This window comes from Anaerobacillus alkalilacustris, assembly GCF_001866005.1.
GTDB lineage: Bacteria > Bacillota > Bacilli > Bacillales > Anaerobacillaceae > Anaerobacillus > Anaerobacillus alkalilacustris.
In genome coordinates this window covers 57,672-115,342 of the sequence record NZ_MLQR01000016.1, presented here as the reverse complement: position 1 = coordinate 115,342, position 57,671 = coordinate 57,672, and the positions used below count along the sequence as shown (strand labels likewise).

Genomic DNA, 57,671 nt, shown 5'->3' with positions numbered 1-57,671 from the left:
TATCCCAAAAGATGAGGGAGTCCTTCTTTGTAGCAATCATATTCACCTTTTAGATCCACCGTTATTAGGTTCTTTTATAGATAGACCGATTAACTATATGGCAAAAGCAGAATTGTTTGAAGCCCCTATCCTAAAATGGATTATTCCTAAGCTTCATGCATTTCCCGTAAGAAGAGGGATGAGTGACAAGCAAGCTCTTAGACAAGGTTTAAAAATATTAAAAGAAAAACAGGTATTGGGTATTTTTCCTGAAGGAACGAGAAGTGAAACAGGGAAATTGCAAAAAGGACTAGCTGGAGTTGGTTTTTTTGCGCTTAAAGCAGATGCAGAAGTTGTACCTAGTGCAATTATAGGCCCTTACAAGCCTTTTGGAACAATAAAGGTGGTTTACGGAAAGCCTCTTAATTTTGCTAAATTAAGAGAAGAAAAGATTTCTTCAGAAGATGCAACCACTCATATTATGGAAGCGATTGGAAAGCTAATTGATGAACATCGAATTAAATAAAGGTGAGTTTCTTTTCAAAAAACGAAAAGATATTGATAAAATAAATTTAAGTATTTGAATGTTTAATTTTTTCAGAATTTCTGTGTAACTCAGTCTTACGCTTTAAAGTAGTAAGTTAGTTAATATTACGGTCAAACAAGGAGGTAATGTCAATGGTTGAAGAAATGAATCAAGAGATGGCAGAAATGAAGAGCTTTTCTGAGGGAGATATTGTTTCAGGAAAAGTAACAAAAGTTGAGGACAAGGTTGCCTATGTAAATGTAGGTTATAAAGTAGATGGGGTAGTACCAATTAGTGAACTTTCTAGTTTACATATCGAGAAAGCAGATGAAGTTGTATCTGTTGACGATGAACTAGAATTAAAGGTGATCAAGGTTACTGATGAAGAAGTTGTTTTATCGAAACGTGCTGTCCAAGCAGAAAAAGCTTGGGAAGATTTACAGAAGAAATTTGAAACAGGCGAAGTGTTTGAAGCAGTAGTTGCTGATGTTGTAAAAGGTGGTCTTGTTGTTGATGTAGGAGTAAGAGGGTTTATTCCTGCTTCGCTAGTTGAAAGACATTTTGTTGAAGATTTTTCTGATTATAAAGGTAAAACTTTAAGGTTAAAGATTGTTGAGTTGGATAAAGAAAATAATAAGTTAATTTTATCGCAGCGTGCAGTTCTTGATAAAGAAGTAGAGGTACAAAAAAAGAAAGCGATAGAAAACCTTCAACCAGGACAAGTAGTTGAAGGCACTGTGCAACGGTTAACAGATTTTGGTGCGTTTATCGATGTGGGTGGTATAGACGGATTAGTACATATTTCACAAATGGCACACCATAGAGTAAATTCGCCGTCTGAAGTCTTAAGTGAAGGTGAAAAGGTTAAAGTGAAGGTACTTTCGGTAGATGTAGAAAGTTCTAGAATTTCGTTATCTATTAAAGATACGCAACCAGGGCCGTGGGAAGAAGCTGCTAAAGAGCTGGAAAATGGTGATGTTTTAGAAGGAACTGTCAAAAGATTAGTAGCCTTTGGTGCATTTGTTGAAGTGAAACCAGGTGTTGAAGGACTTGTTCATATATCGCAAATTGCAAATCGACATATCGGGACGCCAAGTGAAGTGTTAAATGAAGGTGAAACAGTTAAGGTTAAAGTATTAGATATTAATATTGCAGAGAAACGAATTTCTTTAAGTATTCGTGAAATATTAGAAGCAGAAGAAAAAGCAGAAATTCCAACGAAAGATTACCAACGTGATGAAGAAACAAGTGGGTTCTCATTAGGAGACGTTATTGGAGAACAGCTCAAAAAGTATAAATAGTAGGTGAAGGGTTTGGACAGAACATCTAGAAAGATCGAACATATTGAGCATTCGTTAAAATTACCTAACGTGAGCACTCGTCCGTTTGATGATATTAAATTTGTTCATCAAAGCCTACCAAATGTTGATGTAAATAGTGTTGAAATCAAAACAAGTATCGGCGAACTGCATTTTAGTTCGCCGATTTTTATCAATGCTATGACTGGTGGCGGTGGTGAACGGACAACACATATCAATCGTTCTTTAGCGAAGATAGCTCGAAAATACAATATGCCAATTGCAGTTGGCTCCCAGATGGCAGCTATCAAGGATAAAAAACAACGTGCTACATTTGAAGTTGTTCGTCAAGAAAACCCAGATGGTATCGTGATTAGTAATATTGGTAGTGAAGCCACTGTAAAAGAAGCGATTGAGGCAATTGAAATGCTTAATGCAGATGCACTGCAAATACACCTAAATGTTATACAAGAGTTAGTAATGCCTGAGGGAGATCGTAGCTTTTCTAGTTCCTTGATGAGAATTAGAGATATCGTAGAACATATGCCTGTCCCTATTATTGTAAAAGAAGTTGGGTTTGGTATGAGTATGGAAGCAGCAGCTAGTCTTGCTAAAATAGGAGTACGAGCTATTGATGTTGGTGGATACGGTGGAACTAATTTTGCTGTAATAGAAAATCTTAGGCGTGATGGAACCATTGATTTATTTAATGATTGGGGAATTTCAACTGTAGCTTCAATTTGTGAAGTGAAAGCATCACAACCGTTTATTTCTGTCATTGGTACAGGTGGTATAAAAACAGGTTTAGATATTGCTAAAGCGTTAAGTTTAGGTGCATCAGCTGTTGGAGTGGCTGGTCTTTTTTTGAAAGAACTTCATCAAAATGGAATGAATGGTTTAGAAGCAACTGTTGAGAGATTACATAATGAATTAATAATGGTAATGACAGCACTAGGCGCAAAGAATATAAATGGCCTAAGCAAAGCCCCTTTAGTAATTGGTGGAGAAACTTTCCACTGGCTAGAACAGCGAGGAATCAAAACAAAATCCTATGCAACTAGGGTACCATCAATTTAATGATATTTTCGAGTAATTTAATACCAAAACAATAATAATGAAAAAATTAGGGTGTCCTAAAAGGGTCTGACACCACGCGTATTCTACTATATAACAAGGTTCGGCTTTAACATCCGTCTATATATAGTTGTGATACGGTGTCTGAAACTTTGTTTTAAGGACACCCTTATTTGCATATCATACTTTTTAACGTTGTCTACCTCTTGCTTCTTCTGGTCCTTCCATTTTTGTTGCCCCATTATAATGTATGCTCTGATCACGGTCACTTTGTACTTTTCCAGCTTTTTTCAGCTTTTTTTCTTGACGATCTTTTCCCACTTATATCACCTTCCTTTCTTTATTATCTTCTGTAAAAAAAGTAAGTATATACTTCCGTATCTAACAGTAAAATAGTGAATTTTCAGAAATTTTCTTCTGTTTGATTATTATTTCTCGTTTTTTCCTATAATGTAGATGGAGGAGTTGGGTTATGGAAGGAATATACTTTTACTGGTTTGTTTGGATAGGGTGGATATACGTAACTTTTATTTTGAATAAAACTAAAACAAGATTTATTACAGCCTTATTGTTATTGCTATTAATAATCTTCTCGAAACATTCAATTACGTTATTTAATGTTACTTTAAATATCTCAATTATCTTGTGTTTATTTATTGGTTATTATTTAATATCGATGAGGAAATTTAGTTCGATTTTTTATTATTTAAGTGTTAGCTTTATATTAACGAGTTCTTTTGTTTCTTTTAGACTTTTTCAATTATATGACCCAGTTTGGGTTATGTTTCACCCTACATTCAAATTATCATTACTATTACTATTATTAACGTTGTTACTAATTAAGGATCAAATAATGCGGATTTCTATACTATTTGTGACGATTGCTCAAGGGGAAATTATATTTTCGCTCTTCTTAAATAGCTATGTAAATTTATACGCTAATAATCAACTAGAATCTTTAGATGTTGTAGCAATTTCAGTTACCCTCACTTATTTCTGGTTTTTGTTTGAGCAATTTGTAAAACTGTTTGAGAAGTTTGTGAAACAAAAGGCTTTTATAAGTGCACCTAAACGATAAAGTTATAAGGGAACTATTAAATATATGAACTAAAAACGAAAACTTGTTGTCTATTTATGTTGTTTTTTGATAAAATGGATAAGCTAAGAAAGAAAGGAAACAAAACCCTTCTACATCATAGAAGGGTTTTGTTTTACGCATTATAAAGCGAAATTTGGATAAATCATGAATGATACTAATATTTTATATCGTTTAAGTAAAATTTGGTGGAAGCCTGATTAATAATATGGATTAAAGGAAGGTAATGAATTTATGTCAAAACCAGTTGTAGCTATCGTAGGTCGACCTAATGTTGGTAAATCTACAATCTTTAATAGGATTGTAGGCGAAAGAGTATCTATAGTTGAAGATATGCCGGGAGTAACTCGTGATCGTATTTATAGTTCAGGAGAGTGGTTAAATAAGGAGTTCAATTTAATTGATACAGGTGGAATAGAAATTAGTGATGAACCACTACTAACTCAAATGAGACAACAAGCAGAATTAGCTATACAAGAAGCTGATGTCATTATTTTTATCGTTAATGGCAGAGAAGGAATTACGAATGCTGACGAAGAAGTAGCAAAGCTTTTGTTTAGGTCCAAAAAGCCAACTGTCCTTGGTGTCAATAAAATTGATAACCCGGAAATGCAAGAGCAGTTATATGAATTTTATTCATTAGGAATGGGTGATCCAATTGCAATTTCGGGTTCTCACGGATTGGGTCTTGGAGACCTATTAGATGAGGTCTTGAAACATTTTCCAGAGATGGAAGAAGAAGAATATGATGAAGACACTATTCGAGTTTCACTAATTGGTCGACCAAATGTAGGGAAATCATCATTGGTAAACGCTCTCTTAGGAGAAGAGCGAGTAATAGTAAGTAATATCGCTGGTACTACTAGAGATGCGATTGATACTCCATTTTCAGTTGATGATCAGAAGTATGTTTTAATTGATACAGCTGGAATGAGAAAAAGAGGAAAAGTATATGAAAGTACAGAAAAATATAGTGTATTAAGAGCCTTAAAAGCAATTGAACGTTCTGATGTTGTCCTAGTAGTATTGAATGCTGAGGAAGGGATTATCGAACAAGATAAAAAAATTGCCGGTTATGCACATGAAGCAGGTAGAGCTGTAATTGTTGTTGTGAACAAATGGGATGCTATTGAAAAAGATGATAAAACATTACAACAGTTTGAACAAAAGATTAAAGATCATTTCTTATTTTTGAGTTATGCTCCAATATTATTTGTATCAGCTCACTCAAAACAACGTTTAAATACTATTTTACCTATGGTAAATACCGTAGCAGAAAATCATAGTTTACGTGTACCGACGAATGTTTTAAATGATTTAATTATGGATTCTGTTGCTATGAATCCAACGCCAACCGATAAAGGTAGACGATTAAAGATTAATTATGCTACACAAGTAGCTATTAAGCCACCGACATTTGTGCTCTTTGTAAATGAACCAGAATTATTACACTTTTCATATGAACGTTTTCTAGAAAACCGTATTAGAGCAACATTTGAATTTACAGGAACACCAATTAAAATTTACCCTAGAAAAAAGAATGATTAATTGAGAGATTTTCATTATTGCTAAACCAAGCCGCATAAATCTATATTAAGTTATGAACGTTTCTTCGTAACTTGATATAGTATCATAGCGGTGAATAATGATATATGAATTCATTAAATCATATAATTTATAGCTCTTAAGTGGAGTAAGTTCTAATCGCTAGACTTTAGAGAAGGAAAAGGTTAGGTGGATGATATACTACCTTCTATTGGCAAGATAAGCAATAGCTTCATTTAGTAGGGGAAAGAAATCCCTCACTAATTAATATAAGGCTGTATTATTGATAAACTAAGCGATTTATATAAATAAACTACGTAGGAGAGGAAAAAATGGATCTTTTATTAACTATAATAGTAGGCTATCTTCTTGGATCAATAAGCTTTAGTTATATTTTTACAAAAAAGATAAAAAAAATCGATATACGTCAGCACGGAAGTGGCAATGCTGGAGCAACGAACACTCTTCGTGTGCTAGGGGTTGGTCCTGCAGTTGCAGTGTTATTGTTAGATGCCCTAAAAGGAATAGTAGCTGTACTTTTAGGCTACTTTTTTGGTGGCGAAGGGTTAGCGCCTGCTCTAGGTGGTTTAGCGGCTATTGTTGGTCATAATTGGCCAGTATTTTTACGTTTTAGAGGAGGTAAAGGAGTTGCAACAACAATAGGAGTATTAGCAACCCTTGTCTTTTGGCCAGCGCTTGCAGCTGGCATAATAGCTATTGTTTCGATTGTGGTAACAAGATTTGTTTCTTTAGGTTCATTACTATTTTTACTAGGTACAATGGTTCTTTCCATCGTATTTAGAGAATATTTTGATTATCCTGTTGAATATGTGTATTTATTAATTGCTGTTACTGCACTATCGTTTTGGAGACATAGAGCAAATATTATTAGGCTAATAAAAGGAAAAGAAAGTAAAATTGGCCAAAAAGTTAAGCAATAAGGAGTGAAAAAAATGGCTCAAATTGCAGTTGTTGGTGCAGGAAGTTGGGGAAGTGCGTTAAGTATTGTTTTAGCTGATAACAACCACCATGTTAAACTTTGGGGAAGAGATGAAAAGCAAATTCAAGAAATAAATGAAAGACATACTAATGAAAAATACTTACCAAATATTAATTTGCCAGAAAATATAAAAGGCTTTACCCGAATAAAAGATGCTATTGAGGGTGTTGAAGCCGTATTAATTGTTGTTCCTACAAAAGCCATAAGAAACGTTTTAGTGGAAATTCGCCAAAATTTAAAAAGTCCAGTAACGTTTATTCATGCTAGTAAAGGTATAGAACCTGACAGCTTAAAAAGAATTTCAGAAATGATTGAAGAAGAAATACCGCAGATAATAAGGAAGTCGGTAGTGGTATTATCTGGACCAAGTCATGCCGAAGAAGTAAGCTTACGTCAACCAACTACAGTAACTAGTTCTTCCATACAAATTAGCGAAGCGGAATATGTGCAAAATTTATTTATGAATCGTCATTTTCGGGTATATACAAATCCAGATTTAATTGGTGTTGAAATTGGTGGTGCTTTAAAAAATATTATTGCTCTAGGGGCAGGATTAACGAACGGGTTAGGTTTTGGAGATAATGCCAAAGCTGCACTTATGACTAGAGGATTAGCTGAAATTGCTCGACTAGGAATAAAACTAGGTGCTAACCCACTAACATTTGCTGGCCTTTCAGGGTTAGGTGACTTGATTGTGACATGTACAAGTGTTCATAGCCGAAACTGGAGAGCTGGGAATTTATTAGGGAAAGGTAAAACGTTAGAGGAAGTATTAACGAATATGGGAATGGCGGTAGAAGGGGTACGTACCACAAAGGCAGCTTTCCAGTTAGCTAAACGGGAAGGGGTAGAAATGCCAATAACCTCAGTGTTATATGATGTTCTTTTTAATGAGAAAAATCCTCAAATGGCTGTAGAAGAATTGATGGGACGTGTAAAAACTCACGAAGTAGAAGACTTAAGTTTATAGGTAGAAAAAATTGTCTATCTTATCAAGAAAATCTGTTTTTTCACAATAGTAGTAAATAAAATGGGTTATTGTCTCACATTGTTTTCCTATTTGCATATGATATGTTGAAACTTATTTTTAGGGAGGACAAAATAGTGGACAGAAACAATTCTTTTTTTGATAAGATTGAGAAGAAGACGAATGTTAAGCAAGAAGACATTTTTAACCTAGCTAATTCAGTTAGTGGTGCAAACTTTAAAGATGAGGAAACAGTTCGTAACTTAATTCGTCAAGTTGCTAAACTTGCTAATAAACCTGTTTCAAAAGAAAAAGAAGATGAACTTGTTAAGATGATTATTAATAACAATATGCCAATAGATTTTTCGTCTCTTGGAAAGATGTTTGGGAAAAAATAGATTTTTATAGGCAAGTGTTGTCTACGAGTTGTTCTATACATGCATATACTAAAACAGAACCAACATCAACAAGGGCTCTTTTTAGGATAATTAGTATTTAGCACATATACTAAAGAAAATGCCCCTTTCTTTAGTATTATTAAATGAAAGTGGATAAACTTCCCCTGATGGCTGCGAAGTCAAATGATGTTAGTTGTTTAGTAGTCTTTATTATTTAATGTTTTGATGGTTGTTTTCATGCAGCCATCTTTTTTTATGGTATCAGAATTTATAAATTTCTAATTTGGAAACTATCTAGCTCCAGGCGCCTACGAGCTCGGTCGCTTCAGTCAAGTTACTGACTTCAATGTCTTCTTGGATTACTTCGAAGCGGCTTTGCTCCTGCGGTTACTCGTCGCACAAAAAACAATTGCTCTTGAGCAAACGGAGTGGCACAGGAGCAGCTGCTCGTGACCAAGGCGCTTGCGCTTTTCTTGCAGTATCAGAATTTATAAATTTCTAACTTGGAAACTGTCTAGCTCCAGGCGCCATCGGCTCGATCACTTCAGACCTTCTCTTTCGGTCAAAAACCCGACCGCTACGAGCAGGTCTTCCAGTGTTTGTCGCCGATAGGCGGGCGCCTTGCGCTTTTCTTGCAGTATCAAAATTTATAAATTTCTAACTTGAAAACTGTCTAGCTTCAGCACCTACGAGCTCGGTCACTTCAGTCCTTTTCGGAAGCCAAAGAGCGGCTTCTGTCAAAGGCCTTCCAGTGCCTTTCGCTCGTGACCAAGGCGCTTGCGCTTTTCTTGTGGAAATTTACGACTAATACCAAACAGTAGTAATATTAGAGTAATGAGTGGAATTCATATTTTTAATAATTTAGCTTTTATAGCTAGGTTTAACTAAATTAGGTAATACACCTAAGTGGTGATGAAACTTTCATTAAACGATCAAAGAATAATAACCTGTGTTCATTTCTAGAGCATGGATGGATTTTTTACGAAATTGTAAAAAGATTTAATTAAATAGTTATATAAAGCCTCTATCCACATATATATACAAAAAGGAAGGGGGCTTTTTGTGCTATCGGAAAGGATGTTAAGTNGAATGTTTAGAGGGCTATCGTGCTTAATTTCAACATAATTTCTCTAATATTCGTTTAATGAATTTTTTGATAATTAAAAAGAAGCGACAATTCTATTACATATGAATAGATAGAATGAAGCTTTACTTTTTAATACGTAGAAGCCACATGCCATATAAAGATTGATAAACTAGCTCTAATCCAAAACGTAATTATTAGGTAAGTAGGTGATGAGTGTAAGAGGAAATAAACAAATTTCAATTAAATGAAATTTATCTTTTCAGAAACAAGTGTCATATTTATTGGACAACATCATAAGTATATATTGTCCGAGATTGTACCAATGTCAAAAGTGAAAGCTTCCACGATCTAGATCTATTCCTAAAAGGGTATCTAAAAAGTCGTGGATGTAATATTTTAACAAATGATCGGGAGGGGATCACGTGGAAAAGGTTGATATTTTTAAAGATATCGCTGAGAGAACGGGTGGCGATATTTATTTAGGAGTGGTGGGCTCCGTTAGAACAGGAAAGTCTACTTTCATAAAAAAGTTCATGGAATTAGTGGTCATTCCAAATATTCAAAATGAAGCTGAAAGAGCAAGAGCTCAAGATGAATTGCCTCAAAGTGCTGCTGGAAAGCAAATCATGACTACTGAACCTAAATTCGTCCCAAATCAAGCAGTAAAACTTCATGTGGACGAAGGTCTAGATGTTAATGTTAGAGTTGTCGATTGTGTTGGTTATACTGTTCCTGGTGCTACAGGTTATGAAGATGAAAATGGCCCTCGTATGATTAATACTCCTTGGTATGAGGAGCCAATTCCATTCCAAGAAGCTGCAGAAATAGGAACAAGAAAAGTTATTCAAGAACACTCTACTCTTGGTGTTGTCATTACAACTGACGGTACAATAGGCGAAATTCCAAGAGCTAATTATATTGAGTCAGAAGAAAGAGTTATTAACGAATTAAAAGAAGTTGGAAAGCCTTTTATTGTAATAGTAAATACAGTTAGACCACACCATCCTGAGACGGAAGCATTAAGACAGGATCTAACAGAAAAGTATGATGTGCCAGTTCTAGCATTGAGTGTAGAAAGCATGAAAGAACAAGATATTAATAATGTTCTAAGGGAAGTTCTTTTTGAATTCCCAGTACATGAAGTTAATGTGAATTTACCTAGTTGGGTAATGGTGTTAAAAGAGGAACATTGGTTACGTCAAAGTTATGAAGAATCCGTTCGTGATACTGTAAAGGATATTAAGAGACTCCGTGATGTTGATCGTGTCGTTGGTCACTTTGGGGAGTACGATTTTATTGATCATGCAAGTTTAGCTGGAATTGAAATGGGGCAAGGGGTTGCTGAAATAGACCTCTATGCACCGGACGATCTCTATGACCAAATTCTCAAAGAAGTTGTAGGAGTGGAGATACGTGGAAAAGATCATCTTTTACAGTTAATGCAAGATTTTGCTCATGCGAAATCAGAATATGATCAAGTAGCAGATGCTCTAAAAATGGTTAAACAAACGGGATATGGAATTGCGGCACCAACGATAAGTGATATGAGCTTAGATGAGCCCGAAATCATTCGACAAGGTTCAAGGTTCGGTGTTCGACTAAAAGCTGTAGCACCTTCCATTCATATGATCAAAGTCGATGTTGAAAGTGAGTTTGCACCAATAATTGGTACAGAAAAACAAAGTGAAGAGCTTGTTCGATATTTAATGCAAGACTTTGAAGAAAATCCACTTTCTATTTGGAACTCAGATATTTTTGGTCGTTCGCTAAATTCAATCGTACGTGAGGGTATTCAAGCAAAATTATCGTTAATGCCAGAAAATGCTAGATATAAGTTAAAAGAAACATTAGAAAGAATTATTAATGAAGGATCAGGTGGTTTGATTGCTATTATTTTATAATGGGTAGTAAAGTACAGAATAACTTTTTGTGAATAAATAAAATCTCTATTTCCATGTGACCTTTATTAATAAAGATAGACAAAATCAGCTATGAAAACACCTAGTTTAGTTTGGCTAATGAAAAAATCAATAATATCATAGAAAAAATAGGCTGTTGATTTTAATACAGTCTATTTTTTGTTTATTATCAATCTTTTATAAAATAATGATATTGAACTAACGATAAAAATATGGCTATACCTAATATTTCTAATATTTCAAAAGCTACTGTATTAAATTCTAGTTGTTGTTATTTGATAATAACACATAGATATGATAGAATTCCCTAAAATACTATAATTTTCTATAGAAATTAGTACATATATCGAGAAAAAAGTATTAAAATTGCAAGGAATTCAGTAAAACATATTGAATTATTACCAATCATCGTATAATATAAGGCTTGTTATTCAGTAATTTAAAAAAATAAGTATAAAATTTGCTAAAATGTGCAAGAAATTGAATAACATGAAATTTTGGGAGGAGGTGAAATTCCATGAACAAGACAGAACTAATAAATGCGGTTGCCGAGAAGTCAAGCCTTTCTAAAAAGGATGCTACTAATGCAGTGGATGCTGTGTTCGAAGCAATTACTGACTCTCTTCAAAGTGGGGATAAAGTTCAATTAATCGGATTTGGTAACTTTGAGGTGCGTGAGCGTGCAGCTCGTAAAGGACGTAACCCTCAGACAGGTGAAGAAATCGAAATTGCTGCTAGTAAGGTTCCAGCGTTCAAACCTGGTAAAGCCCTTAAGGATGCTGTTAAGTAATTAATACATATAGGGCAAGAAGAGTCGTGAATACGTCTCTTCTTTTTTCTTTTTACCAAGGGTTTAACAATTTGCTTTGATATGATCGCTATGCTATGATTTTTTTACAATATGTGCCTTAACAGGAGGAAAATTTGTCTTGAAAAAATTTGATCATCAAAAAATTGAACAAGCTGTTACAATGATACTTGAAGCTATTGGTGAGGACCCTACTAGAGAGGGATTATTAGATACACCTAAGCGAGTAGCCAAAATGTATGAAGAAGTATTTCAAGGTTTAAACCAAGATCCAAAGGAACACTTCGCTACTGTATTTAGCGAGGATCATGAAGAATTAGTTTTAGTAAAAGATATACCGTTTTATTCCATGTGCGAACATCATTTAGTTCCTTTCTTTGGTAAAGCGCATGTTGGGTATATACCAAAAGGTGGTAAGGTTACTGGCCTTAGTAAATTAGCTCGCGCAGTTGAAGCTGTAGCTAAACGACCTCAACTTCAAGAAAGAATCACTTCAACAATTGCAGATTCAATGGTTGAGACACTGCAACCTCTTGGAGTAATTGTAGTTGTGGAGGCTGAACATATGTGTATGACCATGCGGGGAGTTAAAAAACCTGGATCTTCAACTGTAACTTCAGCAGTTAGAGGTGCATTTGCTACTAATGCAGCAGCAAGAGCAGAAGTACTTTCATTAATAAATGCAAAATAATTTTTAGGGTGAATGTATCTTTTACATTCGATATATAAAAATATTAGTAGAACAATTTCATTTTATAGAACTACGATGCAGATGTTTTAAAAGTATTACATAGCGTCCTACTTATTAGTTGAGCAGTTATTGACAATAATAAATACTTGAGTAATAGTAGGTAGAGATACAATATAGTAGGAGGGGACTAAATTGGCGGGTAATGATGACTTTATTGTTATTAAAGCAAAAGAAAATGGTGTTAATGTTATAGGATTAACAAGAGGAACAGATACACGCTTTCATCACTCTGAAAAGCTAGATAAAGGAGAAGTGATGATCGCTCAATTTACTGAGCACACTTCTGCAATAAAAGTTCGTGGTAAAGCTATTATTCAGACGAGCCATGGTGAAATTGAGACAGATGTTTAAAGCAGGGCTGAGCCTGCTTTTCTTTTTTTAAATAGATAAAATTTAGCTATAAAAATTTTTTTTTAAAAGACCTTATAGTATTATTAAATGAGTGAATTTCTTTATTATCATAACCGGGCTGTGAAAATCTACATTTAATTCTAAACGGTTCAGCTAAAACTAGATATAGTCCTTAGTGGTGTGAATAATGAATTATGAATTTCATTAAAATACAAGAAGAATTTTTGACAGGTAGGAAAGTATATATTTTTAACGTTGAAATTTGTCTAGCTTAAGCGCCTACGAGCTCGGTTACTTCATTCCTTTTCGGAAGCCAAAGAGCGGCTTTGCTCTTGAGCAAACGGAGTGGCACAGGAGTAGCTGCTCGTGACCAAGGCGCTTGCGCTTTTCTTGCAGTATCAGAATTTATAAATTTCTAACTTGAAAACTGTCTAGCTCCAGGCGCCATCGGCTCGATCACTTCAGTCAAGGTTCTGACTTCATGACTTCCTGGATTGCTTCTTTGATGATGCTTCATGCTACTTTGCTTCGAGGAAGCCTACTTCGAAGCATTGCTGTCAGACGCAGAAGCACATAGATTGCGGTCAAAGAGCAGACCGCTACTTGCCGACCTTCCAGTGTTTGTCGCCGATAGGCGGGCGCCTTGCGCTTTTCTTGTTTGGAAGGCTGACTACTTCTTCACTTACTAGCAACAGCCATTTTCTATTTTTGGCAATTCGGATTTATTTGTTTATAGGTTATTGACAGGTAGATGGAATATACATAATTCGTATTAAATAATATTTAAATAATAATTTCTTTCACGTGTTTTATTTCATACCGTACTAAAGCAATATTAAACTTAGGTGAGTTGAAAGAATCTCAAGCTTTATCCTTCTTTTGAAGTTATGTTATACTAGAAGTGCTTTTATTTACTACAATAAATTATTTATATATTTTTAGTTGTTAATAAGTTAACTTTTAAGGGAAAATTGTTTTGCTTTCTGGGGGACTATAGATGATTTTAATAAACTACTTTGAAGATGAAATAAAGGAAATCAAACAACGTTTTTTTCAAAGGATCAAACATCCTTATATGAATAAATTTATTATTGAACCAGTTTTAGATGATGATAGGTTATTCCTACTATATTCGATGCTTTCTGAAAAAAAACTTGAAAAAGAGTGTATCAACACTTATATTATTACAACACTTCTAGTCCAAGCGGCTTTAGATACTCATGAAACAATCTCAATAGGTAAGCTTAGTTCTGAAAAAGATATAAAGGAAAGACAGTTAACAGTTTTAGCTGGGGATTACTATAGTAGCCTCTACTATTACTTATTAGCAAAAATGAACGATATCTCTATGATTCGTGTATTAGCTAACTCTATTCAAGAGATTAACGAATGTAAAATGAACATTTATAAAAAAAATCATCAAAATATCTCGAAATATATAGAAGATATAAAAATTATCGATTCATCCCTTATGCAAAGAATTGCTGAACACTTTAATTTACAGAAATGGCAATCAATTACTAGTGAATTTTTCTTTTTAAAACGTATCATTAGTGAGAGAGGCGAATTTCTTAATGGTCATAAAGCTCCACTAATTGATGTGATTTTAAATGATAAGAAAACAAAAGAGTTACCTGGAGAATCTGGTGTGAAATGCAGTTTAGATCTATGTGACAATTATATTTTTCAAACTAGGTTGAAATTAACAGAGTTATGTAAGCAGCCATCACCGCTAAACTCGTTTGTAATAGAGAGAATTAATCAAATGGTTTTAGAGGCGGGTCTATTAAAAGAAAAAGTTGCGGAAGAAGGTTAGAAAAAAGTGCAATCAAAAGAAGAACGCGTACACCAAGTCTTTGAGGCCATTTATAAAAAATATGATAAGATGAACTCAATCATTAGTTTTCAGCGTCATGTTGCCTGGCGTAAAGACACAATGAAACGTATGAATGTACAAAAAGGGAGCAAAGCTTTAGACGTTTGCTGCGGAACGGCTGATTGGACCATTGCTTTAGCTGAAGCTGTTGATTCTGAAGGAAAAGTGTATGGTTTAGATTTTAGTAAGAATATGTTATCGATCGGTAAGGAAAAAGTTAAATCGCTACCGCAAGTAGAATTAATTCATGGAAATGCAATGAAATTACCCTTTGAAGACAATCAATTTGATTTTGTAACCATTGGATTTGGGTTAAGGAATGTACCCGATTATATGCAAGTTCTTAAAGAAATGAATCGTGTCCTGAAACCAGGTGGGAAAGTTGTTTGTTTAGAAACCTCGCATCCTACAGCTATAGGCTTTAAACAAATTTACTTTTTATATTTTAAATTTATTATGCCTTTGTTTGGAAAAATATTCGCCAGAAGCTTTGATGAGTATTCTTGGCTTCAAGAATCTACTATGGCATTCCCAGATAAAGAAGAACTGGCAAAAATGTTTGAAAAAGCAGGATTTAATAACGTAGAAATTAAATCGTATTCAGGTGGAGTAGCTGCCATGCATCTTGGAGTGAAATAACAGGAGAGACTGGAGAGCGAATTGTGATTAAAAAAATAAATATAATCCTTGAAATGATAAAATTTGAACATACCATATTTGCATTACCTTTTGCGTTTTTAGGTGCATCACTAGGCGCGTTGGTGATAAATGGTAGTTGGCCAACTGCATCACATTGGTTATGGATCACATTGGCTATGGTAGGCGCTAGAAGTGCTGCCATGGCTTTAAATCGTGTTATTGATGCCAAAATTGATAGAGCAAATCCTAGGACAAAAAATCGGGCAATCCCTGCAGGATTAATTTCCAATCTTGAGACTACAGTTTTTATTATTGTTTCTTTTGCGTTACTGTTTTATTCAGCTTTTCAGTTAAATATGTTGGCTGTATATTTATTGCCTATTGCTGTTTTCTTTTTAGTGGTTTATTCATATACAAAACGATTTACTTGGGCTTGTCACCTGGTGTTAGGGGTAACAATTGGGATTGCTCCTCTAGGGGGATGGGTTGGTGCGACAGGTACATTAACCATTGATGCTCTTGTCTTGTTCTTAGCGGTTGCACTATGGATTGCTGGATTTGATATTATCTACGCTACCCAAGATGCTAATTACGATAAAAGTGTACATTTATATTCAATTCCAAGCTACTTTGGAATTGAAAAAGCTCTATTAATTGCTAGGGGAATTCACCTACTAAGCTTTATTTCCTTTGCAGGCTTATATGTAATTATACCTATGCATTGGATTTATTTAATTGGTGTACTTATTGCAGGAATTATTATGGTTTATGAGCATTCATTAGTAAAACATGATGACCTTTCTAAAGTAAATGTTGCATTTTTCACCATGAACGGAATATTGAGTATGGTTATGCTTGCATTTACGATTGGAGCGTTAATATTATGAGTAATCCTAAAATTTTTACAGTTGGAATTACTGGGGCTAGCGGTGCTGTGTATGGCATCCGACTTGTACAAGAACTATTAAAAGCAGACTATGGTGTACATTTAATTATTACCGAAGCAGGCTGGCAAGTGATGAAAGAAGAACATCAATTTGATACGAGTGATCGTGAAAAGTTAATTAATAAACTTTTTTCTATGGATAGTGGAAAATTATACTATCATACGCTAAGAGATTTTACAGCGCCAATTGCTAGTGGGTCTTATCGAAACGAAGGCATGGTAGTTATTCCTTGTTCAATGGGCACCTTATCAAGTATTGCTAATGGAACTTCCTCTAATTTGCTTGAGCGAACGGCTGATGTGATGCTTAAAGAAGGAAGAAAGTTACTATTAGTTCCTAGGGAAACTCCTTTTAATCAAATTCATTTAGAAAATTTGTTACAGGTTTCTAAAGTAGGTGGGAAAATAATCCCTGCAATGCCAGGTTTTTATCACCAACCTAAGTCAATGGATGATTTAATAAATTTTGTCGTTGGTAAAGTGCTTGATAGTATAGGTGTTGATCATCAACTTTTCACCCGATGGGGGGATTAAAATGAGTTTAGTTGTTGGAGAAATTTCTTATACAAATATGCTTCCGTTGTACTATTATTTAGATAGAGATTATTTGAATAAATTAGATTGTCTGTTTATTCCTCAAATTCCATCTCAGTTAAATGAAGGTATGTCAAAAGGTATCATTGATGTTGGAGGTATATCCTCATTTTCTTACGGAGAACATGTTGATAAATATACAATCTTACCCAATCTATCAGTATCAGCCCCTAATAGTGTTGGCTCAATTTTTCTTTTCTCTAAGGTGCCTATTACACAATTAGATGGAAAAAAGGTAGCACTTACGTCTAGTTCAGCAACATCAGTAAACCTATTAAAAATTATCTTACAATCTTTTTATGAGTTAAATCCTGAGTACACGGTTATGACACCGGATTTCGAGGAGATGCTTGCTGACCATGATGCTTGTTTGTTAATTGGTGACGATGCTATATTTACACTATGGAACCTTGCATCTCATATTCACCGCTATGATTTAGGACAACTTTGGTATGAACATACAAAATTACCTATGACATTTGCAGTACTAGCGATACGTAACGATATTTTACAAACAGAAGCATATCGAATTAGTGCATTATACGATGGCTTCATAACAAGTAAGAATAAATGTATTGAAAACAATTATGAAGAAATGATATCCTCAATCAGAAAAGACTTTGGGGGATCAAAACGCTTCTGGATTGATTATTTTAATGGTTTAAGTCACGATTTTACAGTAAGACAACAAGAGGGACTTTATAAATACTATGATCTAGCTACTGAATTAGGTTTATTAAAAAAAGTAAATACAATAAAATTATGGAGTGCAATTGACCATTGTCATTCCATTTGATATTAAGGTGGAGAGCATGAAGTTAACGGATATTTATTGGCATTTACGCTCTGACATAGCAAAAATAGAGAAAGAACTTGAGTCAACAATTGATGCAAACCACCCTGTCCTAAAAAAGGCTTCTATACACCTTTTAAAAGCAGGAGGTAAGCGAATTAGGCCAGTTTTTGTTCTGTTGGCAGGTAAATTTGGTAATTACGATATTGAAAAAATTAAACAAGTTGCTGTGCCATTAGAATTAATCCATATGGCATCCCTCGTTCATGACGATGTTATTGATGATGCGGAATTAAGGAGAGGGAAAAAAACAATAATGTCGAAATGGGATAACCGTGTCGCAATGTATACTGGTGATTATATTTTTGCAAGGGCAATTGAGATGACAACAAATTGTGAAAAACCAGAAGTTCATCAAATCTTATCAGACGCAATGGTAGAGATGTGTATTGGTGAAGTAGAACAAATTAGAGATCAATATAATTGGAATCAAAACTTAAAGATATATTTGAGAAGAATAAAACGTAAAACAGCGATATTAATTGCTGTTAGTTGTAGACTTGGGGCCTTGGCTGTTGATGCACCTAGAGAAGTTCAGTTAAGTTTATACCGTTATGGTTATAACGTTGGTATGGCTTTTCAAATTACCGATGATATCTTAGACTTTATTGCGACTGAAAAAGAACTAGGGAAACCAGCTGGCAGTGATTTGCAGCATGGGAATGTAACATTACCGGCTCTTTTTAGTATGAAAAATGATGAGGTGCTTCGTTCTTATATAATAAACATAATAAATGGGGACAAGCCAGAAAAAAAAGAAATGGAAGAGATTATTTCTTCTATTAAACAGGCTGGAGGAGTAGATTATTCATTTGAAATGAGTGATCGCTATTTAAATAAAGCGTATAAGGAACTAGAAAATCTTCCGGATTTTCCTGCTAAAGAATCTTTTTATCAAATTGCAAAATATATCGGGACAAGAAAATACTAAGGGATAAGAGAATTGACAAGGCATATACATTTAGGTATGTGTCTTTCTTTTATAATCAGAATTTATAAATTTCTAACTTGGAAACTGTCTAGCGCAAGCAGCCTACGAGCCCGGTCAAGCAACAGACTTCAATTACTGCTTGAGATCCTTCTACGATTAGCTTCATGCAGCTTTGCTCCTGCGGTTACTCGTCGCACGAAAACAATTGCTCCTGCGGTTACTCGTCGCACAAAACACTGCTTCGAGTAAGCTTGCTACGAAGCTATGCTAGAAGACGCAGAAGCACGTTAACGTAAGAAGCCAAAGAGCGGCTTCTGTCAAAGGCCGCCCCAGTGAAGCTACTACTTGGATTACTTCGAAGCTGCTTCGCTCTTGAGCAAACGAAGTGGCGCACGAGCAGCTGCTCGTGACCAAGGCGCTTGCGCTTTCTTATGATATTACCTATATACATTAACAATATGACAGTGTTGAAAAAGATTTGTATATTTGTTATAATTGACATTATTGGTTATTATTCCTTGGAGTTTGTTCTCATAGTTGTATTCTTGAATCCTTAACACTTGGATTCGAAGTTCATGGTTATATACATATTCAGAGAGTGAGGTATGTTAACATGGAAAGAACTTATTTAATGGTAAAACCTGATGGGGTACAAAGGAATTTGATAGGGGAAATTGTTTCAAGGTTTGAGAGAAAAGGATTTCAACTAGTAGGCGCGAAAATGTTAACGGTTACAAAAGAGGTCGCTGTAATACATTATGCTGAACATAAAGATCGCCCATTTTTTGAAGAGTTAGTTGATTTCATTACTTCTGGACCTGTTTTTGCAATGGTATGGGAAGGTGAAAATGTAATAAAAGCAGCACGAGTGATGATGGGGGCGACAAATCCTGCAGATGCTCTGCCTGGAACGATTCGTGGTGACTATGCTACAAAAAAAAGCATGAATGTAATTCACGGGTCTGATTCACTGGAGAGTGCAGCTCGAGAAATAAGTATCTTTTTTAAAGAAGATGAATTAATTACGTACGAAAAAACAATTCGTCCGTGGGTATAAAAGTTTTATAAGTTTAACAATGAGCTAGGCATGTTGCTTAGCTTTTTACTTTGCTGTATGTACGAAGTTTAACTAGTAACTATAAGTAAATTATGATATAAAGAAATAAATATTATTTTATTCCATTTAGGTACTTACATTTAGTAAGTTTGTTTTAGTTTTTACCTGATAAAAAGGAGAAAGTGTAATGGGAGATTATTGGGGGTTTATTGAAAATATAAAGAAAAAAACAGGAATAGACTTATCCCTATATAAAGAGGCGCAAATGAAACGAAGGCTTACTTCATTAAGGGATAAACGAGGATATCACGACTTTACTACATACTTTCAAGCAATGATCAAAAATCATGAGCTATTTGATGAGTTTTTAGAAAGAATGACAATTAATGTGTCTGAATTTTACCGTAATCCTAAGCGGTGGGAAATTCTTGAATCAAAAATACTACCTCGACTTTTAGAAACTAATAAACGATTAAGAATATGGAGTGCAGCTTGCTCTACTGGTGAGGAGCCTTATACACTCGCAATGATCATTTCTAAGTTAGCTCCACGCTCAAACGTTACTATTTTAGCAACAGATTTAGATAAGGTAATACTAGAAAGAGCGAAAGTGGGGTTATATACTGATCGTTCAATAAAAGATGTGCCAAAAGAAATGTTTAATAAACATTTTGATAATGATGGAATGGGATATCGAATAAAAGATGATTTGAAGAAAATGATTACCTTTAGACAAGGGAATCTTCTTTCAGATAGGTTTGAAAACGATTTTGACTTAATCGTTTGTCGAAATGTTATGATTTATTTTACCGAAGAAGCAAAACATGAACTATATCATAAATTTTGCAAAGCACTTCGCACAGATGGAGTTCTTTTTGTAGGAAGTACTGAGCAAATTTTTAACCCAGTTGAATATGGATTTGCTACTGAGGACACGTTTTTTTATAGAAAGAAAATTTAATAAATAATACTATGCTAGGCCACTAGTCAATGCACCGCCCACCTATTTATTTGGATTTTTTTTAGGGTAAAAGCCACCCGCCTCTAAGCGTAGTGTAGGTGGGATTTTCCGATGTTTCAGCTTGCTGAAACGAGTTCGCTTAATCATCTTTGGTTTTGAGGTGAGGAGTTATTTAAACAAGAGTGGGATATAGTAATATAGATGGTAGAAACTATAAAAAGTAAAATAGTGATATATTTTTATGAGTAAGGTTAATCTATAGGTTAACCTTTTTCTAATAGAAAATTCTTTGAGTTAACAGTGTAAACGGTACATAGGAGCAAGTGGAACGTAGTTGTCATTTAATGACTAGTTTATTTCTAAGACGTCTTAGAAAATTTTTATAATATAAAATATGTGAAATAGCTTGAAAAAAGAAAAAGTTTTCTTAATAATAAGACAAAAGACGAAAAAGATGTTATAATTTAGCACATAAAAGCGCTAAAGATTTTAAGGAGGAACCAAATAATGAGATACTTAACTGCAGGTGAGTCGCACGGACCACAATTAACGACAATAATAGAAGGGGTTCCCGCTCAATTAACTCTGGAGAGACATGATATTGATGCAGACTTGGCAAGGCGACAAAAGGGGCATGGTCGTGGTAGAAGGATGCAAATTGAAAAAGATCAAGTGAAAATCACTAGTGGTGTTAGACATGGAAAAACAACAGGTGCGCCAATTACTTTAATAGTTGAAAATGATGATTGGAAGCATTGGACAAAAATTATGGGAAGCGAGCCTTTAGAAATTGAATTAGATCAAGACGATATTAAGCGGAAAATTACTAGACCTCGTCCTGGACATGCTGATTTAGTAGGGGCATTAAAATACAATCATCGTGATATGAGGAATGTTCTAGAGAGGTCTTCTGCTAGAGAAACTACGGTACGTGTTGCTGCCGGTGCAGTTGCTAAAAAACTATTATCGGCTTTTGGAATAAAAGTTGGAAGCCATGTATTAGAAATCGGTGGAGTGAAAGCCCACGATGTTGAATATAAATCAATTGAAGATTTACAAGAACGCTCTGAAAATTCACCTGTACGTTGTTTGGATCTTGCAGTAGAAAAGCAGATGATGGACGCTATTGATAAAGCAAAAAAAGATGGAGATTCAATTGGTGGGATCGTTGAGGTAGTAATTGAAGGAGTTCCTGTCGGCCTAGGAAGCTACGTACAATATGATAAAAAATTAGATGCAAAAATTGCTGGTGCTGTCATGGGAATTAATGCTTTTAAAGGCGTAGAGGTAGGAATAGGTTTTGAAGCAGCTAGAAAACCAGGTAGTCAAGTACATGACGAAATTGAATGGAATAAAGAAGATGGCTATAGTCGCAAAACAAATAATATGGGTGGATTCGAAGGTGGCATGACTAACGGTATGCCAATTGTCGTAAGAGGAGTTATGAAGCCTATTCCCACTCTTTATAAACCGTTACAAAGTGTAGATATTGATACAAAAGAATCTTTCGAAGCAAGTATTGAACGTTCTGATAGTTGTGCAGTCCCTGCTGCTGCTGTAGTAGCTGAAGCATGTGTTGCATGGGAAGTTGCCGCAGCGTTATTAGAAAAATTCGGAAGTGATTTCGTTGATGAAATTAAAGAAAATATTAACCGTTACGAAGATCGGGTGAAAAATTTCTAATGGAAAAATTGATGATTGAAACAAGCTCTAAACAGTATCCACTATTTATTGGTGAAGACTTGCGGTTAGAAGTGGGGAAAGTACTTTCTAAGTTACTTAAATCAACAGTCACATCCATCCTAATTATCACGGACGATAAGGTTGCTTCACTTTATTTAGATGATGTAAAAACATCATTAGATGAGTATAAACACGTTTATGAATATATTATCCCTAGTGGTGAGGCTTCCAAATCATTTCAAAACTATTATGAAATCCAAGGATTTGCTCTTGAGAAAGGATTGGATCGTCGCTCATTAATTATTGCTCTAGGTGGTGGTGTCGTCGGTGATTTAGCCGGTTTTGTGGCAGCTACATTTATGAGAGGAATCCCTTTTGTTCAAGTACCAACTACTTTGTTAGCTCATGATAGTAGTGTAGGTGGAAAGGTAGCGATAAACCATCCATTAGGTAAGAACATGGTTGGAGCATTTTATCAACCTGAAGCAGTAATTTATGATACTACAACATTACAATCATTACCCGAGCATGAATGGCGTTCAGGTTTTGCTGAAGTAATAAAACACGGATTCATTTGGGATAAAGAGTTTTTAGAGTGGCTGAAAATAAATATTGATTGTTTTTCTAAAATAAATGGTCAATTAGCTACACAACTGTTAAAAAGGTCTATATCAGTAAAAGCCGAAGTGGTTAAAGAAGATGAAACAGAAAAAGGAATCCGTGCTTATTTAAATTTTGGTCATACGTTAGCCCATGCAATAGAAACGAAACTTGGCTACGGTAAGATTACCCATGGTGAAGCGGTAGCTATTGGAATGTTGTTTGCACTAAAAGTGAGTGAACAATACTATAAAAATAATTTAGACATTGCTCATGTTAAGGATTGGTTTGAAAAATACGGTTATGATGTACAAATACCTTCACAATTAACTGCTGAAGAGTTGATTGAAGCGATGAAAAAAGATAAAAAATCTGAAGAAGGTATTATTAAAATGGTTCTGTTACAAGAAGTTGGAAACTCAAAGGTTGTTTCTGTTTCGGAAGAACAACTAAGGGCATTACTTGGTTAATGAATTTTTCTCTTTAAATTGAGTGTGTCATAATAGGAAATTCTACCTTTTTCATTTCTAATAATATCTGAATATAAAAGTTTCAAATTTGAATGCTTTGCATTAGTGTATATCCGATCTCGAGGTTATTCCACTCGTGAATAAGGTTGTTGCTGTTTTCTAAATTTGAAACAACGGAGGGGTTTTATGGTTAGAGGAGTTCGCGGTGCGACTACGGTATTAAACAATGAAGAAAATGAAATTTTAGAGGCAACCAAAGAGCTTTTTAAAGAAGTCATTGAAAAAAATAAAATTGACCCGAATTCGGTTGCTCATGTAATAATTACAGTTACTGAGGATCTCAATGCTACCTTCCCTGCAAAAGTATTGCGAACTTTAAGCGGATGGACGTATGTACCTGTTATGTGTTCCACAGAAATACCTGTTCCAAACGGTTTACCTAAGTGTATTCGTGTTATGCTTACAGTGAATACAGATTTGAACCAAGAAGAGATTAACCATATATATTTAAGAGAAGCTGTTCGATTACGGCCTGATTTACAGTTGACAGATACACATAATCAAGTGTAATATGACGAATAAGAGATTTATAAATAGTTAGAATTATAAAAAAGTTTAGTTTAGTTTAGTTGAGATGAGAAGAGAATGAGAGAAGATGAGCTGAGCAGAGGTCTGGTTTATTATGTATATAACTAAGCCTATGACTTTACAGTTGTAGGCTTTTTATACTAATAGTACGTGATTTACGCTAGTATACAAAGCTGTTGGTAATTATACGACGAGCTAAATTTTTTGAATATTTTAATAAGTGACTATTTCCGCTTGGCGTTCGTGCTATAATACATTGCAAATCATTGGTACGATAGCCTACCCTACTCATCCTCATAATTCTTATTCATTTTCTTCACCAAAATAATTTGAGGTGAAAATTATGAAAAATCCATCTTTAGATCAGTTTATTAATGATGCTAAGCATTATAAAACAATTCCTTTTATTTCCCATTTTTTTGCCGATACATTAACACCGATTCAAATCTTTCAACAATTAGAGAAAGAAGCTGTATTTTTATTAGAAAGTAACGATGAGCAATCTCCTTGGTCTAATTTTTCATTTATCGGACTGTCTCCAAAGTTTTATCTAATGGAGAAAAATAACCAGTACCATTTTTTAAATGAGAATAAAGAAAAGGTTTTTTCTTTCACTAGTTTTAAAGAGGCGTTTCAAGAAGCGATTGATTATCTACAAGTAAAAGAAATTGAAGTGCCAATCCCATTTCGTGGTGGTGCTGTTGGAGCTATTACGTATGATGCTGTAGAAGTAATAGAGCCCGTTTTAAGTAAAGAAAATAATACTAATACAAATGAACAAGAAAGAATGAACTTTGTTTTTTGTGAAACAATTTTAGCTTATGACCATCATAAAAAAGAACTATATATTCTTCATCATGTTAGTATTGCGGGTGAAGAAACTGAAGCAAACTTATTAGATATTTATGAAAAAGCTATGAAAAAAATCGAAAAAATTATAGACCGTATATCTAAAACGCCACACGCATCTAAGCTCTACCAACCACCGGTGGATGAAGAGGTGACTTTTGAAAATGTACGTTCAAATTACAATAAAGATAAATTTTTGGAACATGTAGGAATGATTAAAGAGTATATTAAGTCCGGTGATGTCTTTCAAGCAGTACTTTCTCAACGCTTTGAATTAGATATTACTGTAAGTGGAATGGAACTTTACCGAGTGTTGCGCATGGTTAATCCATCACCTTATCTGTTCTATCTGAAAATCAACGACACTGAAATTGTAGGTAGCTCTCCTGAGAGATTAGTACAAATTCAAGATAGCCATATTGAAATTCACCCTATTGCAGGGACTAGAAAACGCGGAAAAACAAAAGAAGAGGACGATATCCTTCAAGCTGATTTACTTCAAGACGAAAAAGAAAAAGCTGAGCATTATATGCTAGTAGATTTAGCAAGAAATGATATTGGGAGAGTTGCACAGTATGGCTCTGTTGAAGTACCTGTTCTTATGGAGATAGGAAAATTCTCTCATGTTATGCATATCATTTCAAAGGTTACCGGAAAGTTAGACAAAAAGGTTCATCCTGTAGATGCGTTATTTTCATCTTTCCCAGCTGGCACTGTATCTGGTGCTCCGAAAATAAGAGCGATGCAAATATTAAAGGAATTAGAGCCTACTAGACGTGAATATTACGCTGGGGCAATTACTTATTTGGGCTTTGATGGGAATATTGATTCATGTATAGCGATTAGAACAATGGTTATAAAAGGGAATAAAGCTTATGTTCAAGCAGGAGCCGGTATCGTGGCTGATTCAGTACCTGAAAATGAGTGGGAAGAAACAAGGAATAAAGCTAAGGCATTGATTAAAGCTATTGCAGTAGCAGAAAAAATGTTTTCTGATAGAAAGGAGTCGCTCCCGAATGCTTAAACAAGTTCTTAAAAACTGCTCAGAAGGAAAAACTTTAACACGTAACGAAGCAAAGCAAGTTATGGATGAAATGATGCAGGGGAATGCTGAAGATGCTCAAATAGCTGGACTTTTATCTATGATGCGACTCCGTGGCGAAACAGTAGATGAGATGATCGGATTTGCTACGTCAATGCGGGAACATGCCGTTTCAATAGACCATTCATTTAACAAACTCTTAGATACTTGTGGGACTGGTGGAGATGATTTATCTACTTTTAACATATCCACAGCAACAGCGATTCTTGTTTCATCCTGTGGTGTAAAAGTTGCAAAACACGGTAATCGAGCTGTTTCATCCAAAAGTGGGAGTGCTGATGTGTTAGAAAGATTACAAATACCAGTGCAAGCATCGCCAGAAGAAGCAGTTAAAGCGTTATATGATAAGGGGCTATCTTTCTTATTTGCTCCTCTTTATCATCAATCTATGAAACATGTTGCTTCTACTCGTAAGCAGTTAGGGTTTAAAACTATTTTTAATTTATTAGGTCCATTAGTAAATCCAGCAAAAGCGAATCGACAAATGATTGGAGTATTCAATACAGGTTTTGCCGAGAAAATGGCTCAAACATTACGAGAATTAGGGACGGAACGTGCGATCTTTGTTACAGGTGGTGAAGGCCTTGATGAATGTTCGATCACGACCTATACAGATGTTGTAGAGTTGATGAATGGTGAGATTAAAAGATATCAACTTACACCAGAAGAAGTTGGATTAGTCAGAGGAAATGTAAATGAAATACAAGCAAATAGTATAGAAGAGAGTGCTACTATTATAGAGAACATCTTTTTAGGTAAAGCAAATAAAACCGCTGAAAATATTGTTGTCTTAAACAGTGCAACAGCGTTGTTTATAGCTGAAGAAGTAGAGAGTATTAAGGAAGGAGTAGAGAAAGTTCAAAAGAATCTTTTGAAAGGAAAAGCTTTTGAACAATTTAAATCACTCCAAGTCACTAAGGGGGAAGTGCAATGCTAGAGCAGATCGTTGAAGTGAAAAAACAGGAAGTTGCGAAGTTAACCTTATCAGAACCTGAAGAAGTAACCAGATACTCTCTTTTTGATGCTCTTAGTCAACCGAATCGCGGGTTAGGATTGATAGCAGAAGTAAAGAAAGCATCACCGTCAAAAGGGATTATTAAAAAGGATTTTAATCCCATAAGTATTGCAAAAGAGTATGAACAAGGAAAAGCCGATGCTCTATCGGTTCTAACTGATGAACAATTTTTTCAAGGGCATCTTACTTATTTATCCCAAATAAAAAAAGAGGTTAGTCTACCTGTACTTAGAAAAGATTTTATTATTTCATCCAGTCAAATTGAACAAAGCTTACGAATCGGAGCTGACGCCATTTTATTAATTGCAACTATTCTAGAAAAAAACCAACTGCATGAATTTTATTTAGAAGCATACGAAAAAGGGTTGGAGTGTTTAGTTGAGGTTCATGGAATGGACGATGTCGAAAAAGTATTGACTACATTTAAGCCTAAGATTTTGGGTATAAATAATCGTGATTTAAAAACATTTAACACAGACGTTAATCATACAATCGAAATTGTAAAACAGTTACCTGATGACCTCCTTGTCGTAAGTGAAAGTGGTATAGCAGATACTAGTCATTTAAAACAGTTAGAGGGATATGCCAGTGCAATATTGGTAGGAGAAACTCTTATGAGAGCAAATTCACCGATAGAAGGCATTAAAACATTATTTGGAGGAAAGTAAAATGAGAGCTCAACCACTACTTAAATATTGTGGAAACCATAGCTTGAATGATGTAGAGGTTACAGCTAAGAGTAAAGCTAATTATTTAGGTTTTATCTTCGCAGAAAGTAAGCGTTGTGTAACACCTAGTCAGGTGAAGAAGTGGCTTAGTAGGGTGCACGTCTCCCAGAAACTTGTTGGTGTGTTTGTGAATGCACCAATTGATGAAATAGAGTATGTTTGTGATCAAATTCCACTAGATGTTATCCAATGTCATGGTGAAGAAACGCCTAGTTACATTTTGACATTAAAGTCTAGATGTTCTCTACCAGTTTGGAAGGTTATCCACCATAGTAAAAATGCTATACAGTTAATGAGACAATTTGATGGTTTAGTCGATGGGTATGTAATTGATAGTAAAGTAAATGGTCAAAGAGGTGGAACGGGAATTACCTTTGATTGGTCTAGTATTCCTCACTACCAAAAAGAAGCTAACTCACAAAGGGTACCTTGCTTTATTGCCGGGGGAATTAACGATAGTACAATTACTAAACTTCTGCAATATAACCCAATGGGCATTGATTTATCTAGTGGAATTGAAGAGAATGGACAAAAATCAGAAAATATTAAGAAACAATTTGAGGAGAGGTTAGTCATATGAGTTATCTATTTCCTGACAATAAAGGTCGTTTTGGTGAATTTGGTGGTAGATTTGTACCAGAAACATTAATGTATGCATTGTGTGAGCTTGAAGAAGCATTTAATAAAGCAATGAATGACGAACACTTTATAAATGATTACATGAAACAACTAAAAGCGTATTCGGGTAGACCTACTACCTTAACCTATGCAGAAAATGTCAGTCGTCATTTTAATGGAGCACGTATTTATTTAAAAAGAGAAGATTTAAATCATACAGGGGCCCATAAGATTAATAATGCCATTGGGCAAGCACTACTTGCCAAAAGAATGGGTAAGAAAAAAATTATTGCTGAAACTGGAGCAGGTCAACACGGAGTTGCAGCTGCAACAGTTGCAGCAAAGTTTGGATTAGAATGTAAGGTGTTTATGGGTGAAAAAGATATTGAACGCCAAGCGTTAAATGTATTTCGTATGAGATTGTTAGGGGCAGAAGTCATTCCGGTGGTTAGTGGGAGTCGTACATTAAAAGATGCTACTAATGAGGCAATTCGTTATTGGGTTACTAATGTCACTGATACATTTTATCTAATTGGATCAGTAGTTGGTCCGCATCCGTATCCGCAAATGGTTCGAGATTTTCAAAGAGTGATCGGAGACGAAGCGAAAAAACAATTCTTAGATTTAGAAGGAAAATTACCTGATGAGATTGTAGCTTGTGTTGGTGGTGGAAGTAATGCAATGGGAATGTTTTATCCTTTTATTGGTGACGATGTAACACTTGTCGGTGTTGAAGCAGCTGGCCTTGGTGTTGAAACAAATTTTCATGCGGCTACTTTGACGAAGGGGAGTAAAGGGGTAATTCATGGCTCCCTAACGTATTTGTTACAAACTGATGATGGACAAATCATTGAACCTCACTCTATATCCGCAGGATTAGATTACCCAGGGGTAGGGCCAGAACATGCTCATTTGAAAGACATTGGTAGAGTTCGTTATGAAAGTGTAACTGATGCAGAAGCTTTAGAAGCCCTTCAAATTTTGTCTCGACTTGAAGGAATTATACCAGCTATTGAAAGTGCTCATGCCTTAGCTGAAACTTTTAAACGAGCCAAGAGCCTTTCTAATGAACAATCAATCTTAGTCTGTTTATCAGGGAGAGGCGATAAAGACGTGCATACATTAATGGATACATTAGGGGGAAAGGCAAATGAATAAATCTCGATTACAAACAGCAACGAGTCAAAACAAACATTTGTTTATTCCTTTTATTATGGCAGGAGATCCTACACCAAAGTTAACTGTCGATTTAGCCTTACAATTAGAAGAAAGTGGTGCAGATATTTTAGAGTTAGGTGTACCTTATTCAGATCCACTCGCAGACGGACCTGTTATTCAACAATCTGCCATCAGAGCACTTGAACAGAAAATGAACTTGGAAAAAGCGATTGCTTTAGTTTCAGAAATGAGAGAAAAAGGATTAAAGATCCCAGTAATTATTTTTACGTACTATAATCCAGTTTTGCAACTAGGTGAGGAAAAGCTGTTTAAATTGATGAAAGAACATCAAGCCGATGGAATACTGATCCCAGACTTACCTTATGAAGAAAGTAGAGAGTTAGCAACTCGTTGTGAGAAAGAAGGTTTACCACTTATTTCGTTAGTGGCTCCAACGTCAAAGGAGCGGGTTGAACAAATCGCAAAAAATGCAAGTGGCTTTCTATATTGTGTATCTTCACTAGGTGTAACTGGGGTTAGAAAAGAAATTGACGCTAGTATTTATGAATTTTTAACAGAAGTTAAGAAACATAGTAGAGTTCCGGTTGCTGTAGGCTTTGGTATTTCTAATAAAGAGCAAGTACAACTCTTACAGCCGTATTGTGATGGAATAATAGTTGGTAGTGCACTAGTAAAAATGGTAGAATCAAAAAAGACTGAAATGTTAGAAATGAAAGAAAATGCATTTTTAGAAATAAAAACATTTGTACAATCCCTCATTTCATCGTAAAATTATAGGAAAGAACATTAACTTTAACGCATTGGAGTGTTAAAACATGAAAGTGAAACAGCAACTAGTGGGTCTTTCTCCATATAAACCCGGGAAGCCTATTGAAGAAGTAAAAAAAGAATTTGGTTTAAAAGAGGTTATTAAACTTGCTTCTAATGAAAATCCTTTTGGTTGTTCTCAATTTGCAAAAAGTGCAATTAAAGAAGCATTAGAAAAATTAGCGCTCTACCCGGATGGATATGCTCAATCGATTCGTACTGATGTTTCAGCACATGTAAATGTAAAAGAGGATCAATTAATCTTTGGAAACGGGTCAGACGAAGTAATCTTAATTTTATGTAGAGCATTATTGACAAAAGGTACAAATACAGTTTGTGCTTGGCCATCTTTCTCTCAATATAAACATAATGCTGTAATTGAAGGGGCTGAAGTTCGAGAAGTTCCTTTAGTAGAAGGGGTACATGATTTAGATGGAATGCTTGCACAGATTGATGAAAATACACGCATCGTTTGGGTATGTAATCCGAATAACCCTTCAGGTACGTATGTAAATGAAGAGCAATTTAAACAGTTTTTAGCGAAAATACCTCGCGATGTCCTTGTTGTTAGTGATGAAGCATATTTTGAATATGTAGTAGCAGAAGATTACCCACAAACAGTTCCTTTACTTAAAGAGTATGATAATTTAATGATTTTACGAACGTTTTCTAAAGCCTACGGACTTGCAACGCTAAGAATTGGGTATGGTATTGGTAACAGTGACTTCATTCAAAAAATAGAGCCTGCAAGAGAGCCATTTAATACAACTACCCTTGCACATGTTGCAGCTAGTGCAGCTTTAAAAGATCAAGATTTTATTAATTATTGTAAAGAGTCAAACCGACTAGGTATGGACCAATTTTATCAATTCTGTAAAGAACACGATTTGAAATTTTATCCATCTCAAGGTAATTTTATTTTAATTGATATGAAAACTCCTGGGAATAAAGTTTTCAATTATTTATTAGAGCGTGGCATCATAGTACGTTCAGGTGAAGCACTAGGGTTCCCTACCTTTATAAGAATTACAGTGGGAAGTGCAAGTCAAAACGAAGCAATTATTCAACAATTGAGGGCTTTCATTAATAATTAATTTTAGAATAGCTAGGTTTTCTCTAGAATCTTTAGTGAAAAGCCTAGTTTTTCTACAAAAAGATAGTAAGTACATATATACTTTAGTGGAAAGCTGTCTAGCTCCAGGTACTTGCGCTTTTCTAAACAAAGGGAGATGTAAGAAACATTGAATAATCGAAAGGTATTTGTCATTGGTTTAGGTTTAATAGGCGGATCAATTGCTTTAGCAATAAAAAAAGAGCACAAGAACTGTATGATTTACGGCTTCGACATCAAGGAAGATCAATTGAAAATGGCGAAGTCCCTAGGTGTGATTGATGAATTTGTAGATCAGGTTGAAAAAGGTGTTGAGGACGCAGATCTTATAATTCTTGCTGCACCAGTTAAGAAAACAGAAGAAGTGCTTATAAATTTAGCAAGTTATAATCTAAAGGCGTCAGCGATTATTACTGATGTAGGAAGTACTAAAGAAAAAATTGTTGAAAAAGCACAAGTGTTACAGGGGAAAGGTGTGACTTTTATTGGGGGACACCCAATGGCTGGCTCCCATAAAACGGGAGTGGAAGCTGCGAAAGCCCATCTTTTTGAAAACGCATTTTACATATTAACCCCTTCTGAAGGGACGAATATGACTAAAATTATTCAACTGCAAAATTGGTTAAAAGGAACGAAAGCAAAGTTTATTGAGATGTCACCAAGTCAGCATGATCAAATTGCTGGGGTTATTAGTCATTTTCCACATCTAATAGCTGCAAGCCTTGTTCATCAAGTAGCGAAAATTGAAAAAGAACAACCGTTATTATCGAATTTCGCAGCTGGTGGATTTCGTGATATTACGCGAATTGCATCTGCTAGTCCAGTTATGTGGCGTGATATTCTTATTCATAATAAAGAAATTTTACTTTCACTATTATCTGAATGGCAAAAAGAAATGGATTATGTGAAAGGATTAATCGAGAAAGCAGAAGACCAAAGTATATTACAATATTTTCATTCTGCCAAAATGTTTCGAGATGAATTACCAATAAAACAAAAAGGTGCAATCCCTTCCTTTTATGATTTGTACGTCGATGTACCAGATCACCCAGGTGTTATTTCTGATGTTACAGGAATTTTATCGAAAGAAAATATAAGTATTACAAATATTCGTATATTAGAAACTAGAGAAGATATTATGGGAGTATTGCGGCTTAGTTTTCGATCTGACCAAGATCGTGATCGTGCCCTTACTTGTTTAGCAGAAAATTTATATGAAGCATACATAAGTTCTTAGTTTAAAGAGGATGTGTTAAAATATGACAAAAAAAATAGTGTCTCCAGTTAACAGTTTAAAAGGTGAAATAAAAATTCCTGGTGATAAATCAATCTCGCATCGTGCGGTAATGTTTGGAGCAATTGCAGATGGAAAAACAACAATTGAAGGTTTTTTACCTGGTGAAGATTGTTTAAGTACTATTTCGTGTTTTCAAAAGCTTGGTGTACAGATTGAACAAAACGGTGATCAAGTTACTGTGTATGGAAATGGATGGGATGGTCTTAAGGAAGCAACTGATATTCTAGATGTTGGTAACTCTGGAACTACAACAAGGCTTATGATGGGAATTTTGGCAACTAGACCATTTCATTCAGTTGTAATTGGTGATGCTTCGATTGCAAAAAGGCCAATGGCTAGGGTGACCGTTCCATTAAAAGAAATGGGAGCAAAAATCGATGGTAGGGGAGAAGGAAATTATACCCCTCTAGCAGTTAGGGGAGGAATGACTAAGGGAATTACATATAATTCACCTGTAGCAAGTGCCCAAGTTAAATCGGCTATCCTACTTGCTGGTCTACAAAGTGAAGGTGTAACAACCGTAACTGAACCACATAAATCTCGAGATCATACAGAAAGAATGTTAAAAGCTTTTGGTGTGGAATTAGAAGAAAACGAAACTACTGTTTCAGTTCGTGGTGGACAAGTCTTAAAAGGACAAAAAGTAGTAGTACCAGGTGATATTTCCTCTGCAGCATTTTTCTTAGTGGCAGGTGCGATTGTACCAAATAGTGAAGTAAAGATGTTAAATGTAGGTGTTAATGAAACTAGAATTGGTATTATTGATGTGTTAACACAAATGGGGGCAAAACTAACTATTTCGAACGAAAGAGTAATTAATGAAGAGAAAATGGCAGATTTAACTATTTGTACATCTTCATTGAAAGGCATTGAAATTGGTGGAGAAATCATTCCACGTTTAATTGATGAAATTCCAGTAATCGCAGTATTAGCAACTCAAGCAAATGGCACGACTGTCATTAAAGATGCTGAAGAATTAAAAGTAAAAGAAACTAATCGTATCGACACGGTTGTAGGACAATTGAAAAAGCTGGGTGCTAATATAGAAGCAACTGAGGATGGAATGATCATTCATGGTCCTACACAATTAACAGGCGGGAACGTTGATAGCTTTGGTGATCACCGTATTGGTATGGCAATGGCCATTGCTGGGTGTATTGCAAATGGCAAGATAGAAATTGAGGATGTCGAAGCAATTGACGTATCTTACCCGACATTCTTTCAACATTTACAAAAATTAGTTTAAATATATGGAATTTTCTGAATTTTAATTAACAAAAAACAAAAATCAGTTATATAATAGTAACTATAGTATAGTTTTCGCTTTTGGGGGACGGTAAGACACCGTTGCTTTAAGAGTAATTAAGAAACTCTCTTATATTTTTAGGGGATTTGCTATTTTAGTATTATTTAATTCGATTCTCCACTCCAATCATTATTCCTGTCTGCATTGTAGACAGGATTTTTTTTTATAATCAGAATTTATAAAATTCTAACTTGGAAACTGTCTAGCTTCAACGCCTACGATCTCGGTCACTTCAGTCAAGCTACTGACTTCAATAACTACATGAATAACGTCTCTAAATAGCTTCATGCAGCTTTGCTCCTGCGATTACTCGTCGCACAAAACACTGCTTCGAGGAAGCTTACTACGAAGCAATACTAGAAGACGCAGAAGCACGTAGGAAGCCAAAGAGCGGCTTCTGTCAAAGGCCGCCCCAGTGAAGCTACTACTTGGATTACTTCGAAGCGGCTTTGCGACGAGCAAACGGAGTGGCACAGGAGCAGCTGCTCGTGACCAAGGCGCTTGCGCTTTTCTTGGTTAGGAAATTATACAATTAAGGTTTTATTGTTGGAGATTTTAGTGATAGTGCTTTTGAATTCGTGGCACAACGATAAGATTTGCAATAATCTTATCGTTGTTTTGTAAATTAATTTCATCATACAGATTTTACGCAATCAAGAATATATATCTATTGATTTAGCTTGATGTGAATGGAATAATGCAATAAGGAAATTCACTCATATATGCTTAGAACCAACAATTAAATTTTATAATAAAATATAAAACTTCTTCATAGTAGTCATAGGATGTTTAATTACGACATAGCTTGTCAATAAGAATGTTTACTACTTATGAAGGAGGGGAAGATGAAATATATTATTGAAAATATCTTATTATGTCAATCAGATCAAGACCAAAGTAAATCTTTGTTAATTGAAGATTCTAAAGTTGTCAATGCTTACTCTCGTTTAAGCCACTATAATTATATGAGGCTTAATACAGATAATTTTTCTATTACTCCTGGGCATGTGATGATCGACTTAAGTATCATTAATATTAATGATTTTTCTTGCTTTAAGGAAAGAATGAAGCACCTTCAAAATATTGGGTGTACAACTCTTATTTCAGCAAGTGATTTAAAATATGAAAGTCAGTTTGAATTTGAAATAAAAAAAGCCAAACACGCTTTTATCAACAGTAGTATTGATTTTTTAATCGGGATAAAAATACCATTAAAGAAGTTAACTGCTACATTGGTTAGAAAGTGTAATAAATACAAAGTACCAGTTGTATTTGTAGAAATAAATTCAATAGAAGAACTTTATATACCAGAGTGGCAACGGATTAGGGATGAGTTATTTCCATTTCATATAGTTATCTTACCAATTTGGAATATTCAAGCTTCAAAGATGAAGTTCAAAAAAATTAAACGAGATTGGAAGGTACTACTGACAGAATATCATATTACTACGTATGAAAATGCTCCTAATGAGCATCAGCCTTTATCGAAAGAAGTGTTATCAAACATAGGATTGTATCCTAAAAAAGGTGCATTGCTAACAGGTTCTGATGCAGACTACTTACTTTTCAAAAATGATAATCTAAATAAAGATAAACTTGAAATAACACAGCAACTTCCTGATGTTGTTTGTGCAAATGGTGTTATTAAGAAAGCTGGAGTAGACATTTTTATTCGACCAGGTAGTGGGAAAGAAATAATTGTTAATGTTCCAAGAAAATTTGTTTCAATTAATCAAGCATTTCAACCAACTACTATTTCTATTGATTATTAATAAAATAAGTGTCTATAATTATATTATAGTAATTCCATCCACCACACTGGTGGTTTTTCTTTTTTTTGGAAACTTATCTATAGTTGACATTATGATTATTAACAAACAAACCAAGTTTAAATAATTGGCTGGAATAGGAGTAGTAGTTATGAATATAGGAATAAAAAAAGCAATAAAATTAATTGATGAGGGAAGAGTAGAGGAAGCCTTGAAACAATTAAAGAAAACGAATGAAACGGCTGATCACGACTCCAAATACTCAATAGCAGAAATTTATTATGATTTAGGTTTAGTAGATTTAGCTAAAGAGGTCATTGAAGAACTTTTGATTTATTATCCAGATGAAGGTGAATTATATACATTTATGGCAGAATTACTAATAGATTTAGATGAGGAAGATGAGGCTATCGAAATGCTTCTTGAAATAAATGAAAATGATCCAGTATACGTTCAAGGCCAATTGTTACTAGCCGATCTTTATCAATTACAAGGGCTAGATGAAGTAGCAGAAATGAAACTATTAAATGCTGAAAAAAAAGTTCCAAATGAACCTGTCGTTCAATTTGGATTAGGGGAATTTTATATTTCAAGAGGAGACTATGTAAAAAGTATTCCGTACTATAAACGGGCATTACCGTTTCAAAAAAACTTAGAAGGAACGAATATAGCATTGCGTTTAGCTGAGGCATTTAGTGCCAGTGGTGCTTTTGAAGAAGCGATTACTTATTATGAAGAAGGAATTTGTAATAATCCTACAATAGATGACCACTTTGGATTTGGATATACAGTACTTCAATTGGGTAATTTCCCTACTGCGATAAACCAATTTGAGAAAGTAATTGATATGGATGAAAGTTATTCGAGTGTTTATCCATACTTAGGAGAAGCTTATGAGGAAGATGGTCAAATTCGTGAGGCTCTACAAATTATAAAGAGGGGTTTAGAGATTGATGAGTTTAATGAAAATTTATATATTCAAGGAGCTAGAGTTTCACTTAATAACGGATATGTTGTAGAAGGTGAGCAGTATTTAAGAAAGGTACTAGCGATTAATCCGTCTAACTTTGAGAGTGCAAATATGCTCGCAAACTTATTGAAAAAAGAGGAGCGTTTTAGTGAACTTGATGACCTTATAACGTATCTAAAAGAACTGGGAGAAGAAGACCCTCTTTTTGATTGGTTTTTAGCTACGGCGAAAAGAGAACTAGATGAATTTGAGGAAGCATTGCAAATATATGAGAGCTTAAGTAATAACTTTTCTGGAGATAGTGATTTCTTAGAAGAGTTTGGTCAAATATTACTCGAGGCTGGTAAGCGAGAAAAATCGAAAGATGTGCTGACAAAAGCCTATGAGTTAGATCAAACAAAAGGATATATTAAAGAATTATTATTTGATTTATCTCTAGGTGAATAATAGTTTCTTATAAAACCGTTAATACTACATAGTAAAAATCACTATGGGGGAACGGTGATAAAAATGAACTTAATGGACGTATTACTTTTTCAAGATCGAAAAGAGTTGGGAAAACTATTACAAGGGATTGATTCAAATATTAATGTGCATTCCAAGAGGGAAATGATCGAAGTCCTATATGCCGAGTTAACTAATTTTCATCAATTTAGTAAAAAGTTTCAACTCTTATCAAATGATGCGAAGAGAATAGCGTTAACTTTGTGTTTTGATGAAAAGCTTTTTTTATCCAAAGAAGAACTCTTTGGTTTTGTTCCGAAATTTGATCAGGAAAGTTTTCATGCCCTAGTAGAAGAACTAACTAGTTGTGGGATTTTATTTGCGTATGCTAATAAAAATTATTTAATCCCCATCCAAATTAAAGATGAGTTAATCCGTTGTTTTAAAATGAACATGGATGTACATAGTTTTATTTTTCCATCTCTTGAAGAAACAAATGTTGAGATGGAAATAGTAAACGATATTTTATCTTTTATTGATATAGTAGTTGATTCTCCGCTACCATTAACCAAAAATGGGCTTATTCATAAAAAAGACTTTCAGGCCATTATGAAACAGTTTTCTATTAAGGAAACGATACCAGACGAAAAATGGCGGTTTGGATATGGAAGACGATTCTCTTATTATCCAGATCGTTTCTCCTTTATTTATGATTTTTGCTTTAACAGAAAGTGGATTAATGAAACTGATGGCACATTAGTAATTGGAGAAAAAGTAAATGAGTTAGAAAGTTTGAAACTTGATATATTTATTCAAAGTTTAGTAAATTATTGGCTTACTTTATATCGTCGACCGATACCTACGATTAAGCTTTTATTTAAACTGTTTATGGGATTAGTAGAGGATGGTAATGGTATTGAAGAAGAAGGCATTATTTATGAATTTACCCCTTTAGTAACAGATTATTATTATGATACAAAGGAAGATGTTATAAAAAAAAGATTTATCAATATGTTAGTAAATCTAAATATAATTAAGCCAATAGAGAGAAATGGCTTGCGCTTTTACACAGTAGGCCCCGCTAAATATTTACTTTAAGCTTATTGCCGATATCTTTTATTAACAGGAACCAAGTGAAAGCTTGGTTCTTTACATTTATGAGGTAAGCATAAAAGGAAAGATATCTAGCTCCAACGCCTACGAACTCAGTCACTTCAGTCAAGTTTCTGACCTCAATGACTTTTTGGATTGTTCCTGCGGTTACTCGTCGCACGAAAAACAATTGCTCCTGCGGTTAGACGAAGAAGCCAAAGAGTGGCTTCTGTCAAAAGCCGCCGCCCCGGCGAAGCTACTGCTTGATTACTCAAAGCTGCTTTGCGACGAGCAAACGGAGTACCACAGGAGCAGCTGCAAGTGACCAATACTTACACTTTTTTATAAGTGAAATTTTATTGAAATGAGATGTTATAAATGTCCAAACAACATATAAATTTAAAAAAACTTTTTAAAAATAAAGGATTTTTCGTATTATAAAAAGAATATTATTAGTAAAATTATTATAAAAGTTAATATACGAAAGCCCGCTATAGTAATCAATAGGGGAGGGTTACAGATGAGTAGCACGATCTCGGTTTTAGAAAAAAAAGATTTCTTAAAGTGGTTTCTAAACAAATATCAGTTAAAAAGAAGAGAATGTGCATGGTTATTAAATTACTTAATGAGTGATGATCAATTAATGGAAAAGGTACACTTTGTTGAAAATGCAGAGTACTGTCCGAAGTCATTAATTATCTCAGCGAATGATGTTGATTGTATCCCGTTTAGTTTTCATAAGCGTCAGCACGTAACGATGGACGCTGAAAAGTCTTTTCATGATATTAGGCTAAATAAAGAGGAAGAAATTTATATTCAATTGAATTTCAGAGACTCCAAAAAAATTCCTCAATATATAGCCGTGTTAGAAGAGAATCCGTTTGTCCCGATTGATAAAGAAACAGAAAAAGTATACAGCCTATTTGCGGACTTAATTATTGATCAAGCATCTTATCAATTTGAAAAAAAGCAACTACTAAAGAAAATAGATGAATCATTAGATAATGGAGATAAGGAAAGTTTTATGTTTTATTCTAAGAAACTTTCCAATTTAAAAACCCTTAAGGAATAAGGGTTTTTTATTTTGATAAGTTACTTTTCTTGTTGATAAAGCTTATAAAACCATAATAGTATTGATGTTTTTTTTGGAATTTCAACATGAAATTTCTTTTCGTTTTATAGTTCCTCCATAATAGTTTAAACTATTTACTATTACAACAATAGGAGGAATAAGATGAAGTGGCAAGCAAAAGAAATTGATCTTTACTTACAGGCAAAGGAGTATGTTGATACAGCAATTATCCCGTTAGTTCCAATTTCCTTGGAAGATGACTTTAAAAAAACGATACAAGTCGGGGAATTTATTGCTCTATTTTGTGATGAATTAGAAAAGCAGTTTAAAGGTCGGGTATTCCAATTTCCTCCATATACATATATTAAAAAGCAAAACCTTTATGGATGTTTAGAGAAGTTAATTGAATTGGAAACTTATTTGAAAAAATATGGATTTCGTCATGTTATTTATTTAACCTCAGATTCGACTTGGGAACAAACAGAAAGTAGCATAACACAACTAATTTATATTTCAGCTATTTCATTGGAGGAGTTAGATAAAAAACAAATTACGAATGAACTTTCAAAACAGGTGAAACAATTATTACCAATGTTAATGAATAAATGGCAAAATGAGAGCTAGAAAATCTATTCTATTTTGTTAAAATACAAAAGGTAAAAATGGGAGAATGCAATGCTAAATAATTTAGTTTATTTATTGGGGCAAAGGTCTATATTATATGTATTATTAGTCGTAAACTTGCTAGGAACAGTGTATGGATATTGGTGGTATAAAGAGCAGTTAGCTATAACACCGCCGCAATTCTTCATTTTTGTTCCCGATAGCCCAACGGCAAGCTTATTTTTTGTACTAGTTTTAGTGGCTTTTTTATTGAGAAAAAATTGGCCTTTACTAGAAGCTTTTGCCGCAGTTACATTAATCAAATATGGGGTTTGGGCTGTTGTTATGAATATAGCAGCGGGGATAGCTGGGGCAACGTTAACGTGGGAGAATTACATGCTTATTGCTTCGCATTTAGCAATGTCTGTTCAAGCAATTCTTTTTGCTCCATATTATCGAATAAGGGTTTGGCACTTAATTATTGTGGCAGTTTGGACAATACATAATGATATTGTTGATTATGTATACCTTATGCATCCGTGGGTTTCAAGATCTTTACAAGATTATATTAGTCATATAGGTTATTTTACTTTTTGGCTGAGTGTCGTATCTATTTTTATTGTTTATTTTTATGCTATACGAAAAGGTAGAAAAAAGCTTTATTTACCATAGTTAATTCTATTTTTTTGGTCTACTCTTGTCCACCTCTTCATAGGATTTAATAGAAGAAGAGGAGGGACAGGCATGCACAAGAGAATGCTAGCTTTTATTTGTTTATTTTTTCTTGTTTTTTCTACTAATGTCCATGCAGAAAAGGATTTAGATGAAAAAGAATGGAGAAATTTAAATCATACGGCTGATAAAGTTCTACAATTAGTCAAGGAAGAAAAATATAGTGAAGCAAAACAGCTTATGGATTACTTTTCTAAACAATTTTTAGCAATTCGCTATGATAACAAAAATTTATCAATGACTCAGTTACGTCTTATAACCACATCGTATGAAAAAGCAATGGGTGCTGTTACAAGTACAAGTGCTAGTCATGAAGAAAGAGTAGTATCTGTATCAGAGTTTCGTTTAGTCATTGACGCCCTAGTATCAGAGCATCATCCTTTATGGAAAAACACAGAAACACAAGTGATGAACTATTTTGCTAAAATGAGAGAAGCCATATCAAGTGAAGATAATAACGCTTTTCAACATCATTTTAACGGATTTTTACAACGTTATTCGATGATACGACCGGCAATTATGATTGATCTATTACCACATCAATTTCAAAGAATCGATTCTCATGTTCGGTTTGTTGAAAGGTACCGAGGAACGATTGTCAGTGATCAGGATAAATCAAAACATTTGAAAATAATGGAAGAAGACTTTGCTAAGTTATACAAGGGCTTTGAAGAAGACCAAGCCGATCCTTCATTATGGTGGGTAATCTTTTCGGTTGGTGGCACTATTTTATTATCCTTATCTTACGTAGGCTATCAAAAATTTAAAGCTGAAAAAAATAAGGTTAAAATGAAACAAAAATAAAATTAATACGTATGAATAGTTATGAATTGACATAATATAAGTGATTAACTACAATTAAAGTAATGAAAAGGAATTCAGATCTTTAGGGTTCCAAAAAACAAACACGGAGGTTTACATCAATGTCATTAGGTGCATTACTCGTTTATTTTGCAGTTCTTATTTTAGTTCCGTTATGGGCACAGATGAAGGTGAAAAGTGCATATAGCAAATACTCGCAAGTGCCAGCATCATCAGGAATGACGGGTGCACAAGTAGCAAGGAAAATTTTGGATGATAACGGACTGTACAATGTTTCTGTTGAACCAGTTAAAGGGAAACTAACAGACCACTATGATCCACGTGCGAAGGCTGTCCGTTTATCTGAAGAAAATTATTATGGACATTCTGTTGCAGGTGCTGCTGTTGCTGCTCATGAAGTGGGACACGCTATGCAAGATGCAGAAGAATATGCGTTCTTACGTTTTCGTCATGCATTAGTACCAGTTGCAAACTTTGGATCAAATGGTGCGATCTTCATTATCTTAGCTGGTATGTTAATGTCTCAACTGAATTTAATGCTATTAGGTATCATTTTTATGGCAGCTGCGGTATTATTCCAAGTGGTAACATTACCCGTTGAGTTTAATGCAAGTAGTCGTGCGATGGAACAAATTGTTTCTGTAGGTGTTATTCGTAATAATGAAGAACGTGAAACGAAAAAAGTATTAGATGCAGCTGCATTAACCTACGTTGCAGCCGCAGTAGTTGCTGTGATGGAACTTGTTCGTTTCATATTAATGTATGTAGCAATGAATAGAGATTAATCGTAAAAAGGATGGTTCAATATTTGAATCCATCCTTTTTATTATAATCAGAATTTATAAGTTTCTAACTCAAGTTTCGCAGTTAAATTTTAAAAGCGAAACCTTGGTACTACTAGTGCCATTTAAAACTAAATATATCTATTGACTTGAAATTTGGAAATACAAAAAGCACCCACTATTTGGTAAGATGTTATCGACCAAGAAAACAAATAACCAATAGAGAGGTGCTCCCTATATGATAGTCGATAAGCAGGACAATAATCAACTTCCAAATGAAATTTTAGGTCATATGAAAGAATTACGAGTGTTCGAATTTAACTCAAGTTTCGCAGTTAAATTTTAAAAGCGAAACCTTGGTACTACTAGTGCCATTTAAAACTAAATATATCTATTGACTTGAAATTTGGAAATACAAAAAGCACCCACTATTTGGTAAGATGTTATCGACCAAGAAAACAAATAACCAATAGAGAGGTGCTCCCTATATGATAGTCGATAAGCAGGACAATAATCAACTTCCAAATGAAATTTTAGGTCATATGAAAGAATTACGAGTGTTCGAATGGTTACGAAAAGCCGGTATTACCAAGGGTTCTGGCTTTACTACTTCCATTATTTTTAAGGTTGTCTTTTCTTTGGTCTTTCTTCAAAAATCATGGAACACATTACTTACTGGTCGTAAAGGCAATGATTACTTCGGTAAGGATACTGTGTATCGTTTTCTTAACCATTCTCAATATAACTGGAGACGTTTTCTCCTTTTATTAAGCTCATGGACGATTTCAAAAGTCCAAAGTCTGTCGTCAACTGAGTCTGTTTTTATCATTGATGACTCCATGTACAATCGCGATCGCAGTAAAAAGGTCGAGCTATTAGCTAATTGCCATGATCATGCGACGAAGAGGTTCTATAAAGGCTTTCGTATGCTTACTTTAGGTTGGTCTGATGGGCAAACANTTCTCCCCGTCGATTTCTCGCTACTAAGTTCCAAAAAGCACATTAACGGAATCTCAGAGGATATCGATAAACGTACATCAGGCTATAAAAGAAGAGCTGAAGCACTTCGTAAATCACCAGAAGTCGCTTTCGAGATGATTTGTCAAGCACTTAACCAAGGGATGAGTGCATCGTATGTTTTGATGGATACTTGGTTCACCCACGCTCCTTTAATTCAAAACATCATTGATGAGGGTCTTGATGTCATTGGTATGGTGAAAGCAAATAATAACAGCTTCCGTCACAATGACAAGCGCTATCTTCTAAAGGATCTTTATAAGCTAGCAACGCCTGCTTCATCAAAGAAAAATAAGGACATCTTGCGAGTGATTCAAACGGAGATGAACCATAAGACGATGGGAACCGTCATTCCAGTTAANATCGTCTTTATTAGGCATCGCCATTATAAGCAAGAGTGGTTAGCGATTTTGAGTACAGACCTAACTTTAAGTGCGGAAGATATCATTCGAATTTACCGCCGTCGCTGGCAAATCGAAACCTTTTTTAAAGCTGCAAAGTCACTATTAAAGCTTGAAAGCGAGTTCCAAGGAAGATCCTATGACTTGCTTATTAGCCATACAACGATTGTATTTACTAGGTATATTCTAATCGCTTGGCAGCAACGTTGTAGTAACGATCAACGTACATTTGGTGGTCTCTTTTATGATTTAACAGACGAATTACAAGATATAGACTGGGCGACAGCACTTTGTGAACTTCTTCTCATTCTTGAAGAAGTATCAAAGGAGTCAAATAAAGCAGTACAAAACTTAATAAAAAATCAAATAGTACAGTGGGTGAGTCACTTGCCCAACTATATCAAGGCTTTAGTGCCAATTTCTTAGCAACGTTGTAGTAAGCTTGGCAGCAACGTTGTAGTAACGATCAACGTACATTTGGTGGTCTCTTTTATGATTTAACAGACGAATTACAAGATATAGACTGGGCGACAGCACTTTGTGAACTTCTTCTCATTCTTGAAGAAGTATCAAAGGAGTCAAATAAAGCAGTACAAAACTTAATAAAAAATCAAATAGTACAGTGGGTGAGTCACTTGCCCAACTATATCAAGGCTTTAGTGCCAATTTCTTGGTGCGAAACTTGAGTTTCTAACTTGGAAACTGTCTAGGTTCAGCGCCTACGAGCTCGGTCACTTCAGTCAAGCAACGGACTTTAATTACTGCTTGAGATCGTTCGTCGTTTGGCTTCATGTAGCTTTACTTCGAGGAAGCTTGCTTCAAAGCTATGCTAGAAGACGCAGAAGCACGTAGGAAGCCAAAGAGCGGCTTCTGTCAAAGGCCTTCCAGTGCCTTTCGCTCGTGACCAAGGCGCTTGCGCTTTTCTTGTTTGGGCGAATAGAAATACTTGGAAGTTGATGGCACCCCTAATTATGTTTCTATTGGTCTCTTATATTCATCTAAGGTAAATCCTTCTCCAATGACATCTTGCACATCATTTACTGTAACAAAGGCGTGGGGGTCAATTTTTTCAATCAATGTTTTTAAACGAATGAGTTCGTTTCTACCTACAACACAATATAAAATTTCCTTTTCTAATCCTGAAAAGCTTCCTTTTCCTTTCAAGACGGTCGCCCCTCTACCCATTTGGTTTAAAATACAACTTGCTATTTCAGAAGACTTGTCAGATATAATAAAAGCCGCCTTTCCAGAATATGCCCCTTGTTGCATAAAATCGATGACTTTTGCACTTATAAATACAGCGACTAACGTATACATCGCTTCACGATAATTTAAATAAATTAATGAAGATGTAATGACTGCTGCATCAAACATAAACATTGTCTTGCCCATACTCCAACCGTAGTATTTAAATGCTAGGCGAGCAATAATATCTACCCCTCCAGTAGTTCCTCCAAATTTAAATACGATCCCAAGACCCACCCCGATAAAAACACCTGCAAAAAGAGCGACTAGGGTCATATCATCATGTAGTGGGATTGAAATGAAGGGATATCTTTGGAAAATAAATAAAAATAATGATAAGCTCACTGTGCCAATTAATGTATAAATAAAAGAATTTCGACCTAGAACCTTCCAACCGACAAAAAATAGTGGAATGTTAAGTAAAAGGTTAGTGTATGCTGGATCAATATTAAATACAAAAAATAAAATTAAAGTAATTCCTGTGAAGCCACCGTCGGCAAGGTTATTTTCCATATTAAAATAAACAAGCCCAAACGACATGATTGCAGCCCCTAAAACGATATATATAACATTATTTATTTTAATTGATATTGTCATGATAAGAATTTCCTTTTCTCTATCGGTATTTTTGTCACCAAGATAAGAAAGTATATAATTTCTTATCTTGGAAAGGTGTCTAGCTACAGCTCCTACGAGGTTGGCCACTTTCGTTTAGTCGAGTAACTACTTTTTAGATGCGATTCATGTAGGTTTGCTTGGATGAAACGTTCCTCAGCTAATAGACGCATAAGCACTTGTACTTTTTACGTCGTTGAGCAAGGGAGTGTTGCTTTTTAGATATTATAGCGAAAATTTTACAATAAATAAATCAAGGTTATAATGGTATTGTTGATAATTAAATGAAATAATATTTGTCAAATCAAGATTATTTAGCTAACATGGATATTAGAAGTATTTTGAGGTGGTTTTCATGGGTGAAAAGAGTTTGACAGAAATTCAAACTGAAGTTGATCAGTACATAAGTCAATTTAAAGAAGGATATTTCAGTCCATTAGCAATGCTAGCAAGGATGACTGAAGAACTTGGAGAATTATCTCGTGAGGTTAATCATTATTACGGTGAAAAGCCTAAAAAATCAACAGAAGAAGAAAGAACAATGGAACAAGAGTTAGGTGATTTATTCTTTGTCCTAGTTTGTTTTGCTAATTCTTTAAACATTAATCTAGAAGAAGCCTTCGATCTTGTTATGGAAAAATTTAGGACGAGAGATAAAGATCGATGGACCAAAATAGAAACAAAGGAGAAATAGAAAAAATGTCAAATTCAATCATTAAAGTAGCAATTACAGGTGCAGGTGGAAAAATGGGTATGGAAGCTGTCAAAATGGTTACTTCCACTCCGCACTTTCAACTTGTAGCCGGAATTGACACACAGAACGGTGGTAAATTATTTTCAGAAATTCCTGGTATGCCTAATGTTGATGTACCAATGTATACTGACTTACATAAAGCGTTTAGTGAGCATGAATGTGATGTATTAATTGATTTAACAAACCCTAAGTTTGGACGTAAACATATGGAAATTGCCTTTGAGCATGGGGTGAGACCAGTTGTAGGAACAACAGGCTTCACTGAAAAAGATGTTGAGGAGTTGTCAGCGATTGCTGAAGAAAAAGCCCTAGGTGCAATTATTGCTCCTAACTTTGCGATTGGAGCCATTTTAATGATGAAATTTTCACAGATGGCTGCTAAATATTTACCTGATGTAGAGATCATTGAAATGCACCATGATCGCAAGTTAGATGCTCCTTCTGGCACCGCAATTAAAACTGCACAGTTAATATCAGAAGTAAGAGAGCCTAAACAACAAGGTCATGAAGATGAAAAAGAAGAGTTGCCGGGGGCAAAAGGTGCCGATTACCAAGGTATGAGAATTCATAGCGTTCGCTTACCTGGTCTTGTTGCCCATCAAGAGGTCATTTTCGGCGGAATTGGACAAACGCTAACAATCCGCCATGATTCTATTGATCGCACTTCTTTTATGCCAGGTATCCGCTTAGCTGTTGAAACTGCAATGAAATTAGATGTTTTAGTGTATGGATTAGAAAATATTATAGAATAAATTGGAGGGGTTTTATTATGAAGATTGCATTAATAGCTCATGATAAAAAGAAACCGGAGATCGTTCAATTTGCTATTGCTTATGAAGAAATACTAAAAGACCATCAATTATATAGTACAGGTACAACAGGGACTAGAATTATGGAAGCGACAGACTTACAAATTGAGCGGTTTAAATCAGGGCCGCTAGGTGGGGACCAACAAATAGGAGCTCTTGTTGCAGAAAATGAAATGGATTTAGTGCTATTCTTCAGAGACCCACTTACTGCTCAAGCGCATGAACCCGATATTAATGCATTAATCCGATTATGCGATGTTTATGGAATTCCTCTTGCCACAAATATGGCTACAGGAGAAATACTTGTGAAAGGTCTTGCCCGTGGAGACTTTGAATGGAGAAAAATCGTTAACCCCACGATAGAGAAAGATGAGTAATTACCATATTGATATGCTAGCGATTGGCGCCCATGCTGATGATGTTGAAATTGGTATGGGTGGTACAATTGCTCATTATACGAAAAAGGGTCATCGTGTTGCGATTTGTGATTTAACAAGGGCCGAATTATCGTCTAACGGTACTGTTGAACTTAGGACACAAGAAGCGAAACTAGCAAGTGATATTTTAGGAGTTACTAATAGAATTCAACTTGGTATGAAGGATCGAGGCATCGGTATTAATAATGAGGAAATTAGAAAAGTTGTTTCGATCATACGAAGATATCGACCTCGTATAATTTTTGCGCCCTACTATGAGGATCGACACCCTGATCATGGTAATTGTGCAAGACTTGTAAAGGAAGCAATTTTTTCAGCAGGGATACAAAAATATCAGGATGAATTAAATTTACCTTCTCATAAGGTAGATGGATTTTATTATTATATGATCAACGGATTTCATAAACCTAATTTTATCATTGATATTTCAAATGAAATGGAAACAAAAATGGAAGCGTTAAATGCATATAAAAGTCAATTTGTTAAGCAACCGGGAAGTGTTGAAACTCCATTAACAAGCGGTTATACGTCCGCTGTATTAGCTAGGGAAAGTTTATTTGGAAAAGAAGTAGGGGTTAAGTATGGTGAAGGTTTTATTTCTGATAGCCCCTTATTATATCATTTATTTTAGAGAGGTAAGTATGAAATTAAAAATAGGAATTACTTGTTACCCATCGGTAGGTGGTTCTGGTATTATTGCTACCGAACTTGGGAAGCTGTTGGCTGAAAAAGGTCATGAAGTGCATTTTATTACTTCTGGTTTGCCATTTCGCTTAGGGAAAGTTTATTCCAATATCTATTATCATGAAGTATCCGTTAACCATTATTCAGTATTTCAATATCCACCATATGATCTAACTTTAGCAAATAAAATGGCGGAAGTGGCTATTCGCGAACAGCTAGATATTTTACATGTCCATTACGCAATACCTCATGCTATATGTGCTTTTTTAGCTAAAGAAATGGTCGGTGGAAACTTAAAAATTGTTACGACTCTTCATGGAACTGATATTACAGTTTTAGGATATGACCTATCTTTAAGTGAAATGATTCGATTTGGCATTGAGAAGTCTGATGCAGTGACTGCAGTATCTGTTAATTTAATTGAACAAACTGAAAGACTTTTAAATACAACGAATAAAATTACACCTATATATAATTTTATTGATAATCGTGTGTACTTCAAAAAAGATTGTTTAAATCTAAAGGAAGAATACAATATTGCTGAACATGAAAAGGTAATAATTCATGTTTCTAACTTTCGACCTGTAAAACGAGTTCCAGATGTAATACGAAGCTTTTATGAGATTTCTAAACAAATTGATGCAAAACTAATTCTGCTCGGGGATGGCCCTGATTATTCAGTGGTTTGTCGACTAGTTAAGGAGTTGGGTCTCCAACAAAAAGTCTTGTTCTTAGGTAATCAAAAGCAAGTAGCAGATTTTTTATCGATCAGTGATTTAATGTTACTACTCTCAGAGAAAGAAAGTTTTGGTCTTGCTTTACTTGAAGCGATGGCCTGTGAAGTTCCTGTAATTGGTACAAATACTGGTGGAATACCAGAGGTAATTGTAGATGGAGAAACAGGCTTCATTTGTGAGATAGGTGATATTGAAGGTGTTTCGCAAAAGGCGATTGAAATACTTACGAGTTATGAATTACATAAAAAAATGGCAGATCAATCTTTAGAACGAGCCAATACATATTTCAGCCAAGAAACCATACTTTCAAAGTATGAAGATCTTTATTATTCTATTATTGAACAACGGTAAACATAATGGACTGTAAAGAAAGGGATGGCTAATGAACGAAAGTACCTTTCAAAGTGCGAATGAAATAATTGGAAAAATAGAAGCTCTAGGTCATGAAGCATATGTAGTTGGTGGTGCGGTACGTGACCTCTTTTTGCAAAAAGAAATTCACGACGTTGATATTACTACATCGGCTCCAGTAAACATCATCAAAAGTGCTTTTCCTAAAACCATTGATGTTGCAATTAAACACGGAACAGTTATAGTTCAATATAAAGGTGAATCCTTTGAAGTAACCAGTTACCGTGGGAGTTCTTTACTTGCTGACTTAGCTATGAGAGATTTTACGATAAATGCAATGGCATTAACGAAGGAAAGGGTTGTCATCGATCCTTATTTAGGACAAGTTGATATTAAAAACGGGTGCTTACGCGCAGTTGATGATCCACATAATCGCTTCATTGAAGACCCCTTAAGAATTCTTCGTGCAATTCGTTTTGTGAGTGAACTATCATTTACTATTGAAAAACAAACATTGGAGGCCATGCATAAACATATCGATAACATTAATCAAGTAGCAGTAGAACGAGTCTTCTCAGAATTTAAGAAAATATGTTTAGGAAATAATGTGGAGAAAGCATTTGAAATAATAATTCATTTAAAAATAGTTGATAAAGTATCTTATTTTCAGGAAGTAAAACATGCATTAAAAAGTGTAGATACTTTAAAATCAATGTGTGCATGTAAGAATATGACAGAAGTTTGGATATTATTTTTGTTTGTTTCGCGTTATCATAACTATAAAAATTTTCTTCGATCTTGGAAACAACCCAAAAAAGTAATAGATGAAGTAGAAACTATTATGTTACGACTTCCGATTCTATTGCAAAATGGCTTTACTGAAGAAGACTGTTATTTTTTAGGGATAGAAAAAGCTCAAAAAGCAGAACGAGTTAGAGCAGCCCTTTTACATAAACAACCACAAATAAATAAGATAAATTCACTGTTTCATCAATTACCTATTAAAGAGCGAAAACAAATTAAAATAAATGGATCTGAAATTATACGATTATTAGAGAAAGATGAGCCTAGGGAACGAATAGGTGAGATAATTTTTCATGTAGAAAAAGCAATCTTACAAAAAAAAATTGAGAATAAGAAAGAAACGATTATTAATTGGTTACGAGAGGAGGGGTATATAGGTGCGAAGTAAATTACTACAGATGTTAACGGAACATCCGGAAGAATATCTTTCTGGTGAAGCTATTAGCAACTACCTCGGTTGTTCAAGGACAGCGGTGTGGAAACATGTGGAGGAGTTAAGAAAATCTGGCTATGAAATAGAGGCAGTCCCAAGAAGAGGGTATCGAGTTGTTCATAAGCCAAATTTATTAACAAGCAGTGAAATACAAGCTGGCTTATCTACTCGCTATTTTGGAAAAAACGTTCATTATGAAAAATCCGTTTCTTCGACTCAAGAACTTGCTCATAGGATTGCTTCAGAAGGAGGGGAAGAGGGAACGATAATAGTGGCAGAAGAACAAGTTGCTGGTAAGGGAAGGTTAGGAAGGCAATGGTATTCTCCTATTGGTACAGGTATTTGGATGAGTATGATTTTAAAACCGAAAATCCCTCCTCAACAAGCCCCACAGTTAACTTTGTTAACAGCTGTGGCCGTCATTCGTGGTATTCATGCTATCACTGGTTTGAATTGTGATATTAAGTGGCCAAATGATATTTTATTAAATGGAAAAAAATTAGTTGGTATTTTGACAGAGATGCAAGCGGACTTAGATCAAATTCAATCTGTTATCATTGGGATTGGTATTAATGTTAATCAAATTTCTTTTCCTGAAGAAATTAAAGAGACAGCTACTTCATTAAGAATAGAAAAAGGGAAGGAAATAAATAGAGCTAGTATTATTAAAAGTATTTTAGAAAACTTTGAGGAACTATATGAAATATATTTGAAAGAAGGCTTTTTACCAATAAAAATAATGTGGGAAGCTCATGCTATTACAATTGGAAAAAGAATAACGGCTAGAACAATGGGTGGTTCATTTCAAGGGTTTGCACAGGGGATTACAGATGAGGGAATACTTCTTTTAGAAGACGATTTAGGTGACACACATAAAATCTATTCTGCTGATATTGAATGAGAAAAATTATTCTTATGCATTTAGTTGTAATAAACAGTAGGGCAGAGTTTTAACACAATGAATTTGTTTAAGAGTATATGGTTTATTTTACACTTTAAAAAAAGTTGACAACTTAGTATAATGATAGCAAGAAAAACAAGGGCAGTATCTTTGAAGAACTGCACCGATAAGCTTGGTTTTTTACAAACAAATAGTCTGCCTTGATCCAGAGAGACTAGGACAGAGGGATAAAGAAACTATAACATCAATTGCCACATTAGAAGACTTATTTCTAGAGTGACACTAAATCCTTCTTTCCTTATTGGGGAGAAGGATTTATTATTTCTAGATTTTTTAATGGATTTCATTCAAATAGCAAATAAATAGAAATAATTTGATAGTTTCTCTTATTTTCCTCTAGCATTTAATAGGAGGATGAAAAAATTGAAAACAACAGCAAGCTTTAAAGAGATGAAACAAAATAATGAAAAAATTGCCATGATGACAGCTTATGATGCACCTTCAGCAAAATTGGTTGAAGAAGCAGGAATTGATGTCATATTAGTTGGGGATTCTCTCGGGATGGTTGTACTTGGCTATGACTCAACGATCCCAGTAACGATTAATGACATGATTTTACATTCAAAAGCTGTTAAACGAGGAGCAAAAAATACATTTATTGTAACAGATATGCCGTTTTTAACGTATCACTCTTCACTAGAAGTAACAATAGATAATGCTAGACGTCTTATGCAAGATGGTGGAGCCAATGCAGTTAAATTAGAAGGAAATGGTACTGTAATAGAAAAAATAGAGAAATTAACGAATGCAGGGGTTCCTGTTGTTGCCCATTTAGGGTTAACACCTCAGTCTGTAGGTGTTTTAGGTGGTTATAGAGTACAAGGAAAAGATGCAAAAGCTGCAAAACAATTACTAGAAGATGCAAAGAAGGTAGAGTTAGCTGGTGCTTGCATGCTCGTATTAGAATGTGTACCTAAGCAATTAGCTAGACTTATTAGTGAAGAAATCTCAATTCCAACCATTGGTATTGGAGCTGGTAAGGAAACGGATGGTCAAGTTCTTGTTTACCATGATTTGATTGGATATGGTAGTGAAAGAGTACCTAAGTTTGTTAAGCAATATACAAATATTTCTGAAAGTATTTGTCATGCACTTAGTACTTATGTAACTGAAGTAAAGACTAGTCAGTTTCCCGAGGATAAACATACATTTACGATGAAAGATGAAGAGTTGGATCGTTTATATGGAGGATGATATGAGAATAGTCTGTACAATAACTGAAATGAAGGAAATAATATCTGAGCAGAAAAAACATGGAAAATCAATTGGGTTTGTTCCTACAATGGGATATCTACATGAAGGACACCTTTCGTTAGTAGAAGAAGCAAAAAAACATGATGAATTTATTGTAATTAGCATTTTTGTAAATCCATTACAATTTGGTCCTAACGAGGATTTTGAAAGATATCCAAGGGATATTGAACGCGATGAAAAACTAGCAAAAGCTGCAGGGGTAGATGTTATTTTTTATCCAAATATTAAGGAAATGTATCCGAACGACCTGACTTGTTCAGTACGAGTCCAAAAGGGTGTTAATATTCTGTGTGGTAAAAGTCGACCTGGTCATTTTGACGGTGTAGCAACAGTAGTTATGAAACTCTTTCATATTGTTAGTCCAATGAGGGCATATTTCGGAATGAAAGACGCTCAACAAGTAGCTGTTATTGAAAATATGATAGCTGATTTTAATTTGAACGTACAACTAATGAAGTGTCAAACTTTGCGTGAAAATGATGGTTTAGCAAAAAGTTCTAGAAATGTATATTTGACGCCTGAAGAAAGAAGACAAGCGCCAGAAATTTATTCAAGTTTATTAAATGCTAAAAATAAAATTAATTCAGGAGAAAAAAATATTGCAACTCTTAAAGTAGAAATAGCTGAACATCTTACTACAAAGACTAATGGAATTGTTGATTATGTTGAGATTTTAGCATATCCAAGCTTAGAGAAAATGGACCATTGTGAAGGGGTAATGATTATTGCTATAGCTCTTAAATTTTCTCAAGCTCGACTAATTGATAACATGACAGTTACTATATAGAAAATCATTTTGACTTGGAGGAGATTTATACTATGTTCAGACATATGATGAAGGGGAAAATACACAGAGCGCGAGTAACTGAAGCTAATTTGAATTATGTAGGTAGTATTACTATAGATGAAGACATATTAGATGAAGTTGATATGCTTCCTAATGAAAAGGTCCAAATTGTTAATAATAATAATGGAGCGAGATTTGAAACATACATTATTCCTGGTGAACGGGGAAGTGGCGTTGTCTGTCTAAATGGAGCAGCTGCAAGGCTCGTTCAAGAAGGTGATGTTGTTATTATTATTTCCTATGGATTAGTAAGCGAAGAAGATGCCAAAAATCATCAACCAAAGGTTGCAATAATGAATGAGAAAAATGAAATTATTGAAATGTTAGGAACTGAACCAGCGTCTACCGTACGTATATAAGAATATTAATCCTCCTAATGTAAAACACTTAGCATAAGTGTTTTAGTACTGTTAGGGGGATTTTTAATGGAAAAATGGGTGAATGATTGGTATTCACGTTATTGGAAGTTAAAAAAAGCGGTACAAAGTTGCGATGATTTTAATGAAAAATTATTTGAAGAATTGGCAACTGAATGTGGCGCCTTATTAGATACGTGGATGGAAATGGAAGATAAACTAGAAGATATTAAAGAAATAAAAAGTACTCATCAAATAGGTAGTCAAACCTATCATGGAGCAGTTCAGTGGATACCTAGAAGTCTTGAGGGTCCAAAATACTTTGATTTAGAAATTTTTGATAAAGCAATTGAAACCCTGAAAGTTGAAATAGAAAAAGAAATGAAAAATGAAGCTGTGTTATATTTATACTTAGGATTTTCTTACCTATATGAAGGGGAACTTGACAAAGCAAAAGAGACATTTTTATATGTTTTAAAAACTTCGTTGAACAAGGTAGAAAAACATTTTTCATATGTAGGTTTAGGTTGCTTATTTGGTCGAAGACATCATTATGAAGAAGCCATTAATTATTTTGAAAAGGCAAATTCTCTTTATTCCAACACTGACGTACCGTATAATATAGGAATGGCTTTTGTAATGATGAAAAAATATGAGTTAGCGTTGCCTTATTTATTGAAAATAATTGAGGCAAATGAAGATGACGGGGAAGCACAATACTTTCTAGGACATTGCTATTTACAAATGGGTGATGAATCTAAAGCATTTGAAGCTTGGTATTCGGCATTGCAAGTTTTGGAATTTAAAGACCTTCTCGTAACACTGGCCTATGAGTTTGAGTTGTATGGTTATTACACAGCTGCTATCCATTGTTATAAAAGATTACAAGCAATAGGTTTTGATGAAACATGGGTACATCATGGAATTGCTTGGAATTATGGATTGTTAGATCAAAAATCTACAGCGATTGATTTGTTCGAAAAGCTTGTTATTGCACATCCGAAAGATACTAATATATGGATTTCTTATATTTGGTTATTATCGAAGTGGGATCAAAAAGACCAGCTTCGTAAAATCGTGTTAAAATTAAAGATGAATAATATTAGACATCCTCTAATTGAGAAAATTTTAAGTTAGTGTTATTAATAAGAAAAATGCTTTGGTTACATGAAGCTGCTTTTAGTACCACGTAGTATGCTCTTCGCTAAGCACTACGAAGTTTTTCAAGTAGGATTGTTCAGTAATTTATTTAAGGACCGACTTCGTAGATGTTGAAGCTATACAGTATTCAAATTTTAATCATTTAAACATAGGGAAAGAAGAGGTTCAGGGAACCAATCCTGGCCTTTTCAATTTCTTTTATATTTAAAGGTTAATTATATATAATCACAATTTATAAATTTCTAACTTGGAAACTGTCTAGCTCCAGGCGCCATCGGCTCGATCACTTCAGACCTTCTCTTTCGGTCAAAAAGCCGACCGCTACGAGCAGGTCTTCCAGTGTTTGTCGCCAATAGGCGGGCGCCTTGCGCTTTTCTTGTTATGTGACTACTTTAAAAACTGAAGACAATCCACAAAGGTAGGTGGGGGATAAACATCTTCCTAACACGTAAACGTCGATTGTCAAAACTTTATCAGAAGGGGTAAACCCAATTGAATGAAGGTAAGATAGATGAAAATGTACCTGAGGTGAAGCTATTGAATAAAAGATTTGTAGTAGTTGATCTTGAAACTACAGGTAATAACCCGAAAAAAGGTGACAGAATTATTCAGGTTGGTGTTGTAGTTGTTGAACAAGGAAAGATAATAAATCAATTTTCAAGTTTTGTTAATCCAGAGATAAGTATTCCTTCATTTATACAACAATTTACAGGAATAACTAATGATATGGTAGTAGATGCACCACTGTTTAGTAGTATTGCACCTATTCTTATGGATTATTTAGATGGAGCATACTTTGTTGCACATAATGTTCCATTTGATTTATCTTTCTTACAAAATGAATTAGATATGTGCGGTTATAATACTTTTACTGGTCCGGTAATTGATACAGTAGAATTAGCGAGGTTACTAATGCCTACTGAGGAAAGCTTTAAGTTAAATCATTTAGCTACTAGTTTAAACTTTGTTCATGATCGCCCTCACCAAGCTGATAGTGACGCAGAAGCTACAGCAAGAATATTACTTTATTTACTCGAAAAACTTAAAGGGCTACCTCTGCTGACTATGCAAAGACTTAAACCGATTATTAAACGTTTTAATAGTGGTCTTGAAGATATATTACAAACGTATATTAATGAAAAATTAACGACTGCTGACCTAAAAGTTGATAATACTTTAGATGAATTCCGACAACTAGTTATTAAAAAGGCAAGTGAACCAACTAAAGATACAACTGTAAATGAAATTCCTTATTTTCATGACGAGGTTAATACCGTAGAAGAGCGACTTCAAGAAACAATGGAAGGTTTTGAAATCCGAAAAAGTCAAAAAGAGATGATGGATTCTATTGATCAGGCTCTTATGGAAAATCAACATTTACTTGTTGAAGCAGGAACCGGAACAGGGAAATCTTTGGCATATTTGTTACCAGGGTTGTTTTTTGCGAAAAAAAATGAAACTTCAATGGTAATTAGTACTCATACCGTACAGTTACAACAACAGCTTTTAGAAAGGGATATGAATATACTGAAAAATACTGTGCCATTTTCTTTTCGTTCCGCAGTATTAAAAGGTAGAAGTCATTATCTTTGTTTAAGAAAGTTCGAACAAAAGTTAAATGAACAGCTAGACCAAAACTACGATACATTACTCTCAAAAGGCCAAATCTTAGTTTGGTTAACAGAAACAAATGAAGGCGATGTCGAACAAATAAACTTGCCAAGTGGTGGAAGAGTGTTTTGGAATGAAATACAAAGTGAAGCCAAAACTTGTCTAGGGAAACATTGTCCTTGGTTTTCAAGGTGCTTTTATCATCGAGCAAGAAATAATGCTTACGGTGCTGATATTATTATTACTAATCACGCCCTCCTATTTACAGATATAACACAAGGCCATCAACTTTTACCTAGCTATAAACATATAATTATTGATGAAGCCCATCATATTGAAGAAGTTGCCAGTGACCATTTTGGTTCTAGTACCGATTATTTTTCATTTACGCACCTTTTCTCTAGATTAGGTACATTAGAGTCAAGCGACTTAATGCAGCAACTGTTTATGATGCAACAAGAAATTGGATTGAATTTAGATGATTACTTTGAAAAGCTTAATGAACTTATTTTAGATGTTAAATATGAATTAGATGATTGTTTTACGCAGATTCATTCGTTAGTAGTAAAACGAGTATCTGCTTCTAAAAATGAAATTGGACGTAAAAGTCTCCGTTTCTATCCTCATGAAATGAAAGGGAACGGATGGAAAGAAATACAAGAAGCGGTTGCTAGAGTACAAATGTACTTAAAGGATACCCTAAAACTTATGAAAAGAATCATTGATGAAATCTCTCTTAACGAGGAAGACCTAAATTTCCCTCAATCTGGATTATTCACTGCAATGAAAGGATTTTATACAAATTTTTCAGAGGAAGAGGGCATGCTAGAAGAGTTATTATTACATTATGATCCTAACTATGTTTATTGGATTGAAGTAGATGTAAGAGGAGCTAAAAA

The 57,671-nt window shown here is 34.6% G+C and carries 55 protein-coding genes (2 of these 55 cut by a window edge); 53 read left to right on the top strand and 2 right to left on the bottom strand.

What is annotated here, in order from left to right; translation table 11 throughout:
• The 3 genes from BKP37_RS07550 to fni form a co-directional block, all read left to right on the top strand.
• Positions 1–505, top strand: partial view of a lysophospholipid acyltransferase family protein gene (locus BKP37_RS07550; RefSeq protein ID WP_071308998.1) — the 3' portion only. The gene continues 83 nt to the left of window position 1, outside the view; only the last 505 of its 588 coding nucleotides appear in the window; its start codon lies off the left edge, out of view; the stop codon is at positions 503–505.
• A gap of 152 nt (positions 506–657) precedes the next feature.
• Positions 658–1,806, top strand: coding sequence for a 30S ribosomal protein S1 (gene rpsA / locus BKP37_RS07545; protein ID WP_071308997.1), 1,149 nt, complete (start codon positions 658–660; stop codon positions 1,804–1,806).
• Positions 1,807–1,818: 12 nt separating this feature from the next.
• The gene (fni, locus tag BKP37_RS07540; RefSeq protein WP_071308996.1) at positions 1,819–2,880 is read left to right on the top strand and encodes a type 2 isopentenyl-diphosphate Delta-isomerase; all 1,062 of its coding nucleotides are present in this window, start codon (positions 1,819–1,821) and stop codon (positions 2,878–2,880) included.
• 186 nt (positions 2,881–3,066) lie between these two features.
• Here the strand turns inward: fni and BKP37_RS07535 are convergent, their stop codons facing one another.
• The gene (locus BKP37_RS07535; protein WP_071308995.1) at positions 3,067–3,198 is read right to left on the bottom strand and encodes a YpzI family protein; all 132 of its coding nucleotides are present in this window, start codon (positions 3,196–3,198) and stop codon (positions 3,067–3,069) included.
• A gap of 151 nt (positions 3,199–3,349) precedes the next feature.
• On the opposite strand from BKP37_RS07535, the gene BKP37_RS07530 reads away from it, so the two are divergent.
• From BKP37_RS07530 to BKP37_RS07340, 38 genes are all read left to right on the top strand, one after another.
• Positions 3,350–3,955: a YphA family membrane protein gene (locus BKP37_RS07530; protein ID WP_071308994.1), complete on the top strand. Its 606-nt coding sequence runs from the start codon at positions 3,350–3,352 to the stop codon at positions 3,953–3,955.
• Between the two features lie 252 nt (positions 3,956–4,207).
• A complete protein-coding gene (gene der / locus BKP37_RS07525) occupies positions 4,208–5,521 on the top strand; it encodes a ribosome biogenesis GTPase Der (RefSeq protein ID WP_071308993.1) in 1,314 nt (437 codons plus the stop codon).
• Between the two features lie 329 nt (positions 5,522–5,850).
• Positions 5,851–6,459 (top strand): glycerol-3-phosphate 1-O-acyltransferase PlsY, encoded by a 609-nt coding sequence (gene plsY / locus BKP37_RS07520; RefSeq protein WP_071308992.1) that lies wholly within the window; start codon positions 5,851–5,853, stop codon positions 6,457–6,459.
• 12 nt (positions 6,460–6,471) lie between these two features.
• Positions 6,472–7,488 (top strand): NAD(P)H-dependent glycerol-3-phosphate dehydrogenase, encoded by a 1,017-nt coding sequence (locus tag BKP37_RS07515; RefSeq protein ID WP_071308991.1) that lies wholly within the window; start codon positions 6,472–6,474, stop codon positions 7,486–7,488.
• A 101-nt stretch (positions 7,489–7,589) separates the two neighbouring features.
• On the top strand, positions 7,590–7,883 hold the full coding sequence (locus tag BKP37_RS07510) for a stage VI sporulation protein F (RefSeq protein ID WP_071309043.1): 294 nt from the start codon (positions 7,590–7,592) through the stop codon (positions 7,881–7,883).
• A gap of 1,509 nt (positions 7,884–9,392) precedes the next feature.
• Entirely contained in the window at positions 9,393–10,871 is a 1,479-nt protein-coding gene (gene spoIVA / locus BKP37_RS07505; protein ID WP_071308990.1) for a stage IV sporulation protein A, read from the top strand.
• A 535-nt stretch (positions 10,872–11,406) separates the two neighbouring features.
• The gene (locus tag BKP37_RS07500) at positions 11,407–11,679 is read left to right on the top strand and encodes an HU family DNA-binding protein (RefSeq protein WP_071308989.1); all 273 of its coding nucleotides are present in this window, start codon (positions 11,407–11,409) and stop codon (positions 11,677–11,679) included.
• 139 nt (positions 11,680–11,818) lie between these two features.
• On the top strand, positions 11,819–12,388 hold the full coding sequence (gene folE / locus BKP37_RS07495) for a GTP cyclohydrolase I FolE (protein WP_071308988.1): 570 nt from the start codon (positions 11,819–11,821) through the stop codon (positions 12,386–12,388).
• Between the two features lie 192 nt (positions 12,389–12,580).
• Positions 12,581–12,799: a trp RNA-binding attenuation protein MtrB gene (gene mtrB / locus BKP37_RS07490; RefSeq protein WP_071308987.1), complete on the top strand. Its 219-nt coding sequence runs from the start codon at positions 12,581–12,583 to the stop codon at positions 12,797–12,799.
• 997 nt (positions 12,800–13,796) lie between these two features.
• The gene (locus tag BKP37_RS07485; RefSeq protein ID WP_071308986.1) at positions 13,797–14,615 is read left to right on the top strand and encodes a heptaprenyl diphosphate synthase component 1; all 819 of its coding nucleotides are present in this window, start codon (positions 13,797–13,799) and stop codon (positions 14,613–14,615) included.
• A gap of 6 nt (positions 14,616–14,621) precedes the next feature.
• Positions 14,622–15,314 (top strand): demethylmenaquinone methyltransferase, encoded by a 693-nt coding sequence (locus BKP37_RS07480; RefSeq protein WP_071308985.1) that lies wholly within the window; start codon positions 14,622–14,624, stop codon positions 15,312–15,314.
• A 23-nt stretch (positions 15,315–15,337) separates the two neighbouring features.
• Positions 15,338–16,201: a UbiA-like polyprenyltransferase gene (locus tag BKP37_RS07475; protein ID WP_084034586.1), complete on the top strand. Its 864-nt coding sequence runs from the start codon at positions 15,338–15,340 to the stop codon at positions 16,199–16,201.
• Complete coding sequence (locus BKP37_RS07470; protein WP_071308984.1) at positions 16,198–16,794, top strand: UbiX family flavin prenyltransferase; 597 nt, start codon at positions 16,198–16,200, stop codon at positions 16,792–16,794. The genes BKP37_RS07475 and BKP37_RS07470 overlap by 4 nt, the downstream gene beginning before the upstream one ends.
• 1 nt (position 16,795) lies before the next feature.
• Positions 16,796–17,650, top strand: a complete 855-nt coding sequence (locus BKP37_RS07465; protein ID WP_084034585.1) for a menaquinone biosynthesis protein — start codon at positions 16,796–16,798, stop codon at positions 17,648–17,650.
• Positions 17,651–17,666: 16 nt separating this feature from the next.
• A complete protein-coding gene (gene hepT / locus BKP37_RS07460; protein WP_071308983.1) occupies positions 17,667–18,638 on the top strand; it encodes a heptaprenyl diphosphate synthase component II in 972 nt (323 codons plus the stop codon).
• A 613-nt stretch (positions 18,639–19,251) separates the two neighbouring features.
• Positions 19,252–19,695 (top strand): nucleoside-diphosphate kinase, encoded by a 444-nt coding sequence (gene ndk / locus BKP37_RS07455; RefSeq protein WP_071308982.1) that lies wholly within the window; start codon positions 19,252–19,254, stop codon positions 19,693–19,695.
• Between the two features lie 187 nt (positions 19,696–19,882).
• On the top strand, positions 19,883–20,656 hold the full coding sequence (locus BKP37_RS07450) for a CheR family methyltransferase (protein ID WP_071308981.1): 774 nt from the start codon (positions 19,883–19,885) through the stop codon (positions 20,654–20,656).
• Positions 20,657–21,163: 507 nt separating this feature from the next.
• Entirely contained in the window at positions 21,164–22,339 is a 1,176-nt protein-coding gene (gene aroC / locus BKP37_RS07445) for a chorismate synthase (RefSeq protein WP_071308980.1), read from the top strand.
• Positions 22,339–23,409, top strand: a complete 1,071-nt coding sequence (gene aroB / locus BKP37_RS07440) for a 3-dehydroquinate synthase (RefSeq protein WP_071308979.1) — start codon at positions 22,339–22,341, stop codon at positions 23,407–23,409. The genes aroC and aroB overlap by 1 nt, the downstream gene beginning before the upstream one ends.
• 186 nt (positions 23,410–23,595) lie before the next feature.
• Positions 23,596–23,979, top strand: a complete 384-nt coding sequence (gene aroH, locus BKP37_RS07435) for a chorismate mutase (RefSeq protein ID WP_071308978.1) — start codon at positions 23,596–23,598, stop codon at positions 23,977–23,979.
• Positions 23,980–24,340: 361 nt separating this feature from the next.
• Positions 24,341–25,870 (top strand): anthranilate synthase component I, encoded by a 1,530-nt coding sequence (gene trpE / locus BKP37_RS07430; RefSeq protein ID WP_071308977.1) that lies wholly within the window; start codon positions 24,341–24,343, stop codon positions 25,868–25,870.
• Positions 25,863–26,885 carry an anthranilate phosphoribosyltransferase gene (gene trpD / locus BKP37_RS07425; RefSeq protein WP_071308976.1) on the top strand — a complete coding sequence of 341 codons (1,023 nt, stop codon included), beginning with the start codon at positions 25,863–25,865 and terminating at the stop codon, positions 26,883–26,885. Before trpE ends, trpD begins: the two co-directional genes overlap by 8 nt.
• Positions 26,879–27,631, top strand: coding sequence for an indole-3-glycerol phosphate synthase TrpC (gene trpC / locus BKP37_RS07420; RefSeq protein ID WP_071308975.1), 753 nt, complete (start codon positions 26,879–26,881; stop codon positions 27,629–27,631). Before trpD ends, trpC begins: the two co-directional genes overlap by 7 nt.
• A 1-nt stretch (position 27,632) precedes the next feature.
• Complete coding sequence (locus BKP37_RS07415) at positions 27,633–28,271, top strand: phosphoribosylanthranilate isomerase (RefSeq protein WP_071308974.1); 639 nt, start codon at positions 27,633–27,635, stop codon at positions 28,269–28,271.
• Positions 28,268–29,467, top strand: a complete 1,200-nt coding sequence (gene trpB, locus BKP37_RS07410) for a tryptophan synthase subunit beta (protein WP_071308973.1) — start codon at positions 28,268–28,270, stop codon at positions 29,465–29,467. Before BKP37_RS07415 ends, trpB begins: the two co-directional genes overlap by 4 nt.
• Positions 29,460–30,257, top strand: coding sequence for a tryptophan synthase subunit alpha (gene trpA, locus BKP37_RS07405; RefSeq protein ID WP_071308972.1), 798 nt, complete (start codon positions 29,460–29,462; stop codon positions 30,255–30,257). The genes trpB and trpA overlap by 8 nt, the downstream gene beginning before the upstream one ends.
• 46 nt (positions 30,258–30,303) lie before the next feature.
• Entirely contained in the window at positions 30,304–31,389 is a 1,086-nt protein-coding gene (hisC, locus tag BKP37_RS07400; protein WP_071308971.1) for a histidinol-phosphate transaminase, read from the top strand.
• Positions 31,390–31,536: 147 nt separating this feature from the next.
• Complete coding sequence (locus tag BKP37_RS07395) at positions 31,537–32,643, top strand: prephenate dehydrogenase (protein ID WP_071308970.1); 1,107 nt, start codon at positions 31,537–31,539, stop codon at positions 32,641–32,643.
• 22 nt (positions 32,644–32,665) lie between these two features.
• Positions 32,666–33,949 (top strand): 3-phosphoshikimate 1-carboxyvinyltransferase, encoded by a 1,284-nt coding sequence (gene aroA / locus BKP37_RS07390; RefSeq protein WP_071308969.1) that lies wholly within the window; start codon positions 32,666–32,668, stop codon positions 33,947–33,949.
• A gap of 905 nt (positions 33,950–34,854) precedes the next feature.
• Complete coding sequence (locus BKP37_RS07385) at positions 34,855–35,781, top strand: hypothetical protein (protein ID WP_071308968.1); 927 nt, start codon at positions 34,855–34,857, stop codon at positions 35,779–35,781.
• 148 nt (positions 35,782–35,929) lie between these two features.
• Positions 35,930–37,195: a tetratricopeptide repeat protein gene (locus tag BKP37_RS07380; protein WP_071308967.1), complete on the top strand. Its 1,266-nt coding sequence runs from the start codon at positions 35,930–35,932 to the stop codon at positions 37,193–37,195.
• Positions 37,196–37,249: 54 nt separating this feature from the next.
• Positions 37,250–38,290 (top strand): hypothetical protein, encoded by a 1,041-nt coding sequence (locus tag BKP37_RS07375; protein ID WP_071308966.1) that lies wholly within the window; start codon positions 37,250–37,252, stop codon positions 38,288–38,290.
• A gap of 514 nt (positions 38,291–38,804) precedes the next feature.
• Positions 38,805–39,356: a ReoY family proteolytic degradation factor gene (locus tag BKP37_RS07365; RefSeq protein WP_071308964.1), complete on the top strand. Its 552-nt coding sequence runs from the start codon at positions 38,805–38,807 to the stop codon at positions 39,354–39,356.
• 162 nt (positions 39,357–39,518) lie between these two features.
• Complete coding sequence (locus tag BKP37_RS07360; protein ID WP_071308963.1) at positions 39,519–39,980, top strand: DUF2487 family protein; 462 nt, start codon at positions 39,519–39,521, stop codon at positions 39,978–39,980.
• Positions 39,981–40,031: 51 nt separating this feature from the next.
• Positions 40,032–40,631: a lipoprotein heptaprenylglyceryl N-acetyltransferase LhaT gene (lhaT, locus tag BKP37_RS07355; protein ID WP_071308962.1), complete on the top strand. Its 600-nt coding sequence runs from the start codon at positions 40,032–40,034 to the stop codon at positions 40,629–40,631.
• A gap of 72 nt (positions 40,632–40,703) precedes the next feature.
• A complete protein-coding gene (gene ypjB / locus BKP37_RS07350) occupies positions 40,704–41,495 on the top strand; it encodes a sporulation protein YpjB (RefSeq protein ID WP_071308961.1) in 792 nt (263 codons plus the stop codon).
• 119 nt (positions 41,496–41,614) lie between these two features.
• On the top strand, positions 41,615–42,298 hold the full coding sequence (locus tag BKP37_RS07345; protein WP_071308960.1) for a zinc metallopeptidase: 684 nt from the start codon (positions 41,615–41,617) through the stop codon (positions 42,296–42,298).
• 485 nt (positions 42,299–42,783) lie between these two features.
• Positions 42,784–44,139: an IS4 family transposase gene (locus tag BKP37_RS07340; RefSeq protein WP_071308959.1), complete on the top strand. Its 1,356-nt coding sequence runs from the start codon at positions 42,784–42,786 to the stop codon at positions 44,137–44,139.
• Positions 44,140–44,682: 543 nt separating this feature from the next.
• Here BKP37_RS07340 and BKP37_RS07335 read toward each other — a convergent pair.
• Positions 44,683–45,555 carry a YitT family protein gene (locus BKP37_RS07335; RefSeq protein WP_071308958.1) on the bottom strand — a complete coding sequence of 291 codons (873 nt, stop codon included), beginning with the start codon at positions 45,553–45,555 and terminating at the stop codon, positions 44,683–44,685.
• Positions 45,556–45,928: 373 nt separating this feature from the next.
• On the opposite strand from BKP37_RS07335, the gene BKP37_RS07330 reads away from it, so the two are divergent.
• The 12 genes from BKP37_RS07330 to dinG all read left to right on the top strand — a co-directional run.
• The gene (locus tag BKP37_RS07330; RefSeq protein WP_071308957.1) at positions 45,929–46,267 is read left to right on the top strand and encodes a nucleotide pyrophosphohydrolase; all 339 of its coding nucleotides are present in this window, start codon (positions 45,929–45,931) and stop codon (positions 46,265–46,267) included.
• 5 nt (positions 46,268–46,272) lie between these two features.
• The gene (gene dapB, locus BKP37_RS07325; RefSeq protein WP_071308956.1) at positions 46,273–47,079 is read left to right on the top strand and encodes a 4-hydroxy-tetrahydrodipicolinate reductase; all 807 of its coding nucleotides are present in this window, start codon (positions 46,273–46,275) and stop codon (positions 47,077–47,079) included.
• Between the two features lie 17 nt (positions 47,080–47,096).
• The gene (gene mgsA / locus BKP37_RS07320) at positions 47,097–47,513 is read left to right on the top strand and encodes a methylglyoxal synthase (protein ID WP_071308955.1); all 417 of its coding nucleotides are present in this window, start codon (positions 47,097–47,099) and stop codon (positions 47,511–47,513) included.
• The gene (bshB1, locus tag BKP37_RS07315) at positions 47,506–48,204 is read left to right on the top strand and encodes a bacillithiol biosynthesis deacetylase BshB1 (RefSeq protein ID WP_071308954.1); all 699 of its coding nucleotides are present in this window, start codon (positions 47,506–47,508) and stop codon (positions 48,202–48,204) included. The genes mgsA and bshB1 overlap by 8 nt, the downstream gene beginning before the upstream one ends.
• Before the next feature lie 10 nt (positions 48,205–48,214).
• On the top strand, positions 48,215–49,345 hold the full coding sequence (bshA, locus tag BKP37_RS07310; protein WP_071309040.1) for an N-acetyl-alpha-D-glucosaminyl L-malate synthase BshA: 1,131 nt from the start codon (positions 48,215–48,217) through the stop codon (positions 49,343–49,345).
• A gap of 31 nt (positions 49,346–49,376) precedes the next feature.
• Complete coding sequence (locus BKP37_RS07305) at positions 49,377–50,537, top strand: CCA tRNA nucleotidyltransferase (RefSeq protein ID WP_071308953.1); 1,161 nt, start codon at positions 49,377–49,379, stop codon at positions 50,535–50,537.
• 10 nt (positions 50,538–50,547) lie between these two features.
• A complete protein-coding gene (locus BKP37_RS07300) occupies positions 50,548–51,483 on the top strand; it encodes a biotin--[acetyl-CoA-carboxylase] ligase (RefSeq protein WP_071309039.1) in 936 nt (311 codons plus the stop codon).
• A gap of 423 nt (positions 51,484–51,906) precedes the next feature.
• Complete coding sequence (gene panB, locus BKP37_RS07295; protein WP_071308952.1) at positions 51,907–52,737, top strand: 3-methyl-2-oxobutanoate hydroxymethyltransferase; 831 nt, start codon at positions 51,907–51,909, stop codon at positions 52,735–52,737.
• A 1-nt stretch (position 52,738) separates the two neighbouring features.
• Complete coding sequence (gene panC / locus BKP37_RS07290; protein ID WP_071308951.1) at positions 52,739–53,584, top strand: pantoate--beta-alanine ligase; 846 nt, start codon at positions 52,739–52,741, stop codon at positions 53,582–53,584.
• Between the two features lie 32 nt (positions 53,585–53,616).
• Positions 53,617–54,003, top strand: a complete 387-nt coding sequence (gene panD / locus BKP37_RS07285) for an aspartate 1-decarboxylase (RefSeq protein WP_071308950.1) — start codon at positions 53,617–53,619, stop codon at positions 54,001–54,003.
• 66 nt (positions 54,004–54,069) lie between these two features.
• Positions 54,070–55,137: a tetratricopeptide repeat protein gene (locus tag BKP37_RS07280; protein WP_071308949.1), complete on the top strand. Its 1,068-nt coding sequence runs from the start codon at positions 54,070–54,072 to the stop codon at positions 55,135–55,137.
• Positions 55,138–55,653: 516 nt separating this feature from the next.
• Positions 55,654–57,671 carry the 5' portion of an ATP-dependent DNA helicase DinG gene (gene dinG, locus BKP37_RS07275; protein ID WP_245712463.1) on the top strand. Its footprint extends 841 nt past the window's final position, so the window shows 2,018 of its 2,859 coding nt (coding positions 1–2,018); the start codon lies at positions 55,654–55,656; the stop codon falls past the right edge of the window.

Excerpts from the sequence above, each read along its gene's own strand:
- rpsA (WP_071308997.1), top strand. The coding sequence starts at position 658 with ATGGTTGAAGAAATGAATCAAGAGATGGCAGAAATGAAGAGCTTTTCT.
- BKP37_RS07530 (WP_071308994.1), top strand. The coding sequence starts at position 3,350 with ATGGAAGGAATATACTTTTACTGGTTTGTTTGGATAGGGTGGATATAC.
- der (WP_071308993.1), top strand. The coding sequence starts at position 4,208 with ATGTCAAAACCAGTTGTAGCTATCGTAGGTCGACCTAATGTTGGTAAA.
- plsY (WP_071308992.1), top strand. The coding sequence starts at position 5,851 with ATGGATCTTTTATTAACTATAATAGTAGGCTATCTTCTTGGATCAATA.
- BKP37_RS07515 (WP_071308991.1), top strand. The coding sequence starts at position 6,472 with ATGGCTCAAATTGCAGTTGTTGGTGCAGGAAGTTGGGGAAGTGCGTTA.
- BKP37_RS07510 (WP_071309043.1), top strand. The coding sequence starts at position 7,590 with ATGTTGAAACTTATTTTTAGGGAGGACAAAATAGTGGACAGAAACAAT.
- BKP37_RS07500 (WP_071308989.1), top strand. The coding sequence starts at position 11,407 with ATGAACAAGACAGAACTAATAAATGCGGTTGCCGAGAAGTCAAGCCTT.
- BKP37_RS07485 (WP_071308986.1), top strand. The coding sequence starts at position 13,797 with ATGATTTTAATAAACTACTTTGAAGATGAAATAAAGGAAATCAAACAA.
- BKP37_RS07470 (WP_071308984.1), top strand. The coding sequence starts at position 16,198 with ATGAGTAATCCTAAAATTTTTACAGTTGGAATTACTGGGGCTAGCGGT.
- BKP37_RS07465 (WP_084034585.1), top strand. The coding sequence starts at position 16,796 with ATGAGTTTAGTTGTTGGAGAAATTTCTTATACAAATATGCTTCCGTTG.
- hepT (WP_071308983.1), top strand. The coding sequence starts at position 17,667 with ATGAAGTTAACGGATATTTATTGGCATTTACGCTCTGACATAGCAAAA.
- ndk (WP_071308982.1), top strand. The coding sequence starts at position 19,252 with ATGGAAAGAACTTATTTAATGGTAAAACCTGATGGGGTACAAAGGAAT.
- BKP37_RS07450 (WP_071308981.1), top strand. The coding sequence starts at position 19,883 with ATGGGAGATTATTGGGGGTTTATTGAAAATATAAAGAAAAAAACAGGA.
- aroC (WP_071308980.1), top strand. The coding sequence starts at position 21,164 with ATGAGATACTTAACTGCAGGTGAGTCGCACGGACCACAATTAACGACA.
- aroB (WP_071308979.1), top strand. The coding sequence starts at position 22,339 with ATGGAAAAATTGATGATTGAAACAAGCTCTAAACAGTATCCACTATTT.
- aroH (WP_071308978.1), top strand. The coding sequence starts at position 23,596 with ATGGTTAGAGGAGTTCGCGGTGCGACTACGGTATTAAACAATGAAGAA.
- trpE (WP_071308977.1), top strand. The coding sequence starts at position 24,341 with ATGAAAAATCCATCTTTAGATCAGTTTATTAATGATGCTAAGCATTAT.
- trpD (WP_071308976.1), top strand. The coding sequence starts at position 25,863 with ATGCTTAAACAAGTTCTTAAAAACTGCTCAGAAGGAAAAACTTTAACA.
- trpC (WP_071308975.1), top strand. The coding sequence starts at position 26,879 with ATGCTAGAGCAGATCGTTGAAGTGAAAAAACAGGAAGTTGCGAAGTTA.
- BKP37_RS07415 (WP_071308974.1), top strand. The coding sequence starts at position 27,633 with ATGAGAGCTCAACCACTACTTAAATATTGTGGAAACCATAGCTTGAAT.
- trpB (WP_071308973.1), top strand. The coding sequence starts at position 28,268 with ATGAGTTATCTATTTCCTGACAATAAAGGTCGTTTTGGTGAATTTGGT.
- trpA (WP_071308972.1), top strand. The coding sequence starts at position 29,460 with ATGAATAAATCTCGATTACAAACAGCAACGAGTCAAAACAAACATTTG.
- hisC (WP_071308971.1), top strand. The coding sequence starts at position 30,304 with ATGAAAGTGAAACAGCAACTAGTGGGTCTTTCTCCATATAAACCCGGG.
- aroA (WP_071308969.1), top strand. The coding sequence starts at position 32,666 with ATGACAAAAAAAATAGTGTCTCCAGTTAACAGTTTAAAAGGTGAAATA.
- BKP37_RS07385 (WP_071308968.1), top strand. The coding sequence starts at position 34,855 with ATGAAATATATTATTGAAAATATCTTATTATGTCAATCAGATCAAGAC.
- BKP37_RS07380 (WP_071308967.1), top strand. The coding sequence starts at position 35,930 with ATGAATATAGGAATAAAAAAAGCAATAAAATTAATTGATGAGGGAAGA.
- BKP37_RS07365 (WP_071308964.1), top strand. The coding sequence starts at position 38,805 with ATGAGTAGCACGATCTCGGTTTTAGAAAAAAAAGATTTCTTAAAGTGG.
- BKP37_RS07360 (WP_071308963.1), top strand. The coding sequence starts at position 39,519 with ATGAAGTGGCAAGCAAAAGAAATTGATCTTTACTTACAGGCAAAGGAG.
- lhaT (WP_071308962.1), top strand. The coding sequence starts at position 40,032 with ATGCTAAATAATTTAGTTTATTTATTGGGGCAAAGGTCTATATTATAT.
- ypjB (WP_071308961.1), top strand. The coding sequence starts at position 40,704 with ATGCACAAGAGAATGCTAGCTTTTATTTGTTTATTTTTTCTTGTTTTT.
- BKP37_RS07345 (WP_071308960.1), top strand. The coding sequence starts at position 41,615 with ATGTCATTAGGTGCATTACTCGTTTATTTTGCAGTTCTTATTTTAGTT.
- BKP37_RS07335 (WP_071308958.1), bottom strand. The coding sequence starts at position 45,555 with ATGACAATATCAATTAAAATAAATAATGTTATATATATCGTTTTAGGG.
- BKP37_RS07330 (WP_071308957.1), top strand. The coding sequence starts at position 45,929 with ATGGGTGAAAAGAGTTTGACAGAAATTCAAACTGAAGTTGATCAGTAC.
- dapB (WP_071308956.1), top strand. The coding sequence starts at position 46,273 with ATGTCAAATTCAATCATTAAAGTAGCAATTACAGGTGCAGGTGGAAAA.
- mgsA (WP_071308955.1), top strand. The coding sequence starts at position 47,097 with ATGAAGATTGCATTAATAGCTCATGATAAAAAGAAACCGGAGATCGTT.
- bshB1 (WP_071308954.1), top strand. The coding sequence starts at position 47,506 with ATGAGTAATTACCATATTGATATGCTAGCGATTGGCGCCCATGCTGAT.
- bshA (WP_071309040.1), top strand. The coding sequence starts at position 48,215 with ATGAAATTAAAAATAGGAATTACTTGTTACCCATCGGTAGGTGGTTCT.
- BKP37_RS07305 (WP_071308953.1), top strand. The coding sequence starts at position 49,377 with ATGAACGAAAGTACCTTTCAAAGTGCGAATGAAATAATTGGAAAAATA.
- BKP37_RS07300 (WP_071309039.1), top strand. The coding sequence starts at position 50,548 with ATGTTAACGGAACATCCGGAAGAATATCTTTCTGGTGAAGCTATTAGC.
- panC (WP_071308951.1), top strand. The coding sequence starts at position 52,739 with ATGAGAATAGTCTGTACAATAACTGAAATGAAGGAAATAATATCTGAG.
- panD (WP_071308950.1), top strand. The coding sequence starts at position 53,617 with ATGTTCAGACATATGATGAAGGGGAAAATACACAGAGCGCGAGTAACT.
- BKP37_RS07280 (WP_071308949.1), top strand. The coding sequence starts at position 54,070 with ATGGAAAAATGGGTGAATGATTGGTATTCACGTTATTGGAAGTTAAAA.